This is a genomic window from Martelella radicis (assembly GCF_014196625.1).
GTDB classification, from domain to species: domain Bacteria; phylum Pseudomonadota; class Alphaproteobacteria; order Rhizobiales; family Rhizobiaceae; genus Martelella; species Martelella radicis.
Window position 1 is genome coordinate 57672 of the sequence record NZ_JACIDZ010000013.1, and the last position, 56584, is coordinate 114255.

Below are 56584 nucleotides of genomic sequence, written 5' to 3' on the forward strand. Positions count from 1 at the left end.
GCTTTGGCTGCCCAGACCCAGTCTATTTTGAAGCACAGCCCTGATGCAATTCTGACCGTTGATCTGGAAGACCGGATAACGCAGTGGAACCTGGCAGCGGAGCGATTGTTTGGATACAGCGCAGAGGAGGCAACGGGCGCTTCGATTGGAATAATCATTGGAGCTGAATCTGAACGGGATATCCGCTATTTGGAACTGGAGCGAGCGGGTAATGCCCCACCGGTTCGCGCCACCCGCATCCACAGAAACGGGACAAAAATTCCGGTCTTGGTCTCGATTGGACCAGTGGTTTCCGAAGAAGGCGAGATCGTCGGAGCTACCGAGATTATTCGCGATATTTCGGACATTGTTTCCAGAGAACGCGAACTTGCCAGCGCGGAAGGGCGCGTCCGGCGGCTTTATGAGGCCACACCGGCTATGCTGTACTCCGTTGACCTGGCGGGCACCCTTCTGAGCGCCAGCGATCGATGGCTTGATATCATGGCCTACCGTCGAGAGTATGTCGTCGGTCGCAAGCTCGCCGACTTTATGACCGAGCGCTCCGCTCGCCTGTTTCAGGCGGAACTTCTTCCATTGCTCTACAGCGAAGGGCATTTCGAGGAGGCGGAGGGGCAGATCATTACCCGTGATGGCGTAGTATTGGACGTGATGATCTCTGCCGTACTTGAGCGCAGAGGCTCAAGCGAAACCGTCCGGTCTATCGGCATCATGGAGAATATTAGCGATCGCCGTAAGATCGAGAGGGTGTTGCGTTCGGAGAGAACAAGACTCAACCAAATCATACAAACCACGCATGCGGGGACGTGGGAATGGAATGTTGCGACCGGTGAAAACCGTGTGAATGCGATGTGGGCTACGATGCTCGGCTATACACCGGCAGAGCTGGAGCCAGTGACGATCGAGACGTTTAAGGAACTCGTTCATCCCGATGATCGGGGGGTGCTGAATAGCTGTATTGAGGCGCATCTCAGCGGAACAGAGTCGCGCTTTGCTGCTGAAATCCGTATGCGCCACAAGGCGGGACACTGGCTTTGGGTCGCTTCGAGTGGCCAGTTGCTGACAACGCTCGAGCAGGGGCAACCCGAATGGATGTTTGGCACCCATCAGGACATCACCGAACGCAAAAACAAAGAGGAGGACTTACGTCTGAGCAAGGAGTTCCTCGACAGGATCGGACAGGTCGCCGGTGTCGGGGGGTGGGAAGTGGACCTTGTCAACAGCGCAATTCACTGGTCCGACAAGACATGTCAGATCCACGAGGTCGAACCGGGTTTTAAGCCCGATCTGGACGTTGCTATCGACTTCTTTGCTCCTAAGTCTCAACCGGTTATTCAGGCGGCAGTTGAACACGCCATCTCGACGGGTGAGGGCTATGATCTGGAACTGCAGCTTGTCACCGCCAAAGGTCGGCTGATCTGGGTACGGGCTGTCGGTACGGCCGAATTCGAAGATGGAAAAGCCGTCCGGCTGATCGGCTCTTTTCAGGATATCAGCGAGGCGATCAAGCGCCGCAAGGACGTGGAGGACATAAACCAGCGCTTCGCCGTGGCATCCGAGAATGGACGCGTTGGCATATGGGACGCCGATCTTTTGACCGGGAAGACACTCTACTCCGATATCTGGCTTGCTCAAATTGGTTATGAGCGCAACGAATTGTCGGACGACGGAATGCTCTGGAAGAGCTTCATTCATCCTGATGATATTGAGCGCGTGCGAGAAGCGAATGAAGCGCACCTGCGGGGTGATGCGCCATATTTTGAGGAGGAATTTCGCTTCCGGCACAAGGATGGTCGCTGGATATGGATACTCGACCGCGGTCTGATCACCGAACGAGACAGCGATGGGAACGCGGTTCGGATGATTGGCACCCACATCGACATCACCACGCAGAAGGAGCAGGAGGCGGAAAGGCTTCTTCTGGGAGAGCGTATGGCGATCGCCACTGATAACGGCGGAATCGGCATATGGGAACTGGACCTTGATACGCAGGCGGCGCGTTGGGACGATTGGATGTACAGGCTCTACGGGCTTCCCGTTGATACTCCTGGTTCACTGGTTGATCTGTGGCACCGCTACACATATCCGGAAGATGCCGAGCGTGTTCAACAGGCTGTCAGGAGAGCCATTGAAAACGATGATCTTATGGATGAGGAATACCGTGTTATCTGGCCGGACGGTTCAATTCACCATTTGCATGCTTCAGCACGCCGCGTGGCGGGCGTTGACGGCGGTCCCGACAGGTTTATCGGAGCGACATGGGATGTCACTGAAGAACGACAACTGGCTCTGGATCTGGCCGAGCAGCATGAGCTCATGCACGTCACGCTTAAATCGATCGGTGACGCCGTTATCACGACGGATGCTGACGGGAATATCCGCTGGTTGAATCCGATTGCTGAAAAAATGACAGGCTGGTCAGCCGGCCAGGCGCTCGGACAGCCATCCCATAATGTTTTCAACATCGTTCATGAGGAAACGAGGAAGCCCGCACTTGATCCACTTCGAACCTGTCTTGAGTTGGGTGAGGTCGTAGGTCTACCAGAGGATACGCTGCTTATCTCAAGAGACGGCTATCAGTATGGAATTGAGGACTCATGTGCCCCAATTCGCAACCAAGATGGCGAGATTCTCGGAGCTGTTCTTGTTTTCCACGATGTGAGCGAACAGAGGCGGCTTTCCCGGGAGATGTCCTATCGGGCTAGCCATGATCAGCTCACAGGCCTGATCAACCGTTCGGAGTTCGATAGGCGCATGGATTCAGCTTACGAAAATGTCAAGAATGGCGATCCCGGAGCGGCCTTGCTTTTCATTGACCTTGATCGTTTCAAGATCATCAATGACAGCTGCGGCCATGCGGTCGGCGATCAATTGCTGGTGGATATCAGTGAGCTGATGCGAAGTGTCATTCGCGCTGGTGACTCGCTCGCTCGATTGGGTGGCGACGAGTTTGCGGCCATTATCGAAAATTGCTCCGATGAGATGGCAATCACCATCGCCGAGAAAATCTGCAAGGCAGTGGCTGGCTATTTGCTTGTTCATGACGAAAAGCATTACCGCGTGGGCGCGAGCATCGGAGTGTCAATGATCGAACATTCTTCTGCGAGCACAGCCGCGATTCTTCAGGAGGCGGATGCCGCTTGCTATGCGGCCAAGGAAGGCGGTCGGAACCGCGTCCACGTCTGGCAGCAGAATGACAAGGCCATTGAGGCAAGACTCGGCCAGACAAGTTGGGTCGCACGCATCGAGCAGGCGCTGGAGGAAGATGGTTTCGTTCTCTATGGGCAGAAAATCGTGCCCTTTGATGGCCAGCACGATGGCAAGACGCACGTGGAGCTGTTGTTGAGGATGCTGGATGAAAACGGCGGCATAATTCCTCCCAGCGCTTTCCTTCCCGCTTCTGAGCGCTTCAATCTCGCCACCCGTATCGACCGCTGGGTGCTCGAGCATGGACTTCAATGCATGGCATCGGCGCGCGTTGGCGGCAGCAGTGTCGTGTCGGTAAATGTCTCGGGACAGTCTGTCGGCGATCGCTCGTTTCACCGTTTCGCTCTTGAGCTGCTGCACTCAACGAGCGACGAGCTTCGGCGCAGCCTTTGTCTTGAAATCACGGAAACCACGGTAATCTCAAACATGGCTGAAGCGGTGGAGTTCATAGAGGCCGTTCGCGAACTAGGTGTCATGATCGCACTGGACGATTTTGGCGCCGGCTCAGCTTCCTTCAATTATCTCAAGAACTTCTCGGTCGATTTCCTCAAGATCGACGGCCAGTTCTCTCAGGGGCTTCTGAACCATCCAATTGATGAGGCGTCGATCCGATGCTTCATTGATATGGCGAGGATACTCGGGATTCAAACGGTCGCAGAGTATGTTTCGGACAAAAAGATTGCCGATCGTCTGCGCGCCATGGGCGTCGATTTCGCCCAAGGGTATTTCTATCATGTGCCCGAGCCTGTCGCGAATCTCAAGCTATGAATAGCCCCTAGATTTGTAGACACCTTCGTGCCTAAAGATGAGTTAGAAGGCGACTATGAGCAAATCGAATTTCAGTGACGATTTTAAACGCGATGCCGTTCGTCAGATCACGGAGCGAGGCTATCCGGTGTCAGCAGCAGAAAATCTAAACCGAGGGTGTCTATCAAACTCGCGGCTATTCACAATGACCGATAATGCAGATGGTTCTCATGGGAGGCGTCCAGTCACATATTGGGCCTCGCCCTGGGCAAAGCTCCAGTCCTCCTCGCGATTGGTAAATACGGAAATCAGGAGGTCGTTGGGATTGAGACCACATTCCTTTTCGAGGCGCTCAGCGAGAAGCCGATAGACCTCCATTTTCTCCACATGCGTTCGCGGACTGGTGAAAAACTGGATTGAAACCATTTGGTTCGTGCGCTCAAAACCAAGCCCCGTATCAAGGAACACCATGCGTCCCGGCTTATGCTCATGGACGATTTGATAGCGGTCGGTATCAGGGACGCCGAAGGCGCCAACGACGCAGCCTTGTATGGTATCAAGAAGGCTTTGAACCTGCTTTTCCGAGCGGCCTTCGATTAAGTCAATTCGCAGCAGTGGCATTTGGGAAACTTTCCGGGAGAGATCGATGAAAGACTATATGTTGATCTGCAACGCTCGACCGCCGAACTGGTTCCCTGTCTTATTCAAAGGCTGGAAATTGGAAGAAAGCCCACTTTTCCAAAGATTGATCAGGCTGCCAATGAAACCACTTGAGCCAACACGCGCTGCTTGAAAAAAATGGATTTTCAAAGCGTTTGCGCGACGCGATAATCATCGCTCTGGCAGCAGGTGATGTCAACCGCGGGTGCCACAGTCTGAGGGAAAAGCAGATCATGACCGTTTGCGGACAAAAACCGAAAGGATCTGTATGAAAGTCGGTCTCGTCGTGATCCTGTTCCTGCTGGCCACGGTCATCAGCAGCCTATTGTCGCGCGTTGTTCCCGGTCTGCCACGGCCTTTGGTGCAAATTGCGCTCGGGTCGGCCATCGGGTCGCTGTCGACATGGTACATCACACTTGATCCGCATCTATTCTTCCTGATGATCGTTCCACCGCTTCTCTTCTATGACGGCTGGCGGCTGCCGTTCTCACCGGAAAGCTGTTATTCCTTTCTACCTTGCATAGCAGACTTGGCCAATCTCACAGCACTGATCAATTTTGGCACGAACTGGACTTGCCGCGATACAGCATCCCAATCTGACATCTTTGATATGAAAGCTGCCTGTGGGTTGTCAAATACCTCATCGAGCTTGCCGTCGAAATAAACCACCTTTTGCAACCTGGTCTTTTCAGGATCTACGCGATGGTGAAACCAGGCGTGTTCTGTGTCGAATGCAACCACAAAACCGGCGTGATCGTCGGCGTAATGCGCCCACATGAGCGCATTGTCCATACGTTCAGACAAAGAAAAGCAGTGCAAATCTCGACCCATTTGTTCCAACAAATTATTTATAGTTTTGGGATTATTCGCATACGGGACAAGAAGGTTATCAACCGTAAGATTTATGAAGTCCGGCAATATTCTCTCTAAAGGAATGCCTCCGTACTGCTGCTCCACTAACTTCTTGGCTTGTTCAGGAGAGATATAAGCTAAATTATTTTCTTTCAGCGTTTCTGACAATCGTTGCAACACGGCTTCTTCGGAAAGCATAGGCTTCATAAAATCCGCAAGCGTCGACAGCGCCTTAGGTCCAATCAACTTGTCGAAGGTTGAACGAACTTCAAAAGTATCGTTTGTATTCAGCAATGGGGTGAAACGCACCGTGCCATCTTCAAGAACGTTGCCGATCCGCTCAGCGGTCAGGTACTTGTAAAGGAAACGAGGCGGAGGAGGAGAATTCTCAAAATCGTCTGGGCTTAGAACATCCATGTTTTGCACTTTCCACATCATCCAATAGCGCATTCTTGCCCATTTCTATTCTGGAAAATAGGCCATGGCGGCGGCTAGGTATGAATTGGTGACGAGAAGAAGATGTTTCTATGCAGTTTGGACCTGAGCACCCTTCATATCAAGTGACTACGCGACTTACTCATCAGGAATTTAGCCTTCCGCTTTTACGATCGACCGCGCTCTATGCCTTCGGCACGAAGCCAGCTCCAAGCTGTCTTCGCCCATGCGGGTGACGACCGCTAAGGCAAGCCGTCGCCGTCGGCTCCGGCCAATGAAGGTCCGGCCGGCGATGAAGTCGGTCCGGCCTTCGGCCGTCGCTATGCTAAGGCTCCTGCGGCTGCATTTGATCGCCGTCCGGACCTGTCGAGAATTACCGCAATCCCGCCTAAAGGCGGCGCTACGCTGATTGCTCCGATACTCTCCATTTTTCCTTTTAGGCCCTCCCAGCTGGAACCTCTAAAAAGCTTGCGACCGCCGGGTTGAATAATCAGGGGGCGGGAGCACTCTAGCCAGTAACGCTCTTCGAGATCTCGGTTGTGCCCTGCCATATAAGGCGGATCTATCCGAACTGGAACCTTTGTCCTGATGCCAAAAAAGATAGAGGCATGTGTGAGCCCGGTGAGCGGGCTCAAAAGGAAGAGAAAGCTGTTCCGGCCTGCTCGAAAAAAGGAGCATGACCGTGACCAGAGAAAACACCGGACCCGATATCTATCAACTCGTTACTGATAGGATTATCCAGGCAATCGAGGCAGGTACTCCGCCCTGGCAGAAGCCGTGGACGGGTGGTGCCGGCTTCGCCGGCTTCCCGCGCCGCTCAAACGGGGAGTTCTATAAGGGCATCAATGTTGTCATCCTGTGGTGCATCGCAGCAGAAAATGGATACCGATCTAGCTATTGGCTGACCTACAAACAGGCAAAGGCCATGGACGCCCAGGTTCGCCGAGGCGAGAAGTCCGCTCCTGTTGTCAAATACGGCACGTTCGAAGTCGATGATCCCGATAGCAGTGAAACGGTTGTCCGGCCATACGCGCGTGGCTATCGTGTATTCAATGCGGATCAAATCGACGGACTGCCGGATTACTTTTACGGCGCTGACCCGGATGAACCGCGCGATCTTGGCACGGAACCCAATGTGGAGCTGGATCGGTTCTTCGCTGCGACCGGCATCGAGATACGAACGACTGATGAACCTCAGGCGTTCTATCATCTTCTCGATGACTATGTGCACATGCCACCAATCGCGACGTTTCACTCCGCCAACGGATACTATGCCAGCCTCGCCCATGAGATGATTCACGCGACGAGCCATAAACGCCGGCTTGATCGCGATCAGAGATTTACCCGCAAATCAGAGCTGGCCTTTGAGGAGCTTTGTGCCGAAATCGGTTCCGCCATGCTTTGCGTTTCACTCGGGTTGGTTCCCGACTTCGAACAGTCTGCGGCATATGTCGAGAGCTGGCTGCGATCACTGAAGGACGACAAGAAATTCATTTTTCGCGCCGCCAGCGAGGCGCAAAAGGCGACTGATTTCCTGTTGCAGGCAATGTCTGACCAAGACGTTCAGCGCGCTGCATGATCTGTCCAGAGTTTTCCGTGAATCAAACGGGCTTCGCGCAGTGGCGAAGCCCGTTTTTTTGTTGCGGCACCTGCCTCGTACAGGGGTTTCGCCAAAGTGGGGGACTTGGCTGCGAAATGACCGCAACGCATTTCATACAACATGTGGAAGAACAAAAACACAACGGAAACGTTGATTTTGCCAGCTGTATCGGTTCCACTCATAGATAGAGAAAGAGTTCAGCGAAGCCCGGTTGCCGGGCTCCCAAAAGGAGAGAAAGTCTTTCCTCCCGGCCGATACCGGAGAACAAGAATGACCTCTACGACTATCAAGCTCATCCCGATCAAACAGCTTGCTCTCAGCCCGCTGAATGTCCGTAAGACGCAGGCTGGACCGGCCGCCGATGCAGAGCTGAAAGCCTCGATCAAGGCCGAGGGTGGTATCAAGCAAAACCTGCTCGTCCATCCCGCAGGCAAGAACAAGTTCCTGGTCCATGGCGGTGGTCGCCGGCTGAAGCAGCTGCAGGCGCTGATCGAAGAAGGCGCGCTGCCGGCCGATACGACCGTACCCTGCAAGGTCGAAACCGAAGAGCAGGCGATCATGAGCTCCACGACAGAAAACGTCGTGCGTGCCAATATGCATCCCGCCGACCAGTACGAAGCCTTTGCGGCCATGGTCGAAAAGGGCTTCAAGACGACCGAGATCGCCAACCAGTTCGGCGTGACCGAAAACCTCGTGCAGCGCCGCCTCAAACTGGCCGACGTCGATCCGGTCCTTCTCAGTGCTTTCCGCGACGACGAGCTCTCCCTGGACGCGCTGACGGCGTTCACGCTTTGCAAGGACAGGAGCCGGCAGGTCGAGATTTTCGAACAGCTCAAGTCTACCTATCATGGCATCAACCCCTATCAGGTCGCCACCTAGCAACAGAGAACGAGGTTGCGGCGACTGATCCGGTCGCACAATTCGTTGGCGTCGACGCCTATGCTGCGGCTGGTGGTGCACTGCGCAAGGATCTGTTTTCCGATGATGACAACGCTGTTCTTGAAGATGTTGCTTTGTTACATCGTTTGGCGACCGAGGCATTGAACGCCGAGGCCGAGAAGCTGAAAGGTCAGTGGAAGTGGGTCGATGTGCATCTCTCAGTCACCTATGACCAGTATATACGCTACGGTCGCGAATACCCCCTCCCCGTCGAGCCGGCGCACGACGATCAGGCCAAGCTTGATGTCTTGAACGGCGAGATCGAGCAGATGGAGGAGATCGGAGAGGAGGCCTGGACCGACGAGGTGCAGGCGCGCTGGGATCAACTTCATAACGATCTGGAGGCGCTTTCCGCAGACGTGAACCGGTCGGAATACACCGATGAACAGCGCGCCCGGGCAGGCTGTGTTGTGTCCATCGATCACCGCGGAGCGTTGAGGGTTGAGACGGGTCTGGTGCATCCGGACGACAAGCGACAGCAGGTTCGCTCTGGCGGTTCTGAAGCGATGTCGGCCGAGGAAAAGCGCAAGGAGGCCGGCGTGTCGAATTCTCTTTCGGCAGATCTGCGCGCCATCAGGCACCAGAACCTGCAGGCCCACCTTGCCAGCGACTATCAAACCGCCTTCGACGCGATGCTCTATTCGATGATCGTCCGCCTGCCCATCGCCTATGCCGCCGCGCCGATCGATATCTCGATGCGTCAGGCGGAGGTCTTCAAGAGCCGTGAATATCTGGAGGATACAGTTGCGGTTGCCATGCTAGAGGAAATCAAGAACACGCTCGACCTGTCGTGGATATCGCTCGAAAGTCCGCAGGACTTCATCACGATGTCCGCGTTGCCGGTGGAAAAGAAGCAGGCGCTGTTCGCCTGGGCGACGGCGCAGGCTGTTCAGCAGCAATTGGCCAACGATGACCATAGCTCGCCGGTTCTTGAGGAGATCGGCCGCCGTTGCAGCACTGATGTTGCATATTGCTGGCGTCCGGACGCGAAAAACTACTGGTCGCGCGTCCCGAAAAAGCATGCCCTTTCCGTCGCCGCGGAGGTTATCGGTCAGAAGTGGGCCGATGAGCGCCGCGACTTCAAGAAGGATGCGCTGGCCGCCTCGATGGAGACAGCTTTCCGGGAGGGCGCGGACGAACGGGTCGGCATCGATCGGGAAACGGCCAAGCGCACCGCGCGCTGGCTGCCCGAGGGCATGGCCTTCGAGATATCTGATGAACAGCAGCAAACTCCTGCCGAAAATCCGGAACCAGACGTGCTTCCGGCATTCCTGAAAACAGCCGCTGAATAGGCTCCATCACCACCAGGTCTCCGGTCGGCGGTCGCTCTAAAGGTAGAGGGCGGCCGTCTTTTCCGTGAACGGAAAACAAAACCGAGAAAGTCGTTTTCTCCGCCGTTCGATACGGAGACAAAACCCATGCAAACGTACAAACCGAAACGAGAAGACTTCATCCCCGAAGGTGCGGAAGAGCGTTCCGATCTGGAATCCGATGCCGTCGCCTATCTTTTCGAAAATCGTGGTAGGCCGTGCGCCAAGCTGTTTGTCGGCAAGCGTGCGCGCCCCGAGTGGCATTATTGGTTCAAAACTCCGGAAGCGCGAGACAAGCGGATCGAAGAAGGCTTTCGGGACCGCCGCAGGACACTTGCGAGCAAGACGCGATATCGGCCGTCTAATGCTGGCATCGAGGTCGGCCATATCTTCGTTGCATCCTGGGGCTACGACCAAACCAACGTCGATTTCTGGCAGGTCACAAAGCTCGTAGGCAAGTCCATGGCCGAGGTCCGGCCGATCGGATCGGTTGACGCATCGAGCGAGAATGTGGCGCCGATGACCGAGCATGTCGTGCCGTATGCCGACCACTTCATCGGTCCTGCCCGCCGCGTCAGGATCTCCAACAGTGGCTTCAACCCGGAATCCTTCATTCATGCCTGTCTGTGGGATGGAAAGCCGTGCTACGCTTCACACTATGCGTAGGTGTAATCTATCGGTTGACATATGTAATCAGATTGTTTACGGTTCCGTCATGATAAAAGGCTTCGCCAACAAACAACTCAAGGCGCTGTGGGAGACGGGAAAGTCGAAAATAGACGCCCGTCTTCACAAGCGAATCCTGGTGCGCCTCGATGCTTTGGACGCGGCTTCAAAACCGGAGGATTTAAACATTCCCGGCTTCAATTTTCATAGCCTCACCGGTTTTAGCCCAACCCGCTATACGGTGCATGTCAATGGCCCCTGGTGCGTGACATTCGAGTTCGGGAATGGTGACGCCTATGTGGTCGATTTTGAACAGTATCACTGAGAGGTGACGATTATGGCCCGCAATCCTGACCGCTGCCCGTCGCATCCGGGCGAATTGCTGCGTGAAACCGTTATTCCGGCCACGGGCAAGTCCATCAGCGAGATCGCCCGTATGCTCGGTATCTCGCGCCAACAGCTTCATGCCATTCTGGCAGAGCGTAAGCCGGTCAGCCCGGAAGTCGCTGTTCGGCTTGGCAAACTGTTTGGTAATGGCGCCGGCCTCTGGCTGCGCATGCAGAGTGCCTATGATACCTGGCACGCCGAACGCTCCGTCGATGTGTCCAGCATTCCGACGCTCGATACGGCAGCATAGCAGCTGCCCTTGCAAAAGGCGCCGCCTCGATGTTCGAGGGCGGCGCTTTCGCCGTGCATCTAAACAAGGAGCACGGCATGTTTGAGCTGCACCGCGAAACCCTCAATGACAAGACAATCCGGATCATCCCCGATCCCGATCCGATGAACCCGCGTGTCGAGTGCGAGACGCTGGGCACGATGATCTGCTGGCATCCCCGCTATAACCTTGGAGACAAACACAGCTATCGCAACAATCAGGAGCTGTTCATCGCTCTTGCCGATTATGAGGATGAAGCGCCTTTCGATCTGGAAGCGATCGAAAAGCGCGCTCTGCGAAACGCGATCATCCTGCCGCTTTACCTCTATGACCATAGCGGCCTGACGATGAACACCACTGGTTTTTCCTGCCCGTGGGACAGCGGTCAGGTCGGATACGTTTTCGTCACACTCGAAGACGCCAGGACTGAATTCAGCGCCAAGCGGCTATCCTCCAAAATGCGCGAGCGCGCGCTCGACATTTTGAGGACGGAAGTGGATCTCTATGACGCCTATCTTCGTGGAGACTATTGCGGTTTTGAGATCATGGGCGACGACGATGAAGTCATCAATTCATGCTGGGGCTTTTCAACAATGGCTGACTGCCTGACGGAAGCGCGTAGCGTTCTCGCCGCATAGGCATCTATCCATATCGACAAATCAAAAGCCGTCCGAACAACCGGGCGACTTTTTCTATGTTGCGGTTCGTCTTCGAAACCAAAAGCAAGAGGGGGACCGGGAAGGTTTGAACCTTCCCAGAACAGAGAAAGGGGAGGTCTCAACCGTCAACCAAGCCGGAGATCCCCATGACCATCGTCGAAGCCGTTACGACCGTAACCCCCGTCACCGATGATCCCGCCGCCATTTTGAACGCAGCCAGGCTCTTGTTGCCGATCCTCGAAAGCGGGACCAGCATCTCGTCATCTGCGTTGCGAGACGCCATGGAACGAGCCTCAGGCGGTTCCGATACAGACGGAACCTGGCTGTGGAAGCACGCCTACGAAGCTGCCGAGTGCGCGCAGGTTCAGTTCCTGCAAAAATATGGCGCCACCATACGCAAACAGGCGAAGACGCCGCAGCAATTGCTGACGATGATCGAGACCATCGCCAGCCTGTCGCCGAGCCAGACGAAACGCTCCGATGAATCTCAGGCCCTTCAGCAATTTTCCACTCCCCTACCCCTGGCATTCGCCGCCGCGCACGCGGCGGCGATCACCGCCGACGACCTTGTTCTCGAACCATCGGCCGGCACGGGACTTTTGGCTGCTTTCGCCGCCATAGCCGGCGCAGACCTGCATCTCAACGAGATTTCGCAAACGCGCGCAGCCTTGCTGGGTGAGCTGTTCGCGGGATCAAACGTTACCCACCATGATGCCGGCACAATACATGACCGGCTCAACCCGTCGGTCGATCCGTCGGTCATTCTCATGAACCCGCCTTTTTCGGCCGCCCCGGGCGTCACTCGCCGTTACAGGGCCGCGACCGCGCATCATTTGCGCTCTGCCCTCGCCCGACTTCGCCCTGGCGGCCGCCTTGTGTTGATTTCCGGCGCTTCCTTTACGGCGCAGTCGCATTCTTGGCGCTCGTTCTTCGACGACCTGCAGCAAACGGCTTCGGTTGTCTTCACCACTTCGATTTCGGGCAAAGCCTATGCGCGGCATGGCACGACCGTTGAGACGCGCCTGACCGTGTTCGACAAGGTGCCACAGTCGGTCGAACCGCGGGCGTTTGCGCGCTGTGATACCGCGGGCGAGCTGCTCGACCTTGTGGTCGAGCACTGCCCTGCCCGGCTGGCGAAGACAACTCCGTCGACAGCGCCGCACCCGGTTCCGGCCGCCCCGGCCTTGGCACAGATCCGCGCCAAGGCACGCGCGACCGTTAAAACCTCTACAGCGCATCCCCTGGACAACGCCGATATCTACGACGTCGCCTACCAGGCCCGCGACGACATCAGCGCCGGCGGTCAGGGCTCGGATGAAATCTATGAGCCCTACGAGGTTCAGACGATCGCGATTGATCACGCCAAGCCGCATCCCGGCGAACTGGTCCAGTCGGCCGCCATGGCGTCCGTACAGGCTCCGCTTCCTTCTTATCGGCCCCGCCTTCCAGCGCAGCTGACAGCCGATGGCGTCTTGTCAGCCCCTCAGCTCGAAACCGTGATCTATGCCGGCGAGGCCCACGAGACGTTTCTGAAAGGCACCTACGATGTGGTCGACGATTTTGCGTCTATCCAGCCCGCTAAGGCTGAATCCGGCGCGTTCTCGGTCGAAGCGCTGCCGGAAGACGCCTCGAAAACCGTCCTGAAAAACGCACGGTTCCGGCGCGGTTTCTTTCTCGGTGATGGGACCGGTTGCGGCAAGGGTCGACAGGTCGCGGCCGTCATTCTCGACAACTGGTTGAAGGGTCGCCGGAAGGCGCTGTGGATCTCGCGTAGCGATAAGCTCATCGAGGATGCCCGGCGTGACTGGCAGGCGCTCGGTGGCGTGGCCTCCGATATCATTCCGATTTCAAGTTTTCCGCAAGGCCGGTCGATCCCTGATCAGCCGGGCATTCTGTTCGTGACCTATGCCACGCTGCGCAGCCAGGCCAGGCAGGACAAGAAAAGCCGCCTTGCGCAGGTCCTCGACTGGATCGGTCATGACTTCGACGGCGTGATCGCGTTCGACGAGGCCCATGCAATGGCCAACGCCGTCAGCGCCAAGGGCGAGCGCGGCGAGCGCAAGCCATCGGAGCAGGGTCGCGTGGGACTTCTGCTACAAAATGCCGTTCCCAGCGCGCGCGTGCTCTATGTGTCGGCGACCGGAGCCACAACGGTCAGCAATTTGGCCTATGCCTCACGGCTCGGCCTTTGGCAGACCGGCGACTTCCCATTCAGCACGCGGGCCGATTTCATCGCCTCCATGGAAGACGGCGGGATCGCCGCCATGGAGGTGATTTCACGCGACCTGAAGGCGCTTGGCCTCTATACGGCTCGCCTGCTTTCGTTCAAGGATGTCGAATATGAGATGCTCGTCCATGAGCTGACCGAGGCACAGACCGAGATCTATGACGCCTATGCCAACGCGTATCAGATCATTCACCAGAACCTTGAGAAGGCACTGGAAGCCGTCGGTATCACGGCGGACGGAGCAACGCTTAATCCACGCGCCAAAAGCGCCGCGCGATCGGCGTTCGAGGGCAACAAACAGCGGTTCTTCAACCATCTGATCACCGCGATGAAATGCCCTTCGGTTTTGCGGGCGATCCAGGCGGATATCGATGACGGCCACGCGCCCGTCGTCCAGATCGTATCGACAGGTGAGGCGCTGATGGAACGCCGCATTTCGGAAATCCCGCCGTCGGAATGGAATGACCTCAACGTTGATGTAACACCGCGCGAGTACGTACTCGACTATCTCAACAGCTCGTTTCCGACCCAGCTTTTCGAAGCCTTCGAGGACGAGAACGGGGAACTGCGCTCACGCCCTGTTCACGATGCACACGGCAACCCGGTTGTCAGCCGTGAAGCGGTCGAGGCCCGCGACGACCTGATCGAGCATCTTGGCGCCTTGCCTCCAGTCCAGTCGGCCCTTGACCAGATCATTTGCCATTTCGGGACCGAACAGGTCGCCGAAATCACCGGCCGCTCGCGCCGCATCGTCAAGACGCGCGACGGGCGCATGAAACTGGAGCGCCGGCCGGCATCATCGAACTACTCCGAAACCGATGCGTTCATGGGCGACAGCAAGAAAATCCTGGCATTCTCGGACGCCGGCGGGACCGGCCGTTCGTATCATGCCGATCTTGCAGCGACGAATACACGCAAACGTGTCCACTATCTGCTGGAAGCCGGATGGCGCGCGGATGCGGCCATTCAGGGGCTTGGACGCACGCACAGGACCAATCAGGCGCAACCGCCCTTGTTCCGCCCCTGTGCGACCAATGTGAAAGGCGAGAAGCGGTTCCTGTCCACGATCGCACGTCGTCTCGACAGTCTTGGCGCCATCACCAAAGGTCAGCGCCAGACTGGCGGTCAAAACATGTTCCGGCCCGAAGACAATCTTGAGAGCGACTATGCCCGCGCGGCATTGCGCCGGTTCTTCAGCCAGCTCTATGCCGGCAAGATCCCGACATGCTCGCTGACGAAGTTCGAGGAGGTGACCGGTCTGGCGCTGACCGATCAGGACGGGTCGCTACGCGAAACCCTGCCCCCGATCAGCCAGTTTCTCAATCGCTGCCTGGCGCTCACGATTGCCATGCAGAACACGGTGTTTGAAGCATTCACCCAAATCCTCGACGGGATCGTCGAAGAGGCGATTGAGGCTGGCACCTATGAGGTCGGCCTTGAGACGCTCACGGGTGAACGCTTCACCGTCAAAAAGCGCGTGCCGATCTACGAACACGGTCACAGCAAGACCGAGATCCTGACGATCGAGAGGCTCACCCGAAACAAACCGATGTCGCTCGACGATGCGCGCCGGTTTCTGGAGCGTCAGCCTGACGCCCAAACCTATCTCGACAAGAAGACCGGCGACGCTGCCATTGTTATCCCATCGGCGACCTGGTTCACCGAGGCGGGCGATCCGATCCGACGCGTGCAGTTGATCCAGCCGATGTTTAAAAAGGCGATGCACCGATCGACGCTGGCGGATTCCAGCTGGAAGCCCGTCGAGCGCGCTGCGTTCGAAAGGGCATGGGCAACCAAGGTCGAGACCATCCCCCAGTTCGAAACATCGACGATCACGATTGTAGCCGGCCTTCTGCTGCCAATCTGGCAGCACCTTCCACAGTCCAACACGCAGGTCTACCGCCTCACTGCCAAGGACGGAGAGCGTGTCCTGGGCCGCATGCTGACCCATATCGATGCGGTCAATCTCGCAGCTCAGCTCGGCGTTTCGGATGCCATCAAGCTTGATCCCGAGGAGGTGCTGCAAGCCCTCCTCATTGGCAATGCCCAATTCACATTGTCCAATAAAATCAAGCTTCGGAGGTCGAAAGTGATGGATCGCCACCGCATCGAGATGCTAGACTTCAAACCGGGGGATTTGAAAGCTTTCAAAGCGCTTGGCTGCTATACGGAGACCATCGCATGGAAGACACGCCTTTTCGTTCCGGACGACGAAAGCGTTCTCGCAAAAATGCTGGACGGCACGAAAATCGTCGCAGTCAGGGAGAGGTGGACATGATTTCCGCCTCCCAGCTTTCCGATCAGCTCGCTGCGCGGGCCGAACAGTTCTGCCGTACCTATCTGCCCGCCGGTCGGCGGGCGGGCAATTATTGGCAGGTTGGCAACAAATACGGTGACGCCGGTAGATCCATGGCCGTGCGCCTTAAAGATGCCGGAGCGCGAAAGGCTGGCAAGTGGGCCGATCGCGCGACCCATGAATACGGCGATCTTCTTGATCTGCTGGAAAGTATCGTTGGGGCGGGCAGTTTTGCCGAAACCTGCAAGGAAGCCCGTCGCTTCCTGAATTTGCCAGAGGCATCGGATTATCCTGGGCGAGCCGAGAACGATCACGAAAAGCCACCCTCCAATGTCGATCAGGTCGAATCCGCCCGGAAGCTCTTCTCTTATGGCAAGCCGTTCAAGGATACACCCGTAGAGCGCTATCTGCGCAGAAGGGATATCAGCCGCTTCGGCCCGGCTCTCAAATACCACCCCCGCGTCTTTTTTCGCGATGAGGACGGCCAGTCCCGGCAGTTGCCGGCCATGCTGGCGGCCGTGACAGACAATGACGGCACGGTCATGGCATGTGCGCGGACCTGGCTCGATGTGAAAACCGACTCTGTCGCGCGCATCACCGAACCCAAACGGGTTTCGGGCCAGCTTTACGGCAATGCCGTGCGGTTTCACTCAAGCAATGCGGGCGGCGACATCATCGCCGGAGAAGGCATTGAAACGGTGTTGTCCATCGGCTCGGTGTATCCGGTCGCGGAGCTGGCAGCCTGCCTGACAGCGACACATCTTTCGCTGTTCGATCCGCCATCAAGTTGCACGAGGCTGTTCATCGGTCGCGACAACGATGATGCTGGCGAACTGGCAAGCCGCCAGTTGCGCAGCCGTGCTGAAGAACGAGGCATCGAGGTGGTCGATCTTGTTCCGACGCTCGGCGACTTCAACGATGATCTCCGACAGCTCGGAAGGCAGGTCCTTCGTGACAATCTCAACCGGCAGGTCATGGCGGCGATCACCGGGCCGGTAGCGTGGGCCAGTCTGCGCATGCCATAACGTTTGGCCGACGCACGGTTTCGCCTGACAAGTCGTTTTCCATAGCGGCTTGTATGGCTTTAGCGATGAACCGAAAGCCGACCGCAAAGGCGGTCTGGCAGGACAAAGGACAACCCCGCCCTCTCAACAAAAGCGGTTTCCACCCTCAGTGGACCCTCCCCTTTTCTTTTCGGTTGGGGTCCAGCGCTTACGCTCGGCCCTACGGGTGTCAGCCCTGCCCTTTCGGTTCTGTTATCGCCCCATACAAACCGCAAGGAAAACGAGAGGACGAACCAATGAACGCCTACACAACCGAAGTTCAGCAGCCGCAGAGCCCGACCGCACGTCTCCTCGACGAAATCGCCCTCTTTGGCTACCGCCCGAACGGCGATGAGCACGACTACCGCCCTCTTCCTGATGCAGAGACTGTTGAGATGGGCTTCGCCGGCATCTTCGAAAGCCTTGAAACGATGTTCACAAACACCCGGCTCGAGGACGAATTGTCCGAGGTGCTGTGGGCCGTCGCCAATGTATTCCATCGCCGTCTGACCCAAACGCAGAAGAAACTTGATGACAATGAAACCGAACAGCGAACGTTGATTGCAGCGCAGGATGGCAGCGAGATCAGCAGCGTCGAACTGGAAAGGAAGGCTGCCGCAGGAGATACGCTGACTGAAATACGCAATGCCTTCGAGGCAATGCGAGATCTGGCCGCAGACCATTACCGTGCGAGTATCGGCTGTGAATGGCTACCGCGCACCGGTTCGAAAACCTCGTATAGCGGTCTGACCGCAGCGGTTATCGACAGTCGCGATTACCTCGCCAAAAAGCGCCACGAAGAAAAGGAAATCTATTGCCCGACCGGTACGAAGATCGCGTTCACAGGCGGCGCCGATTATCAGGATCACGAAGCCATCTTCCACGTTCTCGATCAGACGCACAAAAAGTACCCGGATATGGTTCTGATCCACGGTGGTTCGCCGAAGGGCGCCGAACTCATCGCCGCCAAATGGGCAGAACTTCGCAAGGTGACGCAGGTTGTCTGCAAGCCCGACTGGACCGCGCATCGCAACAAGTCCGCTCCGTTCAAACGCAATGACAAGATCGTTGAGATGATGCCCAAGGGCATGATCGTGACGCCCGGGAACGGCATCAATCAAAACCTTGCCGACAAGGCGCGCAAGGCGGGCATCCCGCTTATGAAGATCGGCTTCTAGGCCGATCTACATCGCCTGAAGCAAAAAGGGCCAACACTGGCGCGTTGGCCCCTATTGATCAGGACGTTCAATCTCGCCAGAAGATCACGGACATCAAACTATCATCGGTTTCGCCCGGATATTTGCCAAGGTTGGCCCGCACAGTCCGGCCCGGCATGTGCACGGACAGCTGAAGGTATTCTTGCCCCTGATCATTCTTGCGCCGCCAGACTGCGCCGATTTCGACCTCCCGGTCTTTCGGGGTCTTTCCGAAAACGCGGTAGGCGGGTGCCCCGGTATTGCTGCTTTCGAGCTTCACCCCTCGAATATCTTCATCGAATTCCAGCGATGCGATATTGCCCTCAAACGTTTCGCCTCTTTCGTCGAACCGAACATAGTTCAAGCGTTCCAGATTCTTCATTTTTTCTCCGTCGATTGCATCAATTTTCAACGGTCCGCCATGGGCAAGGCATCCAATCCTTTCCCCGGAAAACCAAGATTTCCGGGGGCAAAGGAGGGGGGCGTTGCCCGCCCGACGGCTTTTTCCTTCGCTGTCATGACACATCTGTTGAGGTGGTGCGGCCGCAGGCGAAGCCGAGGCACGGCTCAACAGATGTCATCTGCCATGCAGATGCTTGGTCATTGACCGCGAAGGGAAAAGATGGCGGCGGACTTCGAGACAAAGCCGCGGCCAATTGGTCGCGACCTTATTGCTGGAAGCACTTTGCGCGCGCTTGTTTAAACCGCGGTCGCCGTATCAGACGAAGATGTGATGCTTTGAGAAGAAAGAGGCAGGAATGCGACTGTCCGTGGGTCTTCGGTGAAGTTTGCTTCGAACCGGCCACCTGGGAGTGACACGCGTAAATGCAGATATTCATTCCCATTCGCGTCGAAGCGTTTTCCGATGCCGCCGATCGCGACCTTTCGGCCGCGCGGTGAATACCCGAACATATGGAAGTTATAAGGTCCCGAAGGTTCGCCAATGATATGATACAGCGTACCGTTATGATGAATTTCACCCTCAAGGCCAGCTTCATTTGTAAAGCGAAGAAAATTGCGTGCTTGAGGCATGATGTCTTCCCGTATTCGATGCATTGCAGGGGTGTACTACATCTTTTAATCAACCGGTCAAATTGCGGAGTGTCAATAAATCTTGACCATTCCATAACAGTTTTCACTAAGACTTTTGTCTAATTCCTATCGGACGACGACGTGCGCGCCGATGCCGACACGGTCATATAAATCAATGACATCGCTGTTGAGCAGGCGGATGCAGCCACTCGACACTGACTTTCCAATCGAAGACGGATCATTCGTGCCATGAATGCGATAGAGCGTGTCGGCGCCATCCTTATAGAGGTATAGGGCACGCGCGCCGAGCGGATTCACCTCGCTGCCGAAGAGGCCCGTGGCTAGGGGTGTGTTCACCTTTGGACGGTCGCGGATCATGGAGCTTGTTGGAGTCCAGGTCGGCCATTCGGCTTTCCTTCCAATGACAGCCTTTCCCGAAAAGTCATGGCCTTTTCGGCCGACTGCGACGTTATAGGCCAGCGCCGTGTTGGCCTCCTGGACGAGATAGAGCTTGTGGTCATCCGGCTCTACGATGATTGTTCCGGAGGGCTCTGTTGTCCTGAAGCTAATTAGCGATGGACCGCCGTCCCTTTTCTGCTGGCCGGCATCTTTAGTCACTTCCGTCGAAGGAGATGCGACGCAGCCGAGAAGAAGGAAGACTATGAATAGGGACGCCAGTGCTTCCGCAATCTGATTTGGTTTCGGCATTTCCAGCTATATCTACTTCAACGAGCAAAAAGACGGCAATGGTGTTGACACGCGCGATACTGATGGCCTTGGCATCAGCGACGAGGAGTTTCACAGCTGGGCCTCAAACAGTCCAAGCAATCCGGTGGTGAAGAGCACCGTTCGGCTTATTCACATCCACCGACCCAAAGCCATGACTGAATGGAAAGGTGCAGCCCAAATGGAGCATGAAAACTTCCGGTCTGCGCCGCTGTGCCCACCCGCAAAATAGCACCCATTTGGCCGTTTTCTGGAACTCACGATTCGCGGTAGTTGTGGTGACTGTATGGCGATTTTTCATTCAAAGATAATGGAGTGGGAGTTTCTGACGTCGTCTACATCGTATCACGGCGTGGTTCACGCTTACTAAACACAACATGAATTCAGTCTCTTACGAGAGACCAACACGACTCAACCCAGCTTGCGTTAACCTTTCATTAACGAATAAAAGTTTGACCTCGTTCATGAATCAAGGCAATCATCGATGCGACGGATTTAGGTCGATTGATGCCATTTTTCCGTCGCGATGGGATCAGGGGTATTCAGGCGGACATGAACAAGTCTCACGAGACATCGACACAGAAGATCAGCAGACAGGCCCAGTCTCTCTCGACCCAGCTGCAGAACCTGCGCGAGCAGATGTACCCGCCGGAAGCACGAAAGTCGCTAAAAAGCTTCTCTTCGCGCGAGACAGCCGCTCTGCTTGGTATCGCTGAATCCACTTTACGGCAAATGTCCCTTGACGGCGAGAGCGCCATACCGGCGCGTCAGGATAATGGTCGGCGCGTCTACACACTATCTCAGATCAACCAGTTGCGTCGCTATCTCGCCGAAAAACGTCCGCAGGACGCGTTGCGCTTCCTTCCTCAGAGACGGGATGGAGAGAAACTCCAAATCCTAACGGTGGCCAACTTTAAAGGCGGCAGCGCCAAAACGACGACCGCGCTTCACCTCTCCCACTATCTTGCGCTGAGCGGCCTCCGGATCCTGGTTGTCGATCTGGATCCGCAAGCGTCGCTGAGCGCCATGTTTGGGTACCAGCCTGAGTTTGACGTCGAAGACGGTCAAACACTCTACGGCGCTTTGCGTTATGACGACGAGCGCGTTCCAGTTCGCGATGTGATCCGCAAGTCTTATTTCGACGGTATCGACATCATTCCCGGCAATCTGGAACTCATGGAGTATGAACATGAGACCCCTCAGGCTATTATGAGCGGTCGTTCCCGTGGCCAGGGCATCTTCTTTCGTCGCATCAAGACCGCGCTGCTCGAAGTCGAGGGAGATTATGATGTCGTCATTATCGACGCACCGCCCCAACTCGGTTACCTGACGCTAGGCGCGATCTTCGCTGCAACAGGTATGCTGATCACTGTTCACCCAGCGATGCTCGACGTGGCCTCCATGAACCAGTTTCTGGCAATGACCAGTGATATGTTGTCAGTCATTGAAGAGGCTGGCGGCACTATGGATCATGACTTTATACATTACGTGCTGACACGGCATAACCCGCATGACGGACCTCAGGTCAATATCGTGACGCTGCTTCGCTCCCTATTCGGAGATGATGTTCTTGCTGCCGTTGTGGTTGAGACAACCGCAATCGCGAGTGCAGGCCTGGAGAAAAAAAGCCTCTATGAAATGCCACGCGGATCCATGGTGCGCGACACACTCATTCGCGCAATCGATTCCGTTGACGCTGTCAACTCAGAGATCCTGGCGCATATTCAAACTGCTTGGGGGCGAACATGACCAAGTCTTCCGATCGCAAGAAAAGAATGCAGTCGATGTTTGGCAATGTGTCTCCCGAGACCCTTGCCAAACAGGCATCAGATAGTGGGGAGGAAACGCCTCGGACAAATGATGCGCCTTCCCGGCCGCGCTCCTCCGGTTCGGTCAGAGCCATGTCGGATTCTTTATCGGCGATTGAGGCCGAAAATGAAGAGCTGCGTCGTTCGCTCTCTGATGGAGAGCGCGTTGTTGATATTGACCCTTCCAATATTCACGCGTCTTTTGTGCGCGATCGCATGGACATCGGGAGCGATCCTCAGTTCCCCAACTTTGTCGCGAGCATAGAGGAGAGCGGCCAGCAGGTTCCGGTCCTAGTCAGGCCGATGAAAGATCGTGTCGGGCACTATCAACTGGCCTATGGACACCGGCGGTGGCAGGCGTGCCGCCACCTAGGGCAGCCGGTCAAGGCGATTGTTCGTGAACTATCGGACGAAGACCTCGTGATCGCTCAGGGACGCGAGAATACTGAGCGCAAAGACCTGTCCTTTATCGAACAGGCGCTTTTCGCCCATAGCCTCAAGGAGCGTGGATTTACTCGCAAGACAATCGCTCAATCCCTCGGTCGGGACGGCGGAAGTGCCCTCCCCTACATATCCATGCTGACCGCGCTCGTGGATGCCTTGCCGAGTGACCTTCTTCACCGGATCGGCCCCGCTCCCAAAAGCGGTCGCCCGAGGTGGGACAGGTTTGCTGAGCTTTACCGCAAGGGCGCCCTATCCGCGCAGAAGGCCAGCTCAATTGATGATCTTGTTGAGTCATCCGACTGGGTCTCAATGGACAGTGATGTGCGCCTCACTCGGTTGATCGGCGTTTTGGAAACAAAGAAAGCTCAACCGGCGTCCCGAGAGATCAAAAACGACGCTGGAAAGAACGTTATCAAGGTCACAAAGACCGCCAAGGCAACGCAAATTTCGATCGACCAGTCGGCGTCTGATGGTTTTTCGGACTGGCTCGTGGAACAGCTTCCCGAACTTCTTAGAGCTTATAGTGGCAAGCAGGAGACCAAAAGATGACTTAGCGCGCCAGCAAAAGAAAAGGGCTCACCGACTGGCATCGGCAAGCCCATTTTCGAGGCCAAAACGATCTGAAAATCATCCGTCGTAGCCCCATTTTCCAATTACTTTCTACGGCAGATGTGAGAGCGAATCAAGACCGGACCGAACGGACCGGCGGTTTCGTGTGTTCTTTTTTGGACTTTTTGGCTGCAAATCCCTAGAAGTGAAGAGGCGTCGATCCCTGGCAGGACGGCGGGTGGTTTGTTATGCAAAAAGAAATCTGTACTGCCGGCTTCCGCCGGATAACGCCGGCAATTGCCAAAAGCATCCGGCTAGCCAATGCAGAGAAATTTCCTGATGTGGACAAAGCTCAGGCGTGCCTAACCTTGAAAAAAGTCGCGCCCGTTCTCGGTATATCCGGGACCGCGTATCATGTGCTGGACATCCTACTGAACCTCACACGTCAATCCGACTGGATCGGAAATGCGCGCCCGATCGTGGCTATCTCAAATCGTAAACTGGCTGAATTCACGATGCGTTCGACCAGAACCGTCATCCGCGCGGTTAGGCAATTGGTAGAGGCGGGCCTGTTGGCCTATCGGGATAGCCCAACAGGCCGACGCTTTTCATACCGTACCGCAGATGGTTCACTTGGCGAAGCGTATGGTCTCGACTTCTCCCCTGCCCGCGCATCATTTCAGGAACTGAAGTCCAAGGCTGATGAGAACCAACAACGCATCGCTCGCGAGCGTACAGCCCGCCGCTCGATCACGACGCTTTCACGCGCCCTGGTAGATATGTCGAGCTTGCTCACCAAAACCGAAGCCTCCAAGTTGATCGATGAGATCGCTTTCGTCCGTGAAGCCCACACCGATGTCTGTGAGACTGAAGCGCACTTGGAAGCATTATATTCCAAGACGATTCATCAAGTTGAAAGAGCCATAACACCAAAAGAGAATGACAAAGTGTCATCCGAGGATGTCACAAATGTCACCCGCAATACTACTACAAATTATCAAAAACAGATTCCTGTAATCGATAGTCATGAGCGAACACATATGCATGAGTTGCAATCAATTCCGAAGGGCTTGGAAAAGAATGAACGCTGCGCAGAGTCATCGCGAATGATTGATAGAACTCCTGCCGATCGTATAGAGCTACCCATCTTTAGCAGCGCTTGCCCAAAGTCTCGAGCAATACTCGAGGCAGAATTTCAAACATGGCGAGATGTCGTGCATGCTGCGCCAACAGCTTGTTCGATGCTCGGGCTGCCACAATCCTTATGGAAAAGTGCTTGCAATGATGTTGGCGTTTCCCGTGCCGCCATCATGGTTGTCGTCATTCTCGAAAAGTGCCTGAGAAATCCTGATGCTGTTCGAAATCCGGGGTCTTATCTAATTGGTTTGGTCCGCAGAGCAGCCGAGGGCAAACTGCATCTAACGCGGAGCATTTACGGACTTAGCCAGCGGCCGTGTTGAATTCCCTGCCGCTCTGCTTTGTTTAAACGAATAGCTGGCGGAGAGAGGGGTAACAGCTGTTACCCTTTGGAGTAAGGTACGACCGCACAAACCTGTGGCTTGATGTAGTCGCCCAGTTGAACGAAAGCCAGGCTGCAGGGAGTAACAGCTGTTACCCTAGAAGATACAGCATCCGAGCAACAGGGATAAATCCGCATAAAGCTGTTAAGTGCACTGTACCGCTCGCCAACGGAACAGACAAGGTCACGATTAAGGTCACAGCTCGACAAGCGCTATGCCGAGCCGCTCGCCCGCCCAAAAAGCATGGAGCTTGCGCTGAAACCTCTCCGGATCAAAGCAAATCAAGTCGGACCTGCATTTACCAAAGTCAAAGACGGCATCACTGTTCATGGAACGCCGCCGGTCATTGGACCAACTACATGCAGTTCAAGCATGGATACGATAAGCTCGAACAGAACCGTCATTCGCTAAGCCAGCGTCTCGTCGAAGAAGTGTCGCACGAACGTGGGATTATCGTATCTTACGAAGCTATGGCACGCTCATTGCAAACACTGGAAGAAGCTCGCAACTCTATCAGAGGCCAGAAGCACCGACTTTAGCACACTGTCGAGCAGGGTGAGTCCGCCCTATTTTCCGTTCAGCGATCTGCTGCCAAGCGGCCCTTCCACTCCGTCCGGAACAGATCAATAGCGTAAAGATAATGGATAGCGTGAGGGGAGGGGTCGGCAGTGTTTGAAAATGAACCGACACACGGTCTCAACCTGGCGATTGAGCTACTTTGTCTGCCCCGTCCATGCAGTTTCAGCAATCAGAACGTCGCAGCGGAGCGATAGCGACAGTCGGCCGGGCTGGATTTGTACTTCACACGGCCCATGGATCGATCAGCTCTACGCCGCAGCCCGTGAAATCCTTGATGTTGCGTGTTGCGAGGGTGAGCCCATGTGCCATTGCCGTGGCCGCGATCAGCCCGTCCATCGATGACATTCCGCGGCCACGGCGCTTTGCATCTCCCATCAGTTCACCCCAGGCGAAAGCCACGGCCTCGTCCACCGCGAGCACGCGATGCTCGAAACGTTGCGGCAGATCATTGGTAAGCCAATCGGCGAGAGCATCGCGTCTTCGCCCGCTGTCCATGAGCGCGACACCACGACGGATTTCGGCAAACGACACGACACTGATAAAGGAGCGATCCTCATCAATCTCATCCAGCCATGCAAGAACGCGGCTCTCGGGGCGCGGTTTCGTCACCTCCGACAACACATTGGTGTCAAGCAAGAGCTTCACAGCGAAAGATCGCGCGGTTCGTCGCCCTTTCGGTCGAGATCAAGCTCGGCACCATGCAGCGGGGAGGCCATCAGAAACTCCGCCAGGGTCCCCTTTCGCGCGACCTTGCGCTGCCATTCTTCAGCTGAGACGACCACGACGCTCGGCTTGCCGTTGCGCGTAATTGTCTGCGGTGTGGATTGCGCACGTTCGATCACTTCCGAAAGCTTTGCCTTTGCCTTGGCGACCGTCCAGTTCTTTTCGTCCTTCGATAAGTGCTCCATTGATCGCCTCCTGACCAGAATGACTATGATGACTATAGATAGTCCATCGCCTGACAAACGGCAAGTAGGGCCAGGGCAGGGGAGGCGTCTGGCGCGTTTCTGCGTTCCGTGAACGGTGAACCGCTATCCACTTTGCCTGGAATTGCTCTACAACCCCGCGGCCTTGGTGAGATTGACGCGGAACCTGTCGCGCCTTCGCTGGTATCGCCTTGTCATTTCGGCGGAGGCATGGCCGAGCTGTTTCTGGACGTAGCGCTCGTCGACTTCGGCCGAAGAGGCGAGGACCGCTCTCAAGGAGTGACCGGAAAACCGTTTTATCCGTTCGGCCTCTGGCAGCTCGCCGCGAATGCCGGCAGCAAGAACGGTCTTCTTGATCAGGCGGGCAATCTCCTGATCAAGAAGACCGTTCGGGTCCGACCGCCTTGCCCTTGCCGGTGACCCGGCGGAAGAGGGGGCCGTGACCGATCCTGCCGAGTTTCAGTCAGGTTTCGACCGCGGCGACCGGGCAAGTGAGATCCGAGGAGCCGCGGCCAATCTCAACCTCGCGCCAGCCGGTCTTGCCGCGCAGCGTCACCAGCATGCCCTTGTCGAGGATGTCGATCCAGCCGTTTCCGTCCTCGCTCTGGTCGCGGCGATCGAGCGAGAGGCCGCTGCCATGTGCCAGCGCCTGTGAGTTGGGCGAAAGCCAATTTTCAAACATAGAAGCTACGGATAATTTATCATCCGCTGGCCTCTTCAGAGGAAGAGTTACTGTTGTCTCCAGGAGAGATATGGGCTATATATCCCAAAGTATCTATATCGTTTAGGATATTAAATGACGGAATGGAAGGTCGCGTTTCATGACCGCTTTAAAGGCGAGATCACAGATCTTCCAGCAGATGTTCGGGTCGAATTGCTCGCGCATCTGGTGCTGCTTCGCGAAAAGGGATTTCGACTGGGACGGCCTGAGGTCGACACACTCGAAGGCTCCAAACACGCGAACATGAAGGAACTGCGCGTCAAGGTGTTGAAGGTGCAATGGCGGTTCGCCTTTGCCTTCGATCCGGAGCGAAAGGCTATAGTCCTCTGCGGCGGTGCAAAGAGCGGTGTGAGCCAGAAACTGTTTTACAAGCGCCTGATCGATCTGGCGGACAAACGGTACGATGAGCATTTGAGCGAGTTGGAGAAGAAACATGGATGATCTCGATAAGCTGATGCAGACGCTTCCTGAAGAAGAACGAGGCGCTATTGAAAAGCGTGCCGGCGAGCTTGTTACGGCCTACAATCTGCGGGAACTGCGCGTACTTGCCGGACGGACGCAGGAGGATGTGTCCGTCGGAACAGGTATCAAGCAGAACAATGTTTCGAGACTGGAGAAGCGGGCCGACATGAAACTGTCGACGCTTCGCGATTATGTTGAATCCCTTGGCGGCACGTTGAAGATCGTCGCGGATGTCGCGGGCAAGAAAGTTGATCTGTCGAGCATTGCGGAGCGCTCCCGACACGGCCCAAAGCTCTGAGAGAGCCACGGCAGGGGAATGGCAGCCTACAACCCCGCCGCTTTCGTCAGATTAACGCGGAACCGGTCGCGCCTGCGCTGGTAACGCCTTGTCATCTCGGCGGAGGCATGGCCGAGCTGTTTCTGGACATAGCGCTCATCGACTTCGGCCGAGGAGGCAAGCCCGGCGCGCAAGGAGTGACCGGAGAACAGTTTTATTCGTTCGGCCTCGGGCAGCTCGCCGCGAATGCCGGCGGCAAGAACGGTCTTCTTGATGAGGCGGGCAATCTCCTGGTCCTTCAGCCGTTCCGCCCCGACGGCCTTGCCCTTGCCGGTGACGCGGCGGAACAGGGGACCGTGGCCGATCCTGCCGAGCTTCAGCCAGGTTTCCACGGCATGGACCGGGCAGGTGAGGTCCGATGAGCCACGGCCGATTTCAACCTCGCGCCAGCCGGTCTTGCCCCTGAGAGTCACCAGCAGCCCCTTGTCGAAGATTGCGATCCAGCCGCTTCCGTCTTCTGTCTGGTCGCGGCCGCAATCAAGCGCGACGATTTCCGAACGCCGCAAGCCGCCGGCAAAGCCGATCAGCAGCATGGCGCGATCGCGCAGGCCCCTGAGCGTTGCCCGATCGAGCGTTTCGACCATGGCGATCAGTTCTTCGGGCAGGATCGCCTCCTTCTGACGCGGAGGGGCTGCATGACGGTTACGGATGCCGGCGAGCACTGTGGCGATATGGCGGTCGCGGCGCTCGAGCGTGAGGCCACGCTGCTTGTAGTTCCAGCATATCGCCGACAACCGCCGCTCGATGGTGGAGACCGCGTTCGGCTTTGCCCCTGGTGCCGCCTCGCCAGCGGCAAGCGCCGTGATGTAAAGCCCGACGGTCCGCGGATCGGGGGGCAGGGGCGCAAGCCCCTTGCGCCGGCACCAGCTTGCAAAATGCGCCCAGTCGGCGCCGTAGGCGCGCCTTGTATTGGCCGCGCTTGACGCCTCGACATAAGTGCGGGCGCGTTCGACCAGCGGCGCGAGATGGCCCGAAAGCGTTCCCGACGCCTCCGATGGCTGCAATTCATAAGCGGCGCTCGTGTCGGGAGACGGGCTGGCGTGCGGATCGGCGTCGTTTTCGGGCATTGAGGGCCTCAAAATGGGGTTTTCTCTATAATGAGCATTATGAACGATAATGCAAGATTATCAGTCATTATATGTAAAAGACAAGCAGTGCGGTTAATTGCGAAAAATCTGGCCTAAACCGCACATATGCAGTAGTCTTGCGGACATGGATTCGTCTTTCGCCACCGCCATTTCGAGATCCGCGCCACCGGCCCTTCTGCCCGCCTGGTCTGTTCCGCGCGGACGTGATCTGGCAGAGGCGGATGCGGCGTTTCATGCGGGTATCGCACTGAAATCACTTGATGATCTTGTTCGCCCCGAACCGAACTGGGCCGGCTGCTGGCGGCAGCGACAGGCGCTGAAATGCGCCGCGACGGCCGTGCGACTGATGGGCCGCAACGAGGACGAAACGGCACTGCGCGACGCCGTGCTGTTGACCGTGGCTGGTGACGATCCGGGGCCGGCCGGGCGCGTGGTTTTGGCCTACAAAAGGATCGCGGGTCGAAAACTGGGTTTTTCCTCCAAGGCGGTCGCCGAGTTCGCCAACCTTTTGGGATTGGCCTGGGACGACGGCCTTGCTTCCATCCCCGATCTGGTCGACTCTATATTCCGGTCCGGACGGGCGGCACCCTTCGCAGTGGCGGACCTTGTGACTGCTATCCTTGCCGTCCGTCCGGATGCCGAACCACTCGCCTGGGCGCTCTCCGACATGCTGATCGCCACCTTGCTGAAATGGGACCGGACCGTTCCGCTGCTGATGGCCGAGCGTTATGGTCCTTCCTTCCGCACACTCGGCGGCCGGGGGCGGGTTCGGCCGGGGGAGCCGGGTTTTCCGCGAGCGGTCTGCCTGGCCCTAGTCGATGGTGCCGGTACCGCATTGCGGTCGGCGAATGAGATTGCCCGGCGTGCCGATATTCTGATAACCGCAGCGTCGAAGGTTCGCACGAAAGGCGCAGCACCAGTCATTCAAAGGCTGCTCGAGGAGGACGCTGTGCTCGCATCGGCGCCCGGTAGCAACCTGTCCCGCTGGGCGGCGACACGGCTGTTTGAACGGCTGGAAGGCCTTGGCGCCGTCCGCGAACTGTCGGGCCGCACCTCCTTCCGGATCTACGGGTTGTGACGATGGCAGGATCAAGCACAGCCAAAGCCCGCCGGAAAGCGAACGCTGCAGACGAACGTCTGTTTGATCGGGAGCTGGAAGACCTGCCGGCGGAACTGCGTTGGCGGGAATGGATGCTGCGCGTCGAGGCAGTGATCTTCGCGTCCAGCGAGCCGGTCACACGCGAGACGCTTGCTCGGGTCGTCGGTAAGGACTGCAGCATCGATCTGTTAATTGATGATCTGCGCGAGGAACTCAGTTCCCGCCCCTACGAACTCGTGTCGGTCGCAGGCGGCTGGCAGCACCGAAGCCGTTCGGCTTACGCGGACGCGATCCGGGCGTCGCAGGCGCCAACGCGGGGAGGGGCTGCGGCGCTGTCGGAGTTCGAGGCGATGGTGCTGATGGCGGTGGGGTATTTCCAGCCGGTCACTCGCGGGGAACTGTCAAAGATCTTCGGCAAGGAGGTCTCTCGCAATACGATCGGATCGCTACGTGGTGTCGGCTTCCTCGCCTCTGGGCCGCGCAGCCCGACGCCCGGCGCGCCCTACACCTACGTGACGACGAAACATTTCCTCTCCGCCTTCGGCATGGAAGCGCTGCGCGACCTCCCAGACATCGAGGCTCTCGAAGATGCCGGACTGATTACCCGGTCTACCTTACGTGCTCAGGCGGCCGAGGTGGATAACCGGGACAGTGACGGGGAATAGGGGACTGTCAATCAAAGAGAACAGCACCGATCCCCGCACTACGGAGAGAGGGGCTGCAAGTCGTTCGCTTCAACACTGTGACGTAGTTAACGTTTCCGCGAGCTTGGCACGTTGCCCGCGACGCACGCCATCACTTGCATCTTCTTGAACCGAATACTGCGTCGGATGGCGCAAATGGGCCAGATCGAAAGGGAGTTCCTGGGCCGGCCCGAAGGCTGTGTTCATCAAGAGCAGGATCTTCCTGTCTGTGAGTACGCCCCGGGCGTAGCCGAACTCAATCATTACATTCGGATTCGGCATTTTCTTGCCATTCGACGTGGAGCCAACGAATGTGACGTCTCCGATGAAGACATCGCATTCACGGATTTTCCCAAGAATCGTCTCACTGACATGAGGAGTACCCGGCACACCGGACGTATCCGAATCGATAAAAATCTCCAGACCGTGGGAATCTTTCAGGTTCGCAACGGCCGCCTCGAGCGCGTGGCGAATGAAATTCCGGCATACCTTGCTGCCGCGGTCGCTTTGCCAAGAGTAAAAAAGATGAATCGGTTGCATCGTAAGACAGTAACACCAGAGAGCGCAACCTTCGGAGGGCAACAGATCCATGATCCCCAGCTAAAAGTGCAATGCAGGAGAAGCAAAATTCAGCGCCAGCTTCTCTAAGTGCAAGGCCCGATGAACACTCTTGAACTTTCTGTTTCTGTCGTTCAGTGTCAGGTTGTGGGCAGGGAAAGAATGTATGGTAAAAATTGAAGCCTTGAAAGCAAAGTCGGTGCGACGTGCGCCTGACGATCTACCCTCAAGTCTGCGGAATTACATCGATTATCGAAAATCCGGCCTTAGCTTGAACCACATCGTTGGATGTCCGCTTGATTGCGGCTATTGCGTACGCCACCTGTTCGACAATTTCGCTATGAAACGGCCTCATCTCATCGTCGACGATGAGATTGCGGTAGAACAACTGGTAAGACACTGGGCATTTCGCGCGGACACGACCCCAATCCAGATTTTCAACCGGGCGACCGACCCGTTCCTTCCCGGCGTGAAGACGCACCTATTCAGAACCCTGGAGGCCCTCGATAGCCGCGGCTTCCGAAATCCTGTCTTGGTGATCACTCGTTGGAAGATAGAGCCGACCGACGTCGAACGACTTGAGGCGCTGACGAACCTGAAGCTGACGATCTTGGTTACATGGTCAGGGATCGACGATGAGCGGATTGAGCCTGTTTCGTCAGCTATCGCCGAAGGAAGCTTGGAGGTGCTGGCCAGTTCGGCTTCGCGCGTGAAGAAAATCCTCTACTGGCGCCCGATTATCTCGGGGTTGAATGACACGGCAGAACACTTCGCGGCGGCGCGCAGGCTTGCAGAATTCGCCGATGCGACCGTCTTCACCGGACTGTTCTACCGAGAGGAGATCCGGTCATATTTTCGAGAAGCAGGGGTGCCGGACCTCTATTCGGACATAGCGCGACGGAAGATTCTGCCTCGTGAGGCCGAAGGACGGGTTCTAGAATATTTCGAGGGAAGGCCAATTTTCCGCAAGACGTCGTGCGGGGTCGCCTTTTCGCACGGCATCGCAGATTTCAATGGCCATTTCGGGATAAGCGAAATTTGCGACATCTGTCCTGAGACCCAATGTAAGATTTGCGAAAAACACCATCAGAAACCTGACCTGGAGGCTGTTCTGAGCCTTGCCCGCTTGGTGTCCTTGGTAGATCTAGATGGCATTGAGGTTTCTGATTGTCGGGTCGAAGTCAACGGCAGCACCGAGGCGCAGCGCTATTTCATGCAGCACGCGTTGAACTTCCAAGTCCATGACCGCGCGCAGCCTCATCGAAAGCATCGGCACGGCCGGGCGGAGATCGGATGGGAATGATGTGGGAAAAGGCTTGGGTGGTCGATGTAGAAGGCAACGGCGCGACACCTCCTGAAATTGTCGAAATCGCGTTGATGGAGCTCGTCGATCTGCAGCCGAGTGGCCGCACGTTCCATTGGCTCGTCAAGCCAGAGAAACCGATCAGCGCGGCTGTAACCCGGATACATGGTCTCACAGACAGCGATGTCGAAAATGCGCCGAGCATCGACGATATTGCCGAGGACATCGTGAGATGGACGGATGGAACGGTAATCATCGGGCACAACGCGCGTGTCGAACTCGATGCCATTGGCAGATCAATTCCGGAATGGAAGCCGACTGCAGCAATCGATACGCTCAAACTCGCTCGAGCGCTGCGCCCCGGACTCGACTCTTACAGTTTGGAGAATCTCGGTGCAGCTTTCGACCTGACCGCTGAGGCGGCACGTCAAACAGGGCTGAAGCACCACTCAGCGCAGTTCGATGTTGCACTGACCGCTCTTCTGTTCGCGTTTCTGCTTGCTCCCCTAGATCGCGAAGGGCGCGATGTCCGCTCGCGCGAGGCAGATATTCTTTTCAAAGCGCAGGAGAGCTTTCTATGAGCATGAGGAAAGTAAAGGTCGGGATTGCTGGCACCCACTCAACTGGGAAATCGACCTTCCTCGAGCAATTGGGCTCTGTTCTCGCCGCGGAAGGAATTTCGATCGGTCGGGTTGCCGATCTTGCCAAAGCTGCTCGGGACCGCGGCTTCCCTATTCTGACTGAGCATAATTTTGAAAGCACCGCGTGGATCATGGCGGAAGGCATGAGGCAGGAGGCTGAAGCAGCCCTCAGCAACGAAGCCATTCTGGTTGATCGGCCGGTCTTCGATGCGCTTGGCTATCTTTATGCAGCCCTCGAGATCTCAGGGCGCTCGTTGCCGGCCCGGCAGCTCGAGGAACTTCGTTTGATCGCGCTCGCTCACGCCGGAGATTACGATGTGCTTGTGATGACGCAGCTTGATCCTTCAATCAGTCTTGGGCCAGGGCGCGACAAGAACCAGAAATTTCGGATTGCAGCTGGCGACAAAATCCGCGTCATCGCTGAAGAAGCCGCTTTGCAGCCTGTTATCCTCACATCTGCCAATGGTGATGAGGTGTTGAAAAAGGTTTTGACGAGTGTCCGGAAGCACTTGGCAAACTGAGGACAAGCGTGGTCGCACGACCTAAAAATTTTAATAAAGTGCAATAGCGGGGAAAAATGCAGGAGCTTCTGAATAAGGTCATCAAGGATCCGATTCACGGATTTATTGATTTCAACGGGGCGCGTGAGAACGACCTAAAAGATTTGCTTTCCGATCCATTTTTTCAGCGCCTACGCCGCGTTAAGCAACTCGGTTTTTCCGACTACGTTTTCCCCTCGGCCGCCCATTCCCGCTTTGCCCATTCTCTCGGCGTATTCAAGATCGCAAAGCGAATGCTGACAATCATCGAGCCCGAGGGATCAAGAGGACATTGGTCGCCAAAAGCTGAAGCATGCCTCGCCGCTGCGCTACTCCATGACGTGGGCCATGGGATGTTCAGCCATGCGTTTGAGAAAGCCATGGAGTTCTTTCTTGCACGCAATAGGCTCGATGAAGCGAAACGAGAAAGCCTCGAAGAGGCCGTTGATCACGAAAAGGTCACCCAAAAAATCATAGTCGACTCTACGATCGGCAAGGCACTGATCAATTTTGGAGGCACCGAATTCCCCGCTATGGTCCGCGACATCATCAAGAAGGCGGATAAAAATTGCATCTATACATCCGTTGTTTCCAGCCAACTGGATGCCGACCGGCTCGACTATGCCAAGCGTGACGCTTATTTCGCCGGCGTGTCCTCTGGCGGCATCGACCTGGATTGGCTGCTGCGAAATCTAAAGGTCGGTGAAAACGGGGATGCACGTTTCCTCTATCTTGACAGCAAGGCGTACATCTCGCTTGAACAGTTCACAGTGACGCTCTTCCAACTCTACCCCACCATATATTTGCACAAGAAGACACGGGGGCTCGAATTCATGTTCGCCCTGCTCCTTAGCAGAGTTTTCGAGCTAATTGCGGCAGGTGATGTGTCTGCTACTGGCCTGTCAGATACTCATCCATTCGTTCGATTTTTCCGAGATCCAGGCAATCTCGACCAAGCTCGCCTGCTGGACGACACACTGTTTTGGGGCGCACTCCACCAATTTCGAGAGGCAAGTGATACCTCAGTCAGCGATATGGCGACGCGAATTTCTGATCGTCGAATCCTCCCAATGATCGATATCTGGAAGGTTGCTGATGAAGTCCTTGCCTTGAGCCCGAACATTGTTGAGTTCACAGCGAAGGCTCGTGTCGAGCAGATCGAGGCTATATGCAAGGCTGTTGCGGAAAAACTCCCGAAGGAGACATCAATTTGGAGCGACGGCTGCTACTATGACACTTACAATCGCCCGATTTACAAGCCGATGAGCGTCGTTGGTGGCGATCCTCAGCAGATAAACGTCAGTGTTGGCGGACAGATTTTGGACATCGCGTCCATTTCTCCCCTAGTGGCTAGCGCCGCGTCCTTCAACATCCATCGGATTTATTACGACGATCGGAAAGTCCGTAACGCAGATGAACTGAAGAAGTTTATCCGTGACGCAGTCGAGACGGAAATGGCTTGCGTCTAGGACTAAGTTTTTGCCGTAGCGGCCTTTCGATGAGTAGACCGTAAGTCCATTTGACTACGATCGTGTCGCGCGATTCAGAAAAGTATCGGCTCCATCCCGTTCCCGGTGGTGCTCGGTCTTTTCCCCGAAGAGATGCCGGTATCCCGGTAGACAGGTGCATTGTCGGGCACGATCATCGCCAATTATACCAACGACTTCGGCCGCGCTCTCTGGAGGGATACGCATGCGCCCGTCACGCAACGCCAAAAAGAGGGCATCGACGGAACAGTCAGCCCCCAAACTGGCCATAGTGTTCGGGTGAGACAGCAAGTCGAGCGACCATGCCGGGTCGATCCCGATTATTTCCTTAGCTCGCCTGCGGCCTCGCCGCTCGTCGATTACCGGGACGAGACCTCGCCCCCTCGAAATGGCGATCGTTGCGGCTTCACCGTCGTCAAGAGAGGACGCTGCGGACGTGAGCTCGAAGAACATTTCGAACTCCTCATCCGAAAGATCAACCAGGGTGATATTTCGAGCCGCGGCCAGCGCCTGCAGAAATGCCTCCTCACCGTTTCGGTGGCTCGTCTCGTGATTGAGTTCTCGGGCGACGATATGCGTGACGAAAATTCGATTGGGAATCGCAGTGAGAATCTCTACGCCAAATCGGCAGGCGTGCAGATTGATCAACACACTCGTATCAAGGGCCAATGCGGCGGTGTTGTCACTCAGAATGCTTGAGTAGGTCATCCGTCTCTTTTTCCTCAAGCTCGATCTGATCGATGATCTCGCGCAGTTGAAGCCTGCTTAGCTTCAGCAGCTCCGAGAGCTGGCCCTCTGACATCAGTTCGCGCTTCCATACCGCGTGGGCCATCAGGCTCATCCGGTGTGAGATCAGCCGATCTGCATCTGCCTTGCCGGCATCGCGCCGATCGGCTTCGCCGCCAAGCACTTCTCGAGCTTGGTCGTCCGTGATGCCGCCGTTGTTCTCAAACCAGGACCAAGTTCCCTTTTTAACAAGCCCCAACTCTTCCAAGCGAAGAACGCAGGCCTGACGTGAGATCCCGTATTGGTCGGCGAGGAGGATGACGAGCCGACGCGTGGTTTTACCAGTGATCTCCTTGAGCTGACGGAAGCTCTCGCCAAAACTATCTGCCGGCGTCAGGAAAGCGCGGCCGAAGGAATTCGCATAGCGCTCGTCCCGTGAGAGAAACTTCTCGTCATCTTCCAGAACCTCCGGCATGCGCCGCGTTCCGTAGAAATGCCCGGTTTCGTGCGAGGCGGTTTGAACTCGTCGAGGGAGTGGATGGTTGGCATTTAGCAGGATGCAGGCACCGACGTTGTCGTCATAGGTGAAGAGACCCGCAACCCGTGAGCGCGAGGACAGCCGCCGCTGGTAGAGGCGAATTCCGAGCCCATGCTCGATTACGGAGAAGATGTCGGCAATAGGGCCCGACCCTAGTCCAAGCCAGTCGCGAAGCTCGCTTGCATGAGCCTCGCCCAACATTACTGCGTCGCCTTCGTTTAGGCCTCGCTCAGGAGGATAGTTAAATCGGCGTTGGATCCCGAGGACATTCTCCAATTCGACGTCGGCTTTGATCAGATCATTGAAGAGTCGGACGGCCTCGACCGTATGTTCGTCTTCCGTCTCCCGAAGCTTTCGAAATCGCGGCACCAAATCCGTATGAACAGCCTCGCGTCGCAGTAACGCGTTGACCGATACGCCATAGTGGCGAGCCAAAGCCTGGATCTCCTGGATCCGCACCCTTCGTGCACCCTTTTCAATAGAGACAAGGGTCGGACGGGAGACGCCAATGAATTGTGCGGCATCGTCTTGGCGAACGTTTGCGATCTCGCGAGCTATCCGGAGCCGGCGTCCTATCTCTTGCGCACTCAGCTCATTTAAAGCGGTCATGGCGACCTCCGTCCAGCCAACTTCTCAGAAAGCTTCCGTCACCTTGCGCGGACAAGAATGCCCGCCATTCTTTGGCATGCGTCATTAACATCAATCTCAAGTTTCGAAGGGTCTGCTCATAAGGCTCTCCAGTCGCAGCCGCAATCTGAGAGGCGAAAGGGCGTAATGCTGTGTCGGGCAGTTCGGCCATCTCGGCAAGATGCTGAAAATGGCGCGTCCCAACACTCCCATATTCGATCATGATATTGCGATCGGCATCGTCTGCAATCTTCGAAAGGGCTGCCTCAATCTCCGCGGCAGCGAGATCCGCGATAACATAGGTGTCCTTAGGCTCAGTGACTTCAGCTGCGTAAAGGCTCATTCGGCGCAAAAGGCATGCTGCGCAGAGCCCACATTGCCGGCGGCGCTCAGCATTGACGATCCGGCGCGTTTGCCAGCAGGAGCGGGTTTGGACGAGGAATTCTTTCTTTTTGCCGGGCAACCCGAGGAACGCCGTCATGGTCTCTCCTTTCGTGGACCAAAGCCGCGGTTGCTCGAACTTGATACTGGTCCCGAGGAGCGCGCGAGTGAACCGCTCCATTTTTCTGAAGAACGTCGGGAAATTCCGGTAGTCGGTATAGATATTGTAAAGCGGCACGAGCACCGGTCCGAGCGCGCCTTGGCCACTTTCAGGAACCACAATCCTAGTGATATTCGAAAGATGTGATGCGATAGTCGCGATAGCCGCAAACTGAAATCCGCGAGATCGGAAGCTGCTTTCCTTGCCCTTAAAGCCCTTCACCCGGAAAGGAATCTGCGTGAAGTAGCTGTCACCATCCAGCCTGCGCTGCTTGGTGCTGGCGACGCGAATACACAATGCTTCTGCAGGAGATCCGCTGAGCGCCGAGACCGCACGTGAATCCAATCCGTTGCTGTAGGCGATTGCAAAGGTCTTGGTCTGATCGAAGACGAGCGGCATCTGCCGCGATCCAATCGGCGAGCGGTCGGTGGCTTTGACGAAATTGAATTGCCAACTGTCGCCGGTAAGAAAGTTTATTGCGCTGCGAAGCGTCGTTTGAACTTCCGACCGTGACCAAGCATCGTGGTCAATCACAGGGACCGTAACGTGAAGCCTACGTAACCAAGACGATGGCCGGCTCCAACGGCGATCGGCAAATTCGATCGCGGCTGCCACGACCATCAAATCGTAATGTTTTGCAGTAAAGCCCTCCACGTGGAAGGAATCGAGAATATCCGGGACGAACAGGATATGTTTGCCGATCTCGGCGAACACTAGATTTTGCGACGTGGGGCCATGGCTGCGCTTACCTTTTTCAAGGGTAACGAGGTGCTTCTCTTCTAAGGCGTCCGAGGCAGCGTCAGTCATCTGGTCCATCATTCACATCCTTGCGCGCGGTTCGACGGAAAGCATTCTTGTTGCCGTTCTCGAGAGCCGCACAAACGCTACCAACGTCTATGGCAGCGAAGGTTTCTCGGTTTCGTTGTAGCCCTTTCGTGAAGTCCGAACGGCTCATATCGCCGACATCGCGCGCTCGAATACATTCCTCGTCTATGCGATTTTTCGCACTGGCGAGGAATTCCCCGACGGCTTGCCCGAGAGCCAAATCCAGTGACTTCCGTTCGGGTATCCCTTCCCTCAGGTTGCACAAGAGGTTTCGTTCTAGTGCATCGCCCAGTGCGGACCTTTCATTGTTGTCAAAGATCGTTTCGGTAGCCGCCACAGAATCAAGATCCATCTGATCGCGCGAAGCCCGAGCATCGAGCTCAGCGTAAAGCCGATCGAATGACTTAATATCGCCGAGAACACTGTGGCAGGCCTGCGTGACGCGTTCTTCCTTGGAGACCGCATCGCTGACGAGGTCCTGCCCGTAGTGCTTCCATCTCGTGGTCAGTGCTGAATTTCGGAAAGGGCCATCAGTCATTATCGCCTCCAATGGCCAAAACATTACCTCAAAAGCTGACAAAGTCAACATATCAATGAAAAAATCTGACAATATGGCGACGCGGCTTGAAGTCGCAGCTTCGCATGGGCATCTCAGAAGGAGGGCAGCCACTCGGAAACCTGACTATCAATGGCTAACGCGAAACATGTCCTGAATCAGGATATGTTTTTGACATGGAGGAATTTGAAGATGTGGGGAGAGGTCAACTTCGGTAAGTGGAAAGGTAAGGGCAAAACGCTTCCGCAGGTCTTGGTCGCAGATCCCGACTGGTTCTTTTGGGCACTGGATGAAGGTGCATTTAAAGGGTCGCTTGCGACAGAGGCAGAGAAATTGGCGCGTCGAGCAAGGTCCATAAAATTGCCGTCAGCGTTGGCGGGTACGCATTGCATCCAGCACTGGATCTCGCACGATGGCAAATATGCCCGTTTCGACCTGATTGAATCAAGCCAAGGGCCGCATCACGGTTCTAGCACCGAAGTACGCCGACCCACCCTCAACATGGAGTTCCCGCGTGGGATTAAGCAGTACGACAAGCTCGGTTGCAAGCAACTGATGGATAGCTTCAAGTACCATTGGTTTGAAGGAAAACCTTTTAAAAAGGCGAAAGTGGAGGCGTTTTTTGATAATGTCGCGAACTTTGAAAATCCATAAAGGATGGACATCTCATAAAGTCTCAAGCTCTTGATAAGCTTGCATGTAAGCGGTTGAGCTCCTTTTCTTTTGTAGGGTAGCAGGTTCAAATCCTTTCAAGACCTTTGACGCTGTCCCTCGCCGTCAGATGGTCGCGCGATGGAACCTCCGAGTTGTTCAGGTCGATGACGGCCAATGCTGACTGTTTAACGCATCCGGTCAGCGAGCTGCCGCATGGATAGAATTGGAGTGTCCAGATTCATGAGTGGAGTTAGCGGAAAGTGCCCGAAATTCCGCACATCTCGAAAGCGGTTCGTTTCACCGATGAACATGCGAGAGAGAAAGGCTCATCTTGGCGTGATGAATTCTCAGCAGCGTCTCTCTCCATTCAATGACAGGTATGTATGGCCATTTTTCAGTATCGAGATGGCCTGCAAACGGATCTCCGGATGGAAACCGCAACACTTACCGGCCTTGCACTTTATGCTTTCGTGATGACGATCACGCCGGGGCCGAACAACCTGATGCTCACCACATCAGGCCTTGTCTTTGGCATGGCACGAACATTGCCACATATTCTCGGAATTCCATTTGGTGTTGCCGTTCAATTGATGTCGGTCGGCGCTGGACTTGGGGCTGTCTTTGCACTTGAGCCCCGGATCCAGATTTTTTTGGAAATTATTGGCACGGCTTACCTGCTCTGGCTTGCTTACAAACTCTGGCGTGCCGCCGAGATGCCCGATGCCTCTTTGGCAAAGCCGGTTTCCTTTTTCCAGGCTGCCGCATTCCAATTCGTAAACCCCAAGGCCTGGCTGATTGCGGTAACCGTCATCGCGGCCTTTATTTCTCCAGATAACGGCTATCTGATCCAGCTTGTCTTTGCCTCAGCGATTTTCACCGTTGTCGGTATTCCGTGCCTTGCAGTGTGGGCGGCCTTCGGGGCTGGACTGCGACAAGTGCTTCACGATCCATCGAAACTTCTTCTCATAAATCGCAGCATGTCCGCGCTCGCGGCACTGACAGCAGGATTGTTTTGGCTATGAATTTTCTTTCACGCAAAGAGCTCGAAAATCATGCAACAACATGGATCGAAGCATGGAACCGCCACGACGTCGATGCGGTGATCGCGCCATTTTCCAAGTCCGTGGTATTCGTTAGCCCGAGGCCGGCAATCGTGACCGGGGACGCAACGGTGCGAGGCCGAGATGCTCTTTCTGACTACTGGACGAAATCCCTCGCCACCGTTCCCGACCTGAAATTTGAACTTGAATCCATTGCCTGTGACGAGAACGCACAAACCGTTCTGGTCCACTACATGTCGCATGCCGGTGGAAAGACTCTTCGAGCATGTGAACTCATGCGGTTCGAGAATGGACTGCAAGTTTATGGCGAGGCGTTTTATGGCGCGGATGTTTCGGAGTCGTTGCAATGAGACCCGTCGAACCTTCAAGCGAGAATTTCTATCGTTGGGGAAACGGCTGTTCGGGCTGGCGCCTGCTCGACCTCGAGCACCTGCAGGTGAGGCAGGAAACAATGCCGCCGTCGACGGCTGAAGAGGCCCATGTACATCGTGGGGCGCATCAATTCTTATATGTGCTGGATGGGCAAATGACGATCCTCACCCCCATCGGCGTCACTCTCATTGGTTCGGGTCAAGGCATCCATATACCGGCCGGGCAACCGCACTGGGTCAGAAACGACGACGTTTCCGATCTTATATTCCTGCTCTCATCCAGCCCGAGTACATCCGGTGACCGCTACCCCGCCGACCCAATGGATTGGGGAGCTTGAACTTGGATCGACGGCGATCATCACGCAAAATTGCCGCCGGTGGTCAGGCCGGGCGATCAGGGGCGCTGCAAAACGACCAGCAATCCTAGCTGGATCTGACCTTCGCTGTATTCGTGCACAACCTCGCCTTGTTCAATAAGCTCGAAGCCTGAGCGCTCGGCCGTCGCCTCGATATAGGCGGAGCCGTGGGAAAAACTGCCTGCGCTAGCAAGCTCCGGGTTGATGCAGGGGCCGAAACCGAGAGGGTCCAGTTTGTCGTTGGGATAGACTGTGAAGGCAAACAGCCCTTCGGGATCCAGGATATTGGCGACGCTCGAGAAGATTGCGGCCAGATCTCCGAAATGGATCAGGACGGCGGCAGCTGCGACCGCATCGAAGCGAAGCGCAGTGGCAGAGAGAAACGATGCCAGATCGTCACGGAGAAGCGTGTCGTAAAGCGATTTTTGTCTCGCGACTGACAGCATCGCCTCGGACAGATCAATACCCGCCAGATGCGCGGCCCGATCTCGCAGCAGGCCACCGACCAGTCCGGTTCCGCATCCTATGTCGAGAATCCGGTTGCCGTGTCGAGGCAACAGCCGGGCGAGCGCGTCGCCGACATGGCGATGCGCCAGATAACCGTCCGCCCGATCCCAGTCGCGCGCCCTGGATGAATAGAGTTGGTCGAGCTGCGCTGCGGAAGCCCTTGAGGGGACCGGCCCCCTGTTCATCTGCGCCAGACGCATGCGGGCGCCATCGACATCGCTCGGATTTTCGCGCAGATATCGCTCCAAATGGGCGGCGGCCTCTTCATGATCGCCGGCATCGACCAGCAGATCCCCGAGCAGGAAGCGGGCGCCGGCATGGCCGGGTGCGTGTGACAGGCACCGGCGCAAGGGTTCGATTGCCGAGCCTCTGTTGCCCGTATCGGTCAATACGACAGCCAAGTTGTAAAGAGCGTCCGGATAGGTCGGGCGGCAGGCGACGGCGTTTTCGAATGCGGCGATCGCTTCCGGCAGTCTGCCGTGCTTCCGCAGCGCAATGCCGAGATTGTTCCGGGCCGTCGCGTCGTCGGGTTGACATTCCGTCACGGCTGTCAGCTGTTCGATTGCTGCCTCCAGCCTGCCTTGCGTCATTTCGATCAGTCCGAGAAGGTGCATCGCGTCGACTGGCGGCGGATTTTGCGCGCAAATGTTGCGGCAGATGCTTTCGGCCTCGCCGAGGCAACCGGCGCCATACGCCTCCAGCGCAAGGCTCAGATCAAAGATGGCGGCGGCATGGGTCAGGAGGGTGGTTCTCGCCATTGGCAGCCCTCAGTCAGCTATCTCGATCTGGTAAGTCGCCATCGGCCTCAGCGTCGCCACGCGGTCATACAAGTGCCGGGCGGCCGCGTTGTCCTCGGCCGTTTCCCAGTAGAGACGCCGCCAGCCCTCCTGCCTGCCCAGAACCTCCAGATGTTCGATGAGCCTCGTTGCAATGCCCCGGCCCCTGTGCAGGGGAGAAACCCGAAGGTCTTCGAGATAACAGACGAGGCGTAGCGAGAATGTGTGGGGATGGAGAATTGTGTGCGCCAACCCGACCGGTTCCCCGGCCCGAAACGCGAGCCAGGCATTCATCGGTGAGGAGGGATCGAGAACGCGCTGCCACAGCCCGGCGATGACCGCTTCCTTCATGTCCCCGGCGCCGAAATGCACGCGGTTTTCTGCCCAGAGTTTTTCCCAGTCGCTTCTGTCTGCGTGGCTTGCGGCCTTGATCGTTATCGTCATGTCGTTGTCCCTGGAGTTGCTTCATCGAGCAGAAGGCCGGGCGCGTCGGCCGGGATCTCGCCCGCGCGCAGCCAGCCAAGCGCGAGTGGCCACAGGCTGTCCCTGAACCGGTCATGGAAAAAGGCGAAGTGTCCGATGGATGATACGCCGATGTCGGCTGGGGCAATGCGCCAATGATGTCGGTGGCTGGACATGAAATAGGCGAGCAGCCGGTTGAGTGCTGCCGGGGTGCCGTGCGGATCGTCTTCAAGGCCAATCGCGAGTATAGGCGCCGTCACTCTGGCGAAGCGTCTTTGCAGGATTACAGATTCCCGCTCCCCACCGACGAAAAGATCCTGCCGCACGGTGTGCTCGAACCGGGCCTTCATCCGGCTCCAGTCCCGGACCACGCCTGCGGGCGTGTCCTCCATCCAGCCAAGCCGTTTGGCCGGAAAGTAACCGAACATTCGTGTCAGCAGCGGCATGACGATGTGCCACTTGATAAACATGCGCCGGCGTTCGGCCTCGCCGTAATCCCGCCAATAGGCGAATTGGGATCCGACGGTAAGAATGCGTCCGATCCGCCAATTCGAGGGCGCAAGCCCGATGGCAAAGCCGCCGATCGAATGGCCGACGACATGGATTTCCTGCCCCGGAAAGGTGCGTTCAGCGTATGCGAGCGCTGCCTCCAGATCTTGCGCGCCCCAATCCACCCAGTCGGCACGGAATCCGCGCAAGGATTTCGGCCGGGATTCGCCGATCCCCCGGTAGTCGAAGGTGAGCACGTCGAACCCGTTGAGAAACAGGTAGTCGGCGAAGCGCGCGTAGTAGCGGCACCTTACAGACGTCGCGGCGCTGATGATCACGATCGGCCACGCGGCCGCAACACCGCTGTGTCGCCATAGAAACCCGCCGAGAAGCCGGCCATCGTCCGTTTCCAAGCGCAGAGGCAAGGCCTGGCCTGCCACCTCCCGGACGCTGGCGAGGTCTGTCTCATGTCCGGGTTGATCACGCTCGCGCCCCTCGATTGTTGCTTTCAGATATCCGTTTTTGCTTCGCCAGAATGGAGATTGTCGAATGAGCATCCCTCCATACGGCGTGAGAAGCACTCATTTGTTTTCATCTTCGATTGCAGGTTCTTTTGCTGAAAAGCTTGAAATCAGCCAAGGAAAGTCGATGCATCCAATCGTTCACCTTCGAGAACTACCGCTTCAGACACAATCGCATGGTGGAGCTTATGAAGCGCGCACGGCTGCCGTCGCAGCGCCGTCTGGCGCGAAGCGGCTTGGCGCTCGCTACGTTGAAATACCCCCGGGCAAGAAGGCTTGGCCCTTTCATTGCCACCATGCAAATGACGAGCTCTTTGTCATTCTGGCGGGGGCCGGTGTGCTGCGATATGGCGAGGAAGAACATGGGGTGAGCGCTGGTGATGTCGTCGTTTGCCCCGCCGGCGGCGTTGAAACAGCGCATCAATTGCGGGCAGGAGGCTCCGAACCGCTTTGCTATCTGGCGATCAGCACCATGAATGAGCCCGACGTCCTGGAATATCCCGATAGCGGCAAGGTGGCGGTTTTTGCTGGCTCCGCACCGGGTGGTGAGAAAGCCGCCCGACGTCTGGAACTGACCGTGAGGAAAAATGCCGCAATCGGCTATTGGGAGGGGGAAGAATGAAGCTGCGACCAAACAAGGAACATGCGCTTGCCGTAAACCCTGCTTGCCGGGCGCTGACGCTTCTCGCCTTCGCTGCCTTGCTGCCCACATCAGCGCTTGCGATGGAGCTGACCAGTCCATCCTTTGATGACGGCGGCAGGATTCCTGACCGACATGCACTGCGCGGATTGGGATGTCTTGGCCAGAACGTCTCGCCCGCCCTCGATTGGAAGGACGCGCCGGAGGCGACGAAGAGCTTTGCCGTGACCATGTTCGATCCAGATGCGCCGACCGGAAGCGGCTGGTGGCACTGGGTGCTGGTCAACATTCCCGCCGGTGCGACTGGTCTGGCCGAAGGGGCGCGACCGGGAACGGCGATCGCCACGCGGACGGATTTCGGCATGGCGGGCTACGGCGGCCCCTGTCCGCCGGTCGGCGCTGAACCGCATCGCTACGTCATCACCGTCTATGCGCTCGATGTCGACAGCCTGCCGCTGGACAGCCTGTCCTCAGGCGCGATGGCAGGCTTCATGATCAACAGCCACTTGCTCGATAAGGCGAGCATCACGGGGTATTTCGGGCGCTGAGACAAGGTCTGGACGCCGCAAGGAAGGCCGCTCCGCCGCGCTCGTCCGGTTCGGCTAAGGACTGGACAAGGGCATTGATTGAGCTGTCTTTGCGGCCTCCGCCAGCATCCAGGTCCTGACATTCCTGATGCGGCGGTCGCGCTCAAGGGCCGGCGGATAGCAGAGGTAATAGCCGGCGTTCACCGGAAGCTGGTGCGGCATGATCTGGCTGAGCCTCTCGGCGGCTATGTCGCAGGCGGCAATTTCTATGCCCGCGAAGGTTATTCCTGCGCCGTCAATCGCGGCCTTGAGGCCGAGGCCCGAAGAGTCGACGATTGTGATTGCCGCAGGTCGGGTCGGGCCGCCCGGTAGCGTCTCGTTCCAGCGCTCGAAGTCCTTGCGCCGGTGCTGGGACAGAAATAGGTTGGTCCGCGAGATGGCCTTGCGAATATCGATTTCGTCATGCGTTTGCCAGTCGGCGGGGCGGCCAAGCAGCGTGACGTTTTCATCAAACAGGCGCTCGGAGAGAACCCCGGCCCATTGCCCGGAACCATGGCGCACCGAGGCATCCGCGACGCCGGCGCTGAGATCGACGGCGGTCTGGGTCGTAGAGATCAAGAGCTCGAAACCGGATCGCGCAAATGGATAGGATGCCATCCGCGGCGACAGCCAATGGACCGCGAATGTCGGCAGCATGGACAGGCGCAAGGGACCAAGCTTTCGCTCCTGCTTCACCGCCCCGACGGCCTGGATGATCCGCGTGAAGCCGATGGTAAGATCCGGAGATAGTTGCCGTCCGGTCTCCGTCAGTTCCAGGCGCGGCCCCGCGCGGCGCATCAGTTCCACCCCGAGCAGATCCTCGAGGATCCTGAGTTGATGACTGACGGCGGAGGGCGTCACGCCGATTTCCTCGGCCGCATCCTTGATCGACATGTGGCGCGCGGCTACTTCGAAAGCGCGCAGGGCGTTCAGTGGCACGGACAATCGCATCGTTTCGGTCATGGTGCGCTCGCTCTCGTATTTCCCGTCACCGCCAGGTCCCGCCGTTCTCCTCCTGCACCTCGCGTCCAACAACGAATTCTCAGCTTTCTCTGAGGATTGCTCACTCGCCAGGCACGGATGTTCGGTGACAATGGGATGTCTTTCAAAAGGGCCAGATTGCTATGAGTGACGTGCTTGCCTTCGATGATCGCGATGGCCTGATCTGGCTCGATGGAGCACTCGTTCCCTGGAACGAGGCCCGGCTCCATGTCATGACCCATTCGCTTCATGCCGGCGGGGCCGTGTTCGAAGGAATTCGGGCCTACGACGGATGTATATTTCTGTCCCACGCGCATTTCTCCCGCTTCCAGCGTTCCGCCGAGATCGTCGGGTACACGCTTCCCTATTCGAGCCTTGAGCTCGTCAAAGCATGTGAAGCCGTTCTCTGGGCGAACGAATTGAAGGATGCCTATATCCGTCCCATTGCCTGGCGCGGCAGCGAGAGTGTGACGGTGGCCGCCCGCAACGCCACTATCCACGTTGCGATTACCGCCTGGGATTGGCCGACGCCGGCCGCCGAGGGAAGGAGCACGACGGGTATTCGCCTCCAGCTCTCCTCCTGGAGGCGTCCGCGTGCCGATACGGCGCCGACGGCCTCCAAATGTTCCGGCCTCTACATGATCGGCACGCTCGCGCGGCATGCCGCAAATGACGAGGGTTTCGACGATGCCCTGCTGCTCGACGTCGACGGAGATGTTGCCGAAACAACCGCGACGAACATCATACTGGTCGAGGGTCGCAAGCTCGTTTCCCCGGTGGCAGACTGTTTTCTCGACAGTATCACCAAACGCCATGTCTTCGCTCTCGCGCAGAAGGCTGGTCTGGAACTCGAAGAGCGAAAAGTCTCGCTGGAGGAGTTGTGTGCGGCCGATGAAGTCTTCGTTGTCGGCACTTCGATCGAGATCCAGCCCGTCGTCGAACTCAAGGGGCCAGCGATTGGAGCCCAGTGGAGCGTTGGCCCGCTTACCCAAAGCCTCATCGACAACTTTCAGAACTCGGTTCGCCAAAAATGTCCCGCATAGGCGGACACCCTTGCCCAGAGGGCCGGATTTTGTTGCGGACGTCATGTCGTTTGTCCCGGAGCAGAACATTTTCGCGATTGCCGATAGTATTTGACGCTACACTTTGTTGAAAGTCTTGAGCAGGTGCTTCCCGCGATCAGACCCATAACCGACCGCTTCACGAGCGGGGCCGGCGCAGAGACGGCCAAAAATACCAGACCACTGCCGCCATTACGATAGAACCACCCGCTATCGCCCATTTTCCTGGATCTTCGGCAAAGACCAGCCAAACCCAGAGCGGACCGAGGACGACATCCAGAAGCGCGATCAAAGCCGATTCCGATGATGCGACATAGCGCCCACCCGCGAGAAACAACAGGAATGCGAGCGCGGTCGTGAGAAGGGCCAGCATGAAGATCAACGCAAGCGCACCATACCCCGGAAGCTGGCCGGATGAGAATGGAAATGCCGCGACCGCGCACAACGCCGCCCCTGCGGCATTGACATGGACTATGTTGAGGGCTCGAAGGCGTCGAGTGAGGATCAGAAGCGCTCCGAAGCTCAAAGTCATGGCGAGGGCCAGTATATTGCCCTTGATATCGCTCATCCCCGATGATGTGCCCGCAACGAGCACGATCCCGATCATTGACAACGAGCTCGCCATCAACAGGCGTCGCGAGGCCGCTTCCCGACCGACCGCGAAGGCCAATGCGGCGGTCACGAAGGGGAGTGTCGCGTAGATGATCAGGACGTTTGCGACTGTCGTCATCGTAAGGGCGGCCACATAGCAGAACATTGCGGCGGCAGAGAAGCAGGCGGCCAGGCAAAAGCGCCAGTCGAAACGGACCGCTTCCGCCGGCCTTGCCATGGCGATGGCAACAAGGCAGAGACAGGCGAAGAGAGAACGCCACAGGATCAGATCCCAAAGCCCAAGATCAATTGCGCGTACGAACAGGCCAGCAAGGCTCCAGAGCACGGTTCCTGAACCAACCAGTATCAGACCGTAGATGCGCCGTCTCCCGCCATGTTCCTCCGACCGCCGCATCTCAGACAGATTGCCAGCCCAGTCCGGCGCAGAACGCAGCCAGGAGCATCCGCCCCTGTTCCCAGATGCCGAGGCCGCTTGCGCCGTTGATATGGCCGCACGGGCCAATCTCGATGCAACCGGCACCCCATTCCTCAGCGCGTGCCTTCACATACTCCGGGGTGGCATAGGGATCGTTGGCGCTTGCGACGATGAGGGCCGGGAACGGCAGACGATGACGTGGCGGGTTTGCGAAGCTGGCCGCTGCTGCCGGGAATGCAGCGGAAGCAGGATCAGGGACTGCGACCAGAAAAGCACCCATAACCCGGCCCGCGACCGTCTCTGCCGCGTGCGCGACGAGCAGGCAGGCCAGACTATGCGCGACGAGAACAGGCGGCGATGGCGAATTGTCGATTTGCCGTTCCAGCGCATCTTGCCAGTCTGTAAGTCCGGGCTTGTCCCAGTCGGAAGGATGGAACCGGGTGAAGCAAGGGTCTGACGCCTCCCAATGCGTTTGCCAATGGGTTTCACCGGAACCGCCGATACCTGGCAATGTGATGAATGAGGTCATTCCGTCGCCCTTCTATTGTTGGGAAAGATCCATCGAAGGCTCGTAACTGCGGTCAGGAACATCCTTCGTGATCGCCTGCCCGCAAATCACGGCCTGACGCACGCCGTCGTAGGTCAGGACCGGGCTCCCGTGCAGGCTCCAGCCTAGATTGAGGGCCTCGGTAATGCGGTGACAGAAGGTAGCGTCATCAACGCCGGTCACCAAACGATAAGCTTTCATCGTGAGGATCCCCAGTTTCCTGCTCGAAATCATAAGCGTCTTCGGGAAGCGCTAAACTGAAGTCATCTCAGGCAATCCGCAGTATTTCTCATTTCGCCATTTCTTGGACCGGCGAGCAGTGCGTAGTACGCAGGGGACATGAACGAGATATCCGACGGCTCCGTAAGGGTTACGGCGCTACGCCTTTTGGAAGAGGATCCACTCCTTGCCGCTTCTCGACGGGATTGGCCGGAGGTGGCCGGCGCTCTTGGTTGGCGATGGGAGACATTCGTCGGCGAGGAGCTCATCAATCCATTTTGCGGCAGCCCGACAGATCATGAACTCGACGCCTGCACACGGTGCCTGTTACGATTCGGCCGCCTGAGTTTTCTTTCCTCGGACGCCGAGCCATTCCGCTCGGCCGGCCACCAATTGCTGGAGACTGGTAGTCGATCGGATTTGTTAGGCCGTATGCGCAAGCTGCTGTTCAGAGAGCGGCTTTGGCTTGTCACGGCGGATCATGAAGTTGCGATGAGAGAGGCGTATTTTGCCTGCGGGCGATGGGATTTCGGGCACCAGCCCATGCTGGTGATGGACAGGGGCACCAAACCCGTCCCAGATGAAGCTGATTTCCTTGTGGGTCTTCTCGCGGGCGATGAACGAAGGTTGCGGAGAAGGCCGCGCGGCATGCTCGCCTGGGTCGCGCCCTTGGTGGATGGCGTCGGAATTCTCATCGCTCCCGCCAGAATCGGGGACCAAGAAAGTCTTGCACGGGATTTCATGGCGGATCACGACACGTGAAAAACGTCCGTCCCACGACCGGGCCAGGGTTCAGCGATCAAGCAGGTCGCTCGCCCGAGCCGACAGGGGGCACCCCTTCTCTGCAAGCCGTTTGATCGCGTCGCGTGCGATATCCCTGTTGCCCGTGTTGCCGACGAAGCTCGACAGAGAATCCGAAAATTCCAGCACGATATTGGCCGTCCCGACAGTTTGTCGGTAGTCCACACGGGAAACCACGTCATAGGGTTTCCTGCGCCGCCTGATTACACGGCACTCGATATGGTCGGCGTGCAAAATAAGCGTTGGCTTCAGGTCACTCGATGACCAGCAAATCCAGGGTACGCCCCGCCAGCCCGAAAATGCGGCGACCAACGGAATGTTCGCGACCTCTCCTTCGGTCTCGATCCTGCTGTGCCTTACCGCCGACAGGCGGCTCTTGATGTAGAGAAATATCGTCAGCCAGCCGACACCGATAAGCAAGACGATGGCGAAAATGAAAATCGTGGCTTCCGCTTTGCCCATCTGTGCTGGCCTGCCGTTTTGAGCCTTGTGGGAAACGCGCGTTTTGCGGGACGCATCTTCCAGCCGGTCATCTCAATAATCGTAGTTTTCATATTCGCGGGTACTCAATTCATCGTCCGGAATGAATTCTTCTTCATCGAGGGTGAACGCCACCCAAGCCCGCATATGGAGTGTGAACAACGGCTCGTCTGCTGCCCTGGCAAGGGCAAGAGCGGCGCTGCGGGCCTCTCCGATCGACCAACCCGTACTGTTGAGGGTCAACCAGGCTTCCTTTAGACGACCGCTTTTAAGGTACTCTCCGAAAACTTCGTTCAGCGGCGCATTCGCGACAAGCCAAGGCGGTAGTTGAGATGCCCCATTTCTCAGCCCCGATCGCCCGTGCTCACTGAGCTCGAAATAGGCGACATCATTTGTATTCTCGTCAGATAAACCAGACAGGCTGATCGCCGACAGCGCTGCTCGTCGTTCGCCGATGCCAATGGGCACGCGTCCAGTATACGCGGCGAGCTTGTCCAGCTTTTCCGGATCGTCACCGAATTCAATTGTGTGTGCGTCTATTTCAGCAAATTGACGACCCGAAATCCCGGCCGCCTTACTAAATGACGCTATTTCTTCCGTCTCATCGTCCCCATCCGTGTAAACGAGCGCCCGGACCAACAGCCAGTTCGCAAATTGCTCATCATCAAGAGCGATCTCCTCCAGCAGGAAGTGGTCCTCCGGGCCCGCGCAGACATAGCGTCGGATGTGGTCCGGCTCGTCACAGAACCAGCGCATCCAGATCCCTTCATATTCCGGCAAGCTACCATTCGAGGTGATGGGAATGAGAGCGGGCGGGCAACCATAGTATTCGGCAGGCTGACCGATCAGAAAGGTTTCTTTCAGGAGTGAACCGAGCCGGTACTGCCGGAGCCAAGATGGCGCGCACAATTCATCGAGGAGTGCATCATATCGATCGAGCATGAGCCTCAACTTTCTATGAAACCCTTCGCTCGATAATACAAATTCGCCGCGCCGAACACTGAAGCCTTCTCAATTCAGGTGAAGCAATTCTCATTCAGGCGCAAGCAGAAGTCCGCAGCGGCATGCCGGTGACGCATCAAAAGCGACGCGCGACCATCATCAAATGCAAACGCCGAGCGGGAAGTGGAAGGATGGCGATCCGGCTTTGAACTCTTCTGTTCACTCGTCAGCAGTCAAGACATCTTTCCAAGATCTGGCGCAACCGTAACTGAGTTTGAACGCTATACGCTGCAACCTTAAGGTTATATACTGAAATGCCTCCAGGAGCCAGTTTCGTGCGCGCGGGATTGGATGTCCCACAAGCTGATCCTCCAGTGAAACAGCAAAAGCTTGCTTTCCAACAGAAAATTGGAATCACAGCCGTTTCGCATCTCTGCTTTTTAATCCTTCCTGAAATCGGAAACTATCATGCATCAGGCTTACATTTTAGCAATTGATGTTGTAGCTTTCGCTTACGAAGCTTCGGGACGTGGCTCATATGTGAGTCTATCCTGCCTCGAGCTTTCGCTTAAAGCTATTGGGGGATTGCATGGTGGACCGTTCTTTCGGGAGCCAGCGTATAAACGTTGCACGCCTTTCGGCGCGTTTTGCGCTGGGTCTTTTGGCATCTTCGGCTCTGTCCTTGCCGGCGCTTGCGGGCGATGCGCTGCCGACCGGGGGGCAGGTGGTCTCGGGTTCTGCCCATATTGGTTCAGCCGGCGGCGCGATGACGGTAACGCAAGGCTCCGACAGGGCGATCGTCAACTGGCAGAGCTTCAATATCGGCGAGCCCAACAGCGTCGACTTCGTCCAGCCGGGCGTCAATGCGGCGATCCTCAACCGCGTCACCGGCAACACCCGGTCCTCGATCGCGGGGGCGCTTTCCGGCAATGGCCAGGTCTTTCTCGTCAACCCCAATGGGATCGCGATCACGCCGACCGGAACGATCAAGGCTGGCGGCGGTTTCGTCGCTTCCACGCTCGATATCACCAATGACGACTTCATGTCCGGCAATATGGTGTTCCGCGGCACTGGCGCGTCCGGCACTGTTACCAATGAAGGCGTGGTGACGATCGGGCGCGGAGGCTATGCCGCGCTGATGGGCGGCAGGGTGAAGAACAGCGGTTTGATCGCCGTGCCCTATGGCAAGGCCGGGCTTGGCGCCGGCGAGGAGATCACGCTTGATCTGTCCGGTGACGGCTTCATGCAGGTGGCGGTTCCCTCGTCGCTGATTGATGACGGCGAGGCGCTTGTCGAGAACTCCGGCACGGTGACGGCCGAAGGCGGCGTGATCGTGATGAAGGCGGCAACGGCGCGGGCCGCAGCGCGCCACGCCGTCAATCTTTCCGGCGTTGCCGAGGCGCGCTCTGTTTCGGGCCGCAATGGCAAGATCACGCTTGGCGGCGGCGATGGCGGCAAGGTGACGGTCTCGGGCAAGGTCTCGACCCGCGCCAAGCGGGCCCAGCCGAAGACCACCAAGGGCGGCGCGATCAAAATCACCGGACTTGAGATCAATCTCGACAACGCCGTGATCGATGCCTCCGGCTATGGCGCGGGCGGCAAGGTGCGCATCGGCGGCGACTGGCAGGGCACGGGCGATATCCCGCATGCCGATATCCTGACGGTGAGCGCCGGCACGGTGATCAGCGCCGATGCAGTCTCCCAGGGCGATGGCGGCTCGGTGGTGCTGTGGTCGGATCACCGCACCGAGTTCGCCGGCCGCATCAGCGCCACCGGCGCGACCGGAACCGGCGGCGATGCCGAGGTTTCCGGCAAGGCGCTGCTTTCCTACACCGGCTTTGCTGATCTCACGGGCGCTGCAGGCTTCGGCTCGCTGCTGCTCGATCCTTACAATGTCACGATTTCGAACGGCGAGAACCAAACGTCGTCCGGCTTCACCGCGAGCGGTGATGACAGTGTGATCAATGTCACCACGCTGCAGAATGCGCTTGCCGGCGCCAATGTCACGGTTCGACTGGCTCCGGCGGCAGCCAGGACGGCGATATCACCGTGGCCGATGCCGTGACCTGGAGCTCGGGCTCCACGCTGACGCTGTCGGCCTATCGCAACATCGCTGTCAACGCCAACCTTGCAGGCGGCACGGGGTCTAAGATCGTCTTGCGCGCCGATAGCGGCGCCACCGGCAACGGCACGGTCAGTTTCGGCTCCGGCATCAAGGCAACCGCCAGCGGCGGGGTCTCGCTCTACTACAATCCGGGATCTTACGCCGCGCCGATCGGCTATTCTGCCAATGCGGGCGTCAGCACGACGCTGACGGCTTACATGCTGGTCAACACGCTCGACAATCTCCAGGCCATCAACACTAATCTTTCGGGCACATATGCCCTCGGAACGGATATTGACGCCAGCGCGACCGCCGGCTGGAATTCCGGCGCGGGTTTCGAGCCGATCGGGAACGACATTTCCAAATTCACAGGCACGTTTGATGGTGACGGTCATGTGATTACCGGGCTGACGATCAATCGATCAGGCTCGAGTTATGTCGGCCTGTTCGGATACGCCAATACCGGTTCGATCCTGCGCGATGTCGGCCTTGTGGGCGGTAGTGTTTCAGGCAATGAGGCTGTCGGCGGGCTGGTCGGGTACAATCTTTCGAGCGAGATCAGCAACGCCTATGCGACCGGCGGCGTTTCGGGGAGCGGCAGTGTCGGCGGACTGGTTGGGTTAAATCTTTCTGGCACGATCACTAACGCCTATTCGACCGGAAGCGTTACAAGCAGCGGAGATTATGTCGGCGGTCTTGTCGGGTTCAATGTTTCGAGCGAGATCAGCAACGCATATGCGAGCGGCAGCGTCACGGGCGGCGGCAGCTATGTCGGCGGACTTGTCGGGTACAACGCTGCTAGTACTTTGAGCAATGCCTATGCGACGGGTATCGTTTCGGGCGACACTGCTGTCGGCGGGCTGGTCGGGCACAATTTTTATAGTACGATCAAAAATACCTATGCGAGCGGCAGCGTTGAGGGCAGCACCGATGTCGGGGGGCTGCTCGGTTACAGTGAAGGCGGTACGAACGAGAACTCCTATTTCGACAGAAAGACAACTGGCCAATCAAATGGCGTCGGCTCAGGCGATGCTTCCGGCGTGACCGGTTTGACGACGGCCGAGGCGCGTTCTGCAAGTTCGTTTAGGGGCTTCGATTTCACCAACACCTGGTATCAGGCTGGCGATATGCGGCCGATCCTGCGTTCCGAGGCGGCAGCGCCCGTGGATGGGGTGATCACGGTCTCCAACCTGCACCAACTCCAGCTCATCGGCGCCAATCTTTCCGCAAGCTATCGGCTGACCGGCGATATCGACGCCAGTGTCACAGACGCCGCAGCCGAAGATTATGATGCCAGCGGCATATGGGGCACTGGCGGCTTCGTGCCGATCGGGAATAACAACACATCGTTCACCGGCACATTTGACGGCGACGGACATGTAATCACCGGGCTAACAATCTATCGCCCCAATACTAATAGTGTTGGTCTTTTCGGATATGCCGGTTCCGCTTCGATCCTCCGCAATGTCGGCCTTGAGGGCGGCAGCATTACCGGCAGCGGCTATGTCGGCGGGCTGGTCGGGACGAATACTTCTGGCGCGATCAGCAATGCGTATGCGAGCGGCAGCGTAACGGGCGGCTACGAGGTTGGCGGGCTGGCCGGGTACAGTTCTGGCACGATCAGCAATGCCTATGCGACCGGCAGCGTTGTCGGCGACGGCAGCTATGTTGGCGGGCTGGTCGGGTACAATTCTGGCACGATCAGCAATGCTTATGCGACTGGCAGCGTTACGGGTAGCGTTACGGGCAGCGACAATGTCGGCGGGCTGGTCGGGAGGAATGCTTCTGGCACGATCAGCAATGCGTATGCGACCGGCGGCGTAACGGGCCGCTACGAGGTTGGCGGGCTGGTCGGGTGGAGTAGTTCTGGCACGATCAGCAATGCGTATGCGACCGGCATCGTAACGGGCCGCGAAGATGTCGGCGGGCTTGTCGGCGGGAGCAGTTCTCTCGCGATCAGCAATGCCTATGCGAGCGGCAGCGTTACGGGCAGCCGCCATGTCGGCGGGCTGGTCGGGTACAACAATTCTGGCACGATCACGGCATCCTATTTCGATACGGACAAGACGAACCAGTCGAACGGCGTCGGCACAGGCGACGGCGAAGTGACCGGGCTGACCACCGAACAGTTTCAGGATACGGCCGGGTTCTACGCGCTGGCTTCGGCCGCCGGCTGGGATTTCGAGACGGTCTGGGCACCGCCGAGCCAGGACTTTTATCCGGAGCTATATGCGCTCTCCGACGTGGTCTTCGTCAAGACCGATGGCCAGACCATCACCTATGGCGATGCGCCGGGCCCGCTCACCTATTCCGACGTTTACGGTGGTCACAGCGGCGCGGGCGTTTTCGCGCCGACGCTGACGACGGAAGCCAACGCGACATCCAATGTCGGCAGCTACGCCATCTCGGGCGAGCCAAAGTTTGTCGGCGATGACGGGATCACCTACCGCACCGTCTACGGGCCCGGCGTGGTGACGATCAACAAGGCCAAGCTGACGGTGACGGCCGATAACGGCTCGATGATCTATGGCGATGCTGTTCCGACGATCGGCTACACGGTAACCGGGTGGAAGAACGATCAGACGGGCGCGCTTCTGACCGGGGTGAACGTCACCACGGATGCCGACAAGGCCTCGGATGCCGGGACCGGCTACATCACGACCGCAGCCGGCGGCACGCTTTCGGGCGATGCGACGGGCAATTATACGCTGAGCTATGAGAAAGGCGCTTTCGAGGTCAAGAAGGCCACGCTGACGGTCACGGCTGATAACGGCTCGATGATCTACGGCGATGCTGTTCCGACGATCGGTTACACGGTGACCGGGTGGAAGAACGATCAGACGGGCGCGCTGCTGACCGGTGTGAACGTCACCACGGATGCCGACAAGGCCTCGAATGCCGGGACCGGCTACATCACGACCGCAGCCGGCGGGACGCTTTCGGGCGATGCGATGGGCAATTATACGCTGAGCTATGAGAAAGGCGCGTTCGAGGTCAAGAAGGCCGCGCTGACGGTCACAGCCAATAGCGGCTCGATGATCTATGGCGATGCTGTTCCGACGATCGGTTACACGGTGACCGGGTGGAAGAACGATCAGACGGGCGCGCTGCTGACCGGGGTGAACGTCACCACGGATGCCGACAAGGCCTCGAATGCCGGGACCGGCTACATCACGACCGCAGCCGGCGGGACGCTTTCGGGCGATGCGATGGGC

The 56584-nt window shown here is 57.2% G+C and carries 55 protein-coding genes and 1 pseudogene (1 of these 56 running past the window's edge); 32 read left to right on the plus strand and 24 right to left on the minus strand.

Annotated features, from left to right (window positions below; all coding sequences use genetic code 11):
• Positions 1-3972: the 3' portion of a PAS domain S-box protein gene (locus GGR30_RS17510; RefSeq protein WP_183488831.1), read on the plus strand. It extends 522 nt beyond the left edge of the window; only the last 3972 of its 4494 coding nucleotides appear in the window; its start codon lies beyond the left edge, outside the window; the stop codon is at positions 3970-3972.
• A gap of 207 nt (positions 3973-4179) precedes the next feature.
• Here the strand turns inward: GGR30_RS17510 and GGR30_RS17515 are convergent, their stop codons facing one another.
• Entirely contained in the window at positions 4180-4572 is a 393-nt protein-coding gene (locus GGR30_RS17515) for a tautomerase family protein (RefSeq protein WP_183488834.1), read from the minus strand.
• 540 nt (positions 4573-5112) lie between these two features.
• A complete protein-coding gene (locus tag GGR30_RS17520; RefSeq protein WP_183488837.1) occupies positions 5113-5913 on the minus strand; it encodes a DUF2971 domain-containing protein in 801 nt (266 codons plus the stop codon).
• A gap of 661 nt (positions 5914-6574) precedes the next feature.
• Between GGR30_RS17520 and GGR30_RS17525 the strand changes: the two genes are divergently transcribed.
• The 10 genes from GGR30_RS17525 to GGR30_RS17570 all read left to right on the plus strand — a co-directional run bounded on the left by GGR30_RS17525 (position 6575) and on the right by GGR30_RS17570 (position 18471).
• Positions 6575-7477 (plus strand): ArdC family protein, encoded by a 903-nt coding sequence (locus tag GGR30_RS17525; RefSeq protein WP_183488840.1) that lies wholly within the window; start codon positions 6575-6577, stop codon positions 7475-7477.
• Positions 7478-7768: 291 nt separating this feature from the next.
• The gene (locus GGR30_RS17530) at positions 7769-8377 is read left to right on the plus strand and encodes a ParB/RepB/Spo0J family partition protein (protein WP_183488843.1); all 609 of its coding nucleotides are present in this window, start codon (positions 7769-7771) and stop codon (positions 8375-8377) included.
• On the plus strand, positions 8290-9729 hold the full coding sequence (locus GGR30_RS17535; protein ID WP_183488846.1) for a hypothetical protein: 1440 nt from the start codon (positions 8290-8292) through the stop codon (positions 9727-9729). Before GGR30_RS17530 ends, GGR30_RS17535 begins: the two co-directional genes overlap by 88 nt.
• A 126-nt stretch (positions 9730-9855) precedes the next feature.
• A complete protein-coding gene (locus GGR30_RS17540) occupies positions 9856-10413 on the plus strand; it encodes a hypothetical protein (protein ID WP_183488849.1) in 558 nt (185 codons plus the stop codon).
• Positions 10414-10462: 49 nt separating this feature from the next.
• The gene (locus tag GGR30_RS17545) at positions 10463-10738 is read left to right on the plus strand and encodes a type II toxin-antitoxin system RelE/ParE family toxin (RefSeq protein ID WP_183488852.1); all 276 of its coding nucleotides are present in this window, start codon (positions 10463-10465) and stop codon (positions 10736-10738) included.
• Positions 10739-10750: 12 nt separating this feature from the next.
• The gene (locus GGR30_RS17550) at positions 10751-11050 is read left to right on the plus strand and encodes a HigA family addiction module antitoxin (protein ID WP_183488856.1); all 300 of its coding nucleotides are present in this window, start codon (positions 10751-10753) and stop codon (positions 11048-11050) included.
• A 77-nt stretch (positions 11051-11127) separates the two neighbouring features.
• Positions 11128-11706 carry a hypothetical protein gene (locus tag GGR30_RS17555; RefSeq protein ID WP_183488859.1) on the plus strand — a complete coding sequence of 193 codons (579 nt, stop codon included), beginning with the start codon at positions 11128-11130 and terminating at the stop codon, positions 11704-11706.
• Positions 11707-11873: 167 nt separating this feature from the next.
• Complete coding sequence (locus GGR30_RS17560) at positions 11874-16232, plus strand: strawberry notch family protein (RefSeq protein ID WP_246414002.1); 4359 nt, start codon at positions 11874-11876, stop codon at positions 16230-16232.
• Complete coding sequence (locus GGR30_RS17565) at positions 16136-17275, plus strand: DUF7146 domain-containing protein (protein ID WP_183488862.1); 1140 nt, start codon at positions 16136-16138, stop codon at positions 17273-17275. Before GGR30_RS17560 ends, GGR30_RS17565 begins: the two co-directional genes overlap by 97 nt.
• 275 nt (positions 17276-17550) lie before the next feature.
• Positions 17551-18471: a DUF2493 domain-containing protein gene (locus tag GGR30_RS17570; protein WP_183488865.1), complete on the plus strand. Its 921-nt coding sequence runs from the start codon at positions 17551-17553 to the stop codon at positions 18469-18471.
• 67 nt (positions 18472-18538) lie between these two features.
• On the opposite strand, the gene GGR30_RS17575 is transcribed toward GGR30_RS17570, so the two are convergent.
• The 3 genes from GGR30_RS17575 to GGR30_RS17585 all read right to left on the minus strand — a co-directional run bounded on the left by GGR30_RS17575 (position 18539) and on the right by GGR30_RS17585 (position 20229).
• Positions 18539-18871: a DUF736 domain-containing protein gene (locus GGR30_RS17575; protein WP_183488868.1), complete on the minus strand. Its 333-nt coding sequence runs from the start codon at positions 18869-18871 to the stop codon at positions 18539-18541.
• A gap of 317 nt (positions 18872-19188) precedes the next feature.
• Entirely contained in the window at positions 19189-19521 is a 333-nt protein-coding gene (locus tag GGR30_RS17580; protein WP_183488871.1) for a hypothetical protein, read from the minus strand.
• Positions 19522-19647: 126 nt separating this feature from the next.
• Positions 19648-20229 carry a L,D-transpeptidase gene (locus GGR30_RS17585; RefSeq protein WP_183488874.1) on the minus strand — a complete coding sequence of 194 codons (582 nt, stop codon included), beginning with the start codon at positions 20227-20229 and terminating at the stop codon, positions 19648-19650.
• Between the two features lie 570 nt (positions 20230-20799).
• Between GGR30_RS17585 and repA the strand changes: the two genes are divergently transcribed.
• The 3 genes from repA (at position 20800) to repC (ending at position 24508) form a co-directional block, all read left to right on the plus strand.
• Positions 20800-21996, plus strand: coding sequence for a plasmid partitioning protein RepA (gene repA / locus GGR30_RS17590; protein WP_132312828.1), 1197 nt, complete (start codon positions 20800-20802; stop codon positions 21994-21996).
• A complete protein-coding gene (gene repB / locus GGR30_RS17595; RefSeq protein WP_183488877.1) occupies positions 21993-23048 on the plus strand; it encodes a plasmid partitioning protein RepB in 1056 nt (351 codons plus the stop codon). The genes repA and repB overlap by 4 nt, the downstream gene beginning before the upstream one ends.
• A 248-nt stretch (positions 23049-23296) precedes the next feature.
• Positions 23297-24508: a plasmid replication protein RepC gene (repC, locus tag GGR30_RS17600; RefSeq protein WP_183488880.1), complete on the plus strand. Its 1212-nt coding sequence runs from the start codon at positions 23297-23299 to the stop codon at positions 24506-24508.
• 255 nt (positions 24509-24763) lie between these two features.
• Here the strand turns inward: repC and GGR30_RS23600 are convergent, their stop codons facing one another.
• The 4 genes and pseudogenes from GGR30_RS23600 to GGR30_RS17615 all read right to left on the minus strand — a co-directional run.
• Complete coding sequence (locus GGR30_RS23600) at positions 24764-24898, minus strand: hypothetical protein (RefSeq protein ID WP_281378133.1); 135 nt, start codon at positions 24896-24898, stop codon at positions 24764-24766.
• A 471-nt stretch (positions 24899-25369) separates the two neighbouring features.
• Positions 25370-25792 carry a PIN domain-containing protein gene (locus GGR30_RS17605; protein WP_183488883.1) on the minus strand — a complete coding sequence of 141 codons (423 nt, stop codon included), beginning with the start codon at positions 25790-25792 and terminating at the stop codon, positions 25370-25372.
• Positions 25789-26055: a type II toxin-antitoxin system Phd/YefM family antitoxin gene (locus GGR30_RS17610; protein WP_183488886.1), complete on the minus strand. Its 267-nt coding sequence runs from the start codon at positions 26053-26055 to the stop codon at positions 25789-25791. The genes GGR30_RS17605 and GGR30_RS17610 overlap by 4 nt, the downstream gene beginning before the upstream one ends.
• Positions 26056-26202: 147 nt before the next feature.
• Positions 26203-26686: pseudogene (locus tag GGR30_RS17615) on the minus strand (tyrosine-type recombinase/integrase); the annotation flags it as partial.
• Positions 26687-26869: 183 nt separating this feature from the next.
• On the opposite strand from GGR30_RS17615, the gene GGR30_RS17620 reads away from it, so the two are divergent.
• Positions 26870-27235 (plus strand): type II toxin-antitoxin system RelE/ParE family toxin, encoded by a 366-nt coding sequence (locus GGR30_RS17620; protein ID WP_183488889.1) that lies wholly within the window; start codon positions 26870-26872, stop codon positions 27233-27235.
• The gene (locus GGR30_RS17625) at positions 27228-27554 is read left to right on the plus strand and encodes a helix-turn-helix domain-containing protein (protein WP_132312834.1); all 327 of its coding nucleotides are present in this window, start codon (positions 27228-27230) and stop codon (positions 27552-27554) included. Before GGR30_RS17620 ends, GGR30_RS17625 begins: the two co-directional genes overlap by 8 nt.
• Positions 27555-27580: 26 nt before the next feature.
• Here GGR30_RS17625 and GGR30_RS17630 read toward each other — a convergent pair whose 3' ends face one another.
• The gene (locus tag GGR30_RS17630; protein ID WP_183488892.1) at positions 27581-28660 is read right to left on the minus strand and encodes a site-specific integrase; all 1080 of its coding nucleotides are present in this window, start codon (positions 28658-28660) and stop codon (positions 27581-27583) included.
• A 145-nt stretch (positions 28661-28805) separates the two neighbouring features.
• On the opposite strand from GGR30_RS17630, the gene GGR30_RS17635 reads away from it, so the two are divergent.
• Both GGR30_RS17635 and scpB read left to right on the plus strand, forming a co-directional pair.
• Positions 28806-29759, plus strand: coding sequence for a DUF1403 family protein (locus GGR30_RS17635; protein WP_183488895.1), 954 nt, complete (start codon positions 28806-28808; stop codon positions 29757-29759).
• Positions 29760-29761: 2 nt separating this feature from the next.
• Positions 29762-30445 carry an SMC-Scp complex subunit ScpB gene (scpB, locus tag GGR30_RS17640; RefSeq protein WP_183488898.1) on the plus strand — a complete coding sequence of 228 codons (684 nt, stop codon included), beginning with the start codon at positions 29762-29764 and terminating at the stop codon, positions 30443-30445.
• Between the two features lie 69 nt (positions 30446-30514).
• Here the strand turns inward: scpB and GGR30_RS17645 are convergent, their stop codons facing one another.
• On the minus strand, positions 30515-31003 hold the full coding sequence (locus GGR30_RS17645; RefSeq protein ID WP_210288100.1) for a hypothetical protein: 489 nt from the start codon (positions 31001-31003) through the stop codon (positions 30515-30517).
• 184 nt (positions 31004-31187) lie between these two features.
• Here GGR30_RS17645 and GGR30_RS17650 point away from each other — a divergent pair, with 184 nt between their 5' ends.
• From GGR30_RS17650 to GGR30_RS17665, 4 genes are read left to right on the plus strand one after another with little or no spacing between them, the layout of a single operon-like run.
• Positions 31188-32324: a radical SAM family protein gene (locus GGR30_RS17650; protein ID WP_246414004.1), complete on the plus strand. Its 1137-nt coding sequence runs from the start codon at positions 31188-31190 to the stop codon at positions 32322-32324.
• Positions 32321-32905: a 3'-5' exonuclease gene (locus tag GGR30_RS17655; protein WP_183488904.1), complete on the plus strand. Its 585-nt coding sequence runs from the start codon at positions 32321-32323 to the stop codon at positions 32903-32905. The genes GGR30_RS17650 and GGR30_RS17655 overlap by 4 nt, the downstream gene beginning before the upstream one ends.
• Positions 32902-33486, plus strand: a complete 585-nt coding sequence (locus tag GGR30_RS17660) for an AAA family ATPase (RefSeq protein WP_183488907.1) — start codon at positions 32902-32904, stop codon at positions 33484-33486. Before GGR30_RS17655 ends, GGR30_RS17660 begins: the two co-directional genes overlap by 4 nt.
• Positions 33487-33542: 56 nt before the next feature.
• On the plus strand, positions 33543-34973 hold the full coding sequence (locus GGR30_RS17665; RefSeq protein WP_183488910.1) for an HD domain-containing protein: 1431 nt from the start codon (positions 33543-33545) through the stop codon (positions 34971-34973).
• A gap of 54 nt (positions 34974-35027) precedes the next feature.
• Here GGR30_RS17665 and GGR30_RS17670 read toward each other — a convergent pair whose 3' ends face one another.
• From GGR30_RS17670 to GGR30_RS17685, 4 genes are read right to left on the minus strand one after another with little or no spacing between them, the layout of a single operon-like run.
• Complete coding sequence (locus tag GGR30_RS17670) at positions 35028-35699, minus strand: PIN domain-containing protein (RefSeq protein WP_183488912.1); 672 nt, start codon at positions 35697-35699, stop codon at positions 35028-35030.
• Positions 35674-36864, minus strand: a complete 1191-nt coding sequence (locus GGR30_RS17675) for an XRE family transcriptional regulator (RefSeq protein WP_183488915.1) — start codon at positions 36862-36864, stop codon at positions 35674-35676. The genes GGR30_RS17670 and GGR30_RS17675 overlap by 26 nt, the downstream gene beginning before the upstream one ends.
• Positions 36848-38242, minus strand: coding sequence for a 7-cyano-7-deazaguanine synthase (locus GGR30_RS17680; RefSeq protein ID WP_246414006.1), 1395 nt, complete (start codon positions 38240-38242; stop codon positions 36848-36850). Before GGR30_RS17680 ends, GGR30_RS17675 begins: the two co-directional genes overlap by 17 nt.
• The gene (locus GGR30_RS17685) at positions 38223-38786 is read right to left on the minus strand and encodes a hypothetical protein (protein ID WP_183488918.1); all 564 of its coding nucleotides are present in this window, start codon (positions 38784-38786) and stop codon (positions 38223-38225) included. Before GGR30_RS17685 ends, GGR30_RS17680 begins: the two co-directional genes overlap by 20 nt.
• 150 nt (positions 38787-38936) lie before the next feature.
• Between GGR30_RS17685 and GGR30_RS17690 the strand changes: the two genes are divergently transcribed.
• The 4 genes from GGR30_RS17690 (at position 38937) to GGR30_RS17705 (ending at position 41228) form a co-directional block, all read left to right on the plus strand.
• On the plus strand, positions 38937-39458 hold the full coding sequence (locus tag GGR30_RS17690; RefSeq protein WP_183488921.1) for a hypothetical protein: 522 nt from the start codon (positions 38937-38939) through the stop codon (positions 39456-39458).
• A gap of 428 nt (positions 39459-39886) precedes the next feature.
• Positions 39887-40480, plus strand: coding sequence for a LysE family translocator (locus GGR30_RS17695; protein WP_183488924.1), 594 nt, complete (start codon positions 39887-39889; stop codon positions 40478-40480).
• Positions 40477-40869, plus strand: coding sequence for a nuclear transport factor 2 family protein (locus GGR30_RS17700; RefSeq protein ID WP_183488927.1), 393 nt, complete (start codon positions 40477-40479; stop codon positions 40867-40869). The genes GGR30_RS17695 and GGR30_RS17700 overlap by 4 nt, the downstream gene beginning before the upstream one ends.
• Positions 40866-41228: a cupin domain-containing protein gene (locus tag GGR30_RS17705; protein WP_183488930.1), complete on the plus strand. Its 363-nt coding sequence runs from the start codon at positions 40866-40868 to the stop codon at positions 41226-41228. Before GGR30_RS17700 ends, GGR30_RS17705 begins: the two co-directional genes overlap by 4 nt.
• A 56-nt stretch (positions 41229-41284) precedes the next feature.
• Here the strand turns inward: GGR30_RS17705 and GGR30_RS17710 are convergent, their stop codons facing one another.
• The 3 genes from GGR30_RS17710 to GGR30_RS17720 are packed head-to-tail and all read right to left on the minus strand — an operon-like array spanning position 41285 to position 44037.
• Entirely contained in the window at positions 41285-42511 is a 1227-nt protein-coding gene (locus GGR30_RS17710; RefSeq protein WP_183488932.1) for a tetratricopeptide repeat protein, read from the minus strand.
• A 9-nt stretch (positions 42512-42520) separates the two neighbouring features.
• Complete coding sequence (locus tag GGR30_RS17715) at positions 42521-42973, minus strand: GNAT family N-acetyltransferase (RefSeq protein ID WP_183488935.1); 453 nt, start codon at positions 42971-42973, stop codon at positions 42521-42523.
• Positions 42970-44037 (minus strand): alpha/beta hydrolase family protein, encoded by a 1068-nt coding sequence (locus tag GGR30_RS17720; protein WP_183488938.1) that lies wholly within the window; start codon positions 44035-44037, stop codon positions 42970-42972. Before GGR30_RS17720 ends, GGR30_RS17715 begins: the two co-directional genes overlap by 4 nt.
• Here GGR30_RS17720 and GGR30_RS17725 point away from each other — a divergent pair.
• Positions 44030-44623, plus strand: coding sequence for a cupin domain-containing protein (locus GGR30_RS17725; RefSeq protein WP_246414007.1), 594 nt, complete (start codon positions 44030-44032; stop codon positions 44621-44623). The two genes, GGR30_RS17720 and GGR30_RS17725, sit on opposite strands and share 8 nt — an antisense overlap.
• A complete protein-coding gene (locus tag GGR30_RS17730; protein ID WP_183488941.1) occupies positions 44620-45189 on the plus strand; it encodes a YbhB/YbcL family Raf kinase inhibitor-like protein in 570 nt (189 codons plus the stop codon). The genes GGR30_RS17725 and GGR30_RS17730 overlap by 4 nt, the downstream gene beginning before the upstream one ends.
• Before the next feature lie 54 nt (positions 45190-45243).
• Here the strand turns inward: GGR30_RS17730 and GGR30_RS17735 are convergent, their stop codons facing one another.
• Complete coding sequence (locus GGR30_RS17735) at positions 45244-46170, minus strand: LysR family transcriptional regulator (RefSeq protein WP_246414009.1); 927 nt, start codon at positions 46168-46170, stop codon at positions 45244-45246.
• A gap of 161 nt (positions 46171-46331) precedes the next feature.
• On the opposite strand from GGR30_RS17735, the gene GGR30_RS17740 reads away from it, so the two are divergent.
• The gene (locus GGR30_RS17740) at positions 46332-47231 is read left to right on the plus strand and encodes a branched-chain amino acid transaminase (RefSeq protein WP_183488944.1); all 900 of its coding nucleotides are present in this window, start codon (positions 46332-46334) and stop codon (positions 47229-47231) included.
• 157 nt (positions 47232-47388) lie between these two features.
• Here the strand turns inward: GGR30_RS17740 and GGR30_RS17745 are convergent, their stop codons facing one another.
• The 3 genes from GGR30_RS17745 to GGR30_RS17755 are packed head-to-tail and all read right to left on the minus strand — an operon-like array spanning position 47389 to position 49024.
• Positions 47389-48255 carry a DMT family transporter gene (locus tag GGR30_RS17745; protein ID WP_183488946.1) on the minus strand — a complete coding sequence of 289 codons (867 nt, stop codon included), beginning with the start codon at positions 48253-48255 and terminating at the stop codon, positions 47389-47391.
• A gap of 1 nt (position 48256) precedes the next feature.
• Positions 48257-48805: an RBBP9/YdeN family alpha/beta hydrolase gene (locus GGR30_RS17750; RefSeq protein ID WP_183488949.1), complete on the minus strand. Its 549-nt coding sequence runs from the start codon at positions 48803-48805 to the stop codon at positions 48257-48259.
• 12 nt (positions 48806-48817) lie between these two features.
• On the minus strand, positions 48818-49024 hold the full coding sequence (locus tag GGR30_RS17755; RefSeq protein ID WP_183488952.1) for a DUF1737 domain-containing protein: 207 nt from the start codon (positions 49022-49024) through the stop codon (positions 48818-48820).
• A gap of 138 nt (positions 49025-49162) precedes the next feature.
• Here GGR30_RS17755 and GGR30_RS17760 point away from each other — a divergent pair, with 138 nt between their 5' ends.
• The gene (locus GGR30_RS17760) at positions 49163-49804 is read left to right on the plus strand and encodes a hypothetical protein (protein WP_183488955.1); all 642 of its coding nucleotides are present in this window, start codon (positions 49163-49165) and stop codon (positions 49802-49804) included.
• Between the two features lie 30 nt (positions 49805-49834).
• Here GGR30_RS17760 and GGR30_RS17765 read toward each other — a convergent pair whose 3' ends face one another.
• The gene (locus tag GGR30_RS17765) at positions 49835-50305 is read right to left on the minus strand and encodes a hypothetical protein (RefSeq protein ID WP_210288101.1); all 471 of its coding nucleotides are present in this window, start codon (positions 50303-50305) and stop codon (positions 49835-49837) included.
• A 72-nt stretch (positions 50306-50377) separates the two neighbouring features.
• Entirely contained in the window at positions 50378-51265 is an 888-nt protein-coding gene (locus tag GGR30_RS23235) for a hypothetical protein (RefSeq protein ID WP_210288102.1), read from the minus strand.
• A gap of 682 nt (positions 51266-51947) precedes the next feature.
• On the opposite strand from GGR30_RS23235, the gene GGR30_RS17775 reads away from it, so the two are divergent.
• Together GGR30_RS17775 and GGR30_RS17780 are read left to right on the plus strand one after the other, a co-directional pair.
• Positions 51948-53330 (plus strand): two-partner secretion domain-containing protein, encoded by a 1383-nt coding sequence (locus tag GGR30_RS17775; RefSeq protein ID WP_210288103.1) that lies wholly within the window; start codon positions 51948-51950, stop codon positions 53328-53330.
• Positions 53315-56584: MBG-2 domain-containing protein (locus tag GGR30_RS17780; protein WP_183488960.1), on the plus strand; the 3270-nt coding region annotated here is incomplete at its 3' end. The genes GGR30_RS17775 and GGR30_RS17780, both read left to right, overlap by 16 nt.

Bases quoted from the DNA above. Each gene is read 5' to 3' on its own strand.
- GGR30_RS17740 (WP_183488944.1), top strand. From the start codon at position 46,332: ATGAGTGACGTGCTTGCCTTCGATGATCGCGATGGCCTGATCTGGCTC.
- GGR30_RS17670 (WP_183488912.1), bottom strand. From the start codon at position 35,699: ATGACCTACTCAAGCATTCTGAGTGACAACACCGCCGCATTGGCCCTT.
- GGR30_RS17765 (WP_210288101.1), bottom strand. From the start codon at position 50,305: ATGGGCAAAGCGGAAGCCACGATTTTCATTTTCGCCATCGTCTTGCTT.
- GGR30_RS17630 (WP_183488892.1), bottom strand. From the start codon at position 28,660: ATGCCCGAAAACGACGCCGATCCGCACGCCAGCCCGTCTCCCGACACG.
- GGR30_RS17730 (WP_183488941.1), top strand. From the start codon at position 44,620: ATGAAGCTGCGACCAAACAAGGAACATGCGCTTGCCGTAAACCCTGCT.
- GGR30_RS17725 (WP_246414007.1), top strand. From the start codon at position 44,030: ATGAGCATCCCTCCATACGGCGTGAGAAGCACTCATTTGTTTTCATCT.
- GGR30_RS17685 (WP_183488918.1), bottom strand. From the start codon at position 38,786: ATGACTGATGGCCCTTTCCGAAATTCAGCACTGACCACGAGATGGAAG.
- GGR30_RS17620 (WP_183488889.1), top strand. From the start codon at position 26,870: ATGACGGAATGGAAGGTCGCGTTTCATGACCGCTTTAAAGGCGAGATC.
- GGR30_RS17660 (WP_183488907.1), top strand. From the start codon at position 32,902: ATGAGCATGAGGAAAGTAAAGGTCGGGATTGCTGGCACCCACTCAACT.
- GGR30_RS17710 (WP_183488932.1), bottom strand. From the start codon at position 42,511: ATGGCGAGAACCACCCTCCTGACCCATGCCGCCGCCATCTTTGATCTG.
- repB (WP_183488877.1), top strand. From the start codon at position 21,993: ATGACCAAGTCTTCCGATCGCAAGAAAAGAATGCAGTCGATGTTTGGC.
- GGR30_RS17635 (WP_183488895.1), top strand. From the start codon at position 28,806: ATGGATTCGTCTTTCGCCACCGCCATTTCGAGATCCGCGCCACCGGCC.
- GGR30_RS17625 (WP_132312834.1), top strand. From the start codon at position 27,228: ATGGATGATCTCGATAAGCTGATGCAGACGCTTCCTGAAGAAGAACGA.
- GGR30_RS17540 (WP_183488849.1), top strand. From the start codon at position 9,856: ATGCAAACGTACAAACCGAAACGAGAAGACTTCATCCCCGAAGGTGCG.
- GGR30_RS17610 (WP_183488886.1), bottom strand. From the start codon at position 26,055: ATGGAGCACTTATCGAAGGACGAAAAGAACTGGACGGTCGCCAAGGCA.
- GGR30_RS17665 (WP_183488910.1), top strand. From the start codon at position 33,543: ATGCAGGAGCTTCTGAATAAGGTCATCAAGGATCCGATTCACGGATTT.
- GGR30_RS17720 (WP_183488938.1), bottom strand. From the start codon at position 44,037: ATGCTCATTCGACAATCTCCATTCTGGCGAAGCAAAAACGGATATCTG.
- GGR30_RS17565 (WP_183488862.1), top strand. From the start codon at position 16,136: ATGGAAGACACGCCTTTTCGTTCCGGACGACGAAAGCGTTCTCGCAAA.
- GGR30_RS17760 (WP_183488955.1), top strand. From the start codon at position 49,163: ATGAACGAGATATCCGACGGCTCCGTAAGGGTTACGGCGCTACGCCTT.
- GGR30_RS17645 (WP_210288100.1), bottom strand. From the start codon at position 31,003: ATGCAACCGATTCATCTTTTTTACTCTTGGCAAAGCGACCGCGGCAGC.
- GGR30_RS17515 (WP_183488834.1), bottom strand. From the start codon at position 4,572: ATGCCACTGCTGCGAATTGACTTAATCGAAGGCCGCTCGGAAAAGCAG.
- GGR30_RS17705 (WP_183488930.1), top strand. From the start codon at position 40,866: ATGAGACCCGTCGAACCTTCAAGCGAGAATTTCTATCGTTGGGGAAAC.
- GGR30_RS17550 (WP_183488856.1), top strand. From the start codon at position 10,751: ATGGCCCGCAATCCTGACCGCTGCCCGTCGCATCCGGGCGAATTGCTG.
- GGR30_RS17520 (WP_183488837.1), bottom strand. From the start codon at position 5,913: ATGCGCTATTGGATGATGTGGAAAGTGCAAAACATGGATGTTCTAAGC.
- GGR30_RS17695 (WP_183488924.1), top strand. From the start codon at position 39,887: ATGGAAACCGCAACACTTACCGGCCTTGCACTTTATGCTTTCGTGATG.
- GGR30_RS17650 (WP_246414004.1), top strand. From the start codon at position 31,188: ATGGTAAAAATTGAAGCCTTGAAAGCAAAGTCGGTGCGACGTGCGCCT.
- GGR30_RS23235 (WP_210288102.1), bottom strand. From the start codon at position 51,265: ATGCTCGATCGATATGATGCACTCCTCGATGAATTGTGCGCGCCATCT.
- GGR30_RS17675 (WP_183488915.1), bottom strand. From the start codon at position 36,864: ATGACCGCTTTAAATGAGCTGAGTGCGCAAGAGATAGGACGCCGGCTC.
- repC (WP_183488880.1), top strand. From the start codon at position 23,297: ATGCAAAAAGAAATCTGTACTGCCGGCTTCCGCCGGATAACGCCGGCA.
- GGR30_RS17655 (WP_183488904.1), top strand. From the start codon at position 32,321: ATGATGTGGGAAAAGGCTTGGGTGGTCGATGTAGAAGGCAACGGCGCG.
- GGR30_RS17700 (WP_183488927.1), top strand. From the start codon at position 40,477: ATGAATTTTCTTTCACGCAAAGAGCTCGAAAATCATGCAACAACATGG.
- GGR30_RS17575 (WP_183488868.1), bottom strand. From the start codon at position 18,871: ATGAAGAATCTGGAACGCTTGAACTATGTTCGGTTCGACGAAAGAGGC.
- GGR30_RS17735 (WP_246414009.1), bottom strand. From the start codon at position 46,170: ATGACCGAAACGATGCGATTGTCCGTGCCACTGAACGCCCTGCGCGCT.
- GGR30_RS17545 (WP_183488852.1), top strand. From the start codon at position 10,463: ATGATAAAAGGCTTCGCCAACAAACAACTCAAGGCGCTGTGGGAGACG.
- repA (WP_132312828.1), top strand. From the start codon at position 20,800: ATGAACAAGTCTCACGAGACATCGACACAGAAGATCAGCAGACAGGCC.
- GGR30_RS17680 (WP_246414006.1), bottom strand. From the start codon at position 38,242: ATGATGGACCAGATGACTGACGCTGCCTCGGACGCCTTAGAAGAGAAG.
- GGR30_RS17560 (WP_246414002.1), top strand. From the start codon at position 11,874: ATGACCATCGTCGAAGCCGTTACGACCGTAACCCCCGTCACCGATGAT.
- GGR30_RS17530 (WP_183488843.1), top strand. From the start codon at position 7,769: ATGACCTCTACGACTATCAAGCTCATCCCGATCAAACAGCTTGCTCTC.
- scpB (WP_183488898.1), top strand. From the start codon at position 29,762: ATGGCAGGATCAAGCACAGCCAAAGCCCGCCGGAAAGCGAACGCTGCA.
- GGR30_RS17580 (WP_183488871.1), bottom strand. From the start codon at position 19,521: ATGCCTCAAGCACGCAATTTTCTTCGCTTTACAAATGAAGCTGGCCTT.
- GGR30_RS17750 (WP_183488949.1), bottom strand. From the start codon at position 48,805: ATGACCTCATTCATCACATTGCCAGGTATCGGCGGTTCCGGTGAAACC.
- GGR30_RS17755 (WP_183488952.1), bottom strand. From the start codon at position 49,024: ATGAAAGCTTATCGTTTGGTGACCGGCGTTGATGACGCTACCTTCTGT.
- GGR30_RS17715 (WP_183488935.1), bottom strand. From the start codon at position 42,973: ATGACGATAACGATCAAGGCCGCAAGCCACGCAGACAGAAGCGACTGG.
- GGR30_RS17745 (WP_183488946.1), bottom strand. From the start codon at position 48,255: ATGCGGCGGTCGGAGGAACATGGCGGGAGACGGCGCATCTACGGTCTG.
- GGR30_RS17570 (WP_183488865.1), top strand. From the start codon at position 17,551: ATGAACGCCTACACAACCGAAGTTCAGCAGCCGCAGAGCCCGACCGCA.
- GGR30_RS17555 (WP_183488859.1), top strand. From the start codon at position 11,128: ATGTTTGAGCTGCACCGCGAAACCCTCAATGACAAGACAATCCGGATC.
- GGR30_RS23600 (WP_281378133.1), bottom strand. From the start codon at position 24,898: ATGAACAGTGATGCCGTCTTTGACTTTGGTAAATGCAGGTCCGACTTG.
- GGR30_RS17525 (WP_183488840.1), top strand. From the start codon at position 6,575: ATGACCGTGACCAGAGAAAACACCGGACCCGATATCTATCAACTCGTT.
- GGR30_RS17690 (WP_183488921.1), top strand. From the start codon at position 38,937: ATGGCTAACGCGAAACATGTCCTGAATCAGGATATGTTTTTGACATGG.
- GGR30_RS17585 (WP_183488874.1), bottom strand. From the start codon at position 20,229: ATGCCGAAACCAAATCAGATTGCGGAAGCACTGGCGTCCCTATTCATA.